We start from the raw sequence: 57,671 nt of genomic DNA on the forward strand, positions 1-57,671 counted from the left end.
TTGAAACGCGTAAAGACGATCTCGCACCTTGCCGTTTTCAAGCTTCAATAGTGCCGGAACACTCATCACCTGATATGCTTCGAGCTCTTTTGGGATATAGTTCGCATCCCGCTTTTCAATTTTAATGTCAGGGTCGACCGCTTCGACGACCGTCAACATTTTCTCCGCCACAGCGCATGTACCACACATCGGGGCGTATATATATAAGTATCCGTCTGTAATCATTCTTCTCACCTCTCCTGTCATTATAATGGGCGATGGATTCTCATTCAAAAATCGTGCTCTGTTGAAATTTTAGAATATTCTTCTATCTCGTGTTTGAACGAGCGACGCTCATCAAATCCGATCACTACCGCCTCGACTTCGAGTAAACAAAAAAACGGCTTCTCCGATTCGGGAGAGGCCGGTTTTGATTATCCTTGAATCATCGCTTCGTATTCTTCCGCAGACATGAGTTTGTCGAGGTCTGACTCTTCCGTCAATTCGACTTCGACCATCCATGCGTTTTCAAACGGTGACTCGTTGACGAGTTCTGGAGAATCCGCGAGGTCCTCGTTCACTGCTGTGATGCGTCCTGATACCGGTGCATACAACTCAGAGACCGTCTTCACTGATTCGACCGAACCGAATGGCTCGTCGAGCAAAATTGTACCATCGACTTCTGGGAGTTCGACAAACACGATATCCCCTAGCTCGCTCTGTGCGAAATCCGTGATGCCGATGCGGGCTTTCGTTCCGTTGACTTCTACCCATTCATGTTCTTTTGAATAACGTAAATTTGCTGGTACTTTGCTCATCCTAACTTCCCCCTCAAATAAATTAGACTCACATCTGTATTATAGCACTTAGCCCCAAACGTCCGTAAAGGACTTTTCTGAAAATCCGACGGTCGTTTTTTCACCATTTGTGACGATTGGTCGCTTCAAAAGCATACCATTGCTCGTTAATAACTCGAGTTGTTCGTCTTCTGATAAATGTGGCAACTTGTCTTTAATTCCTTCATTCCGGTAAACTTGCCCGCTCGTGTTGAAGAATTTCTTGAGCGGTAAATCCGATTGCTTCCATAAATCAGCGAGTTCTTCTTTCGTCGGCGTCGATTCGACGATATGGACGTATGTATAATCGATGCCTTGCTCTTTCAACCATTTTTCTGCTTTTTTGCACGTACTGCATGGTGGATAGCCGTATAGTGTCACCATCTGTTCATCACCTCTCTCATCAATGTAGCATATTCTGAGAAATCAATTCACGTCTCAAGCAACCGCTCAATCTCTCGCTTCATCGTCGTGTTGACAACATGTCGCTCTTCGATAAAACGTAAGATGGCCGACGCCGCGACGCCTGATCTACCATATCCTAATACCCCGCCCAACAGGAAAGAAATCATCTGCGGATGTCTCGACTCGACCCGACGTGTCGGGTTGAAGGCGTCGCCTTGTTCACCGATTGCTTTCAAGACATTTTGAACGGCTGCGACTTGAATGAGCTCGAATCCGGCAAGCGTCTCCCCTCGACGTTCGCGTAACAAGCCCACATATAGATTCGTCAATGCTTCTTCGTAGTAATAAGAGGATGCATGACGCTCGATAGCGAGGTCCGGTGTCGCGAACACATCTAGCGCCTCATCACGTCTCCAAACGACGCGCCCCGGCGTGTAAGCGATTGTCGCGAGTTCGTGCACTTCAAAGACGGCAAATTCCCCATAAATACCATCGTGATACATGATTTTATGCCCGTCTTTCGTATTTTGGAACTGATAGTGAAGCGGTTCGACTTCGAGCCAGTCAAGTCGGTCAATAAAGCGTGCCTTATGCCCGTCCTCGACAATCAAAAAGAAATCGAGGTCGGAATAATCATCTAGCCGTTCTGTCTCTTGTCCAATCGATCCTAATGCAAGCAACATGAGCGTGCCGTCATGTTCGGCAACGGACCGTCCAATTCGCTCCATCCGGTCGAGTAATACATCTCGTCTTTTCATCGTCTCTCCCCCTCGTCTCTATTGTACGTGGCAGAGCTCAAAAAAAGAAAGGGCCGACCGCGTCCGGTCCACCCTTTCTGTCAATTTGATTAGACGATAAACTTATTCGCTTTGATGAGGCTCGCTGCGACTTCACGCTTCGTACCGATCACATTGATTGGCTGGTAGCGGCTGAACTTTTTCATCGCCGAGAGAAGCATACGCTGCTCGTCACCAGACGCCGCTGCGTACAACACTTCTTTCGCCATGAGTTCGACTTGTTTGAATACTTGCTCCGCAAAAATTTCTGTGTAGCGGACTTTGAGCGTGTTCTTCTCTTCGCCTGTACGTGCGATCGCTTTGTCTGTACGAGCGATGGCTGCTTCAAGCGCGTAGATGGCACTGATCATGTCTGCGATCTTCGCCAAGATTTCTTGTTCGTTTTGAAGGTCTTGTTGATACTTCTGTACCGCTGTACCAGCGACCATCAAGTGAATTTTCTTCATGTTCGCAAGGAGCATCTTCTCACGTGCGAGCGGTGAGCCGTCCAATTCTTGTGGCATGTAGCTCATGAGCTCTTTTTGAAGTTTTTGTGCTTCTGCGAGAAGAGGCAATTCACCTTTCATCGCTTTCTTGAGAAGCGTACCTGGTACGATTAAACGGTTGATTTCGTTCGTTCCTTCGAAGATTCGGTTGATGCGTGAGTCACGGTAGAGGTTCTCGACTTCATATTCTGACATGAATCCGTATCCACCGTGGATTTGAACCGCTTCATCGACGACATAGTCGAATGTTTCAGAAGCGAACACTTTGTTGAGTGAGCATTCAATCGCGTATTCCGCGATCGCTTGTGCAACTTTCGATCCATCACGCATATTCTCGTCACCGAGTGCGTCGAGGCTGTCTTGGAACAAGCCACCTGTACGGTAGACCGAACTTTCCATCGCATAGATATTCGCTGCCATCGTTGCGAGTTTTTCTTGGATAAGCGGGAATTGACTGATCGGTGTCTTAAACTGCTTGCGCTCGTTCGCGTATTGTACCGAGAGGTCGAATGCACGTTTTGAAGACCCGACTGCTCCGACTGCGAGTTTGTAACGACCGACGTTCAAGATGTTGAAGGCGATGACGTGGCCTTTTCCGACTTCACCGAGAAGGTTGTCGACTGGTACTTCAACATCTTCAAGGATGAGCGTACGTGTCGACGATCCCTTGATTCCCATCTTCTGCTCTTCTGCGCCTGTTGAAACTCCTTTGAAGTCACGCTCGACGATGAAGGCACTGAACTTGTCGCCATCGATTTTCGCGTAGACGACGAAGACGTTTGCGAAACCAGCGTTTGTAATCCATTGCTTCTCCCCGTTCAAGACGTAGTGCGTGCCCGCCTCGTTCAAGACAGCTGTTGACTTCGCACCGAGGGCGTCAGATCCTGAGCCCGGCTCAGTGAGTGCGTAAGCTGCAATCCATTCGCCTGTCGCGAGTTTTGGCAAGTACTTGTGTTTTTGCTCTTCTGATCCGAAGAAGACGATCGGGAGCGTCCCAATCCCAACGTGTGCGCCGTAGCTGAGTGCAAACGAACGCGCTTTCGCAAAACGCTCCGTAATGATGGAAGATGAGATTTTATCAAGCTGGTAGCCACCGTACTCTTCTGGAACGTCTGCTCCGAGGAGTCCGAGCTCTCCTGCTTCTTTCAACAATTCGACAGAGAGGTCGAACTCATGTTTCTCGATGCGTCCGAGGACTGGCATGACACGGTCATCAACAAATCCTGCTGTCGTGTCCCCGATCATCTTATGCTCATCTGAAAAATCCTCTGGAGTGAAGAGACGCGCTGCGTCGAGTTCGTCAATGACGAAGCTACCGCCTTTAATCAATTCATGTTCTGTACGTTCCATATCCGATTCCCCCTTAAAGTAATTCGAAGACACCAGCCGCGCCCATACCGCCGCCGATACACATCGTGACAACCCCATACTTCTCATTGCGTCGTTTCATCTCATGCAAGATCGAGACCGAAAGTTTTGCTCCTGTACATCCAAGCGGGTGGCCGAGGGCGATAGCGCCTCCGTTCACGTTTACTTTCGACGGATCAATTCCGAGTTCCCGGATGACACCGAGTGACTGACTCGCGAACGCTTCGTTCAACTCGAACAATCCGACCTCTTCTAACTTCACACCAGCCATCTCGAGTGCTTTTGGAATGGCGACGATCGGACCGATTCCCATCACTTCCGGGCGGACACCGCCGACCGCGAACGAGAGGAACTTCGCCATCGGTTGTAACCCTTGGCGTTCTGCTTCTTCACGGTCCATAACGAGGACAGCTGCCGCTCCGTCTGAAACTTGTGAGGCGTTACCTGCCGTGACCGAACCTTTGATTTTGAACGCAGGACGGAGTTTGCCTAGCGCTTCAACCGTCGAGTCGGCACGGACACCTTCGTCATGCTTCACGACCTTCTCCACTTCAGCGACTTTTCCGTCTTCACCGAGTACGTGCTCGATGACCGTCACAGGGGCAATCTCTTCTTGGAACTTGCCACCTGCGATGGCTGCCGCCGCTTTTTGGTGACTGTTGATGGCGAATGCATCTTGGTCCTCACGCGAGATATTATATTCAGCCGCGACACGTTCTGCCGTATGACCCATGCTCATGTAGTACTCTGGTGCCGTCTCCATGATGTGTGGGTTTGGACGGATGACGTGACCACCCATCGGGACTTGGCTCATCGATTCCATACCGCCGGCGATGATTGCCGTCGCTTGACCGATCATGATTTTTGCCGCTGCATCCGCAATAGCTTGAAGGCCTGACGAGCAGTAGCGGTTGATGGTAATCGCTGGTACTTCGTGCGACAGTCCCCCCCGGACCGCCGCATAGCGAGCGATGTTCATCCCTTGCTCCGCTTCTGGCATCGCACAACCCATGATGACGTCATCAATCGGGCCTTTATATCCTGAACGCTCAAGCGTTGCCTTGATGGCATATCCCGCGAGCTCGTCCGAACGAACGTTACGGAACGAACCGCGCTTTGCTTTTCCGACCGGCGTCCGTGCGCCGGCTACGATGACTGCTTCCCTCATCTGTATTGTCCCCCTTTATCAGTTCCGTAGTGGTTTGCCTTTCACGAGCATATGTTGCATCCGTTGTTGTGACTTCGGCTCCCCGATGAGGCTCAAGAAGGCTTCACGCTCGATGTCGAGGAAGTACTGCTCGTCGACGAGTGTACCGTATGCCAAATCGCCACCGCTGATGACGTGTGCGAGTTTCTTCGCAATCTTCAAATCGTGCTCTGAAATATAACCACCATAGAACATTTCATACGCCGCGAGTTCGAGCGTCGCTTTACCCGTTTGACCGACGACCGGTAACTTCTCGCGAACGGGTGCCGTGTACCCGTCAGCCAGTTCAAGGACCGTCTGTTTCGCATCGAACGTTAAGTGGTCACGGTTCATTGAGATTCCGTCGACCGCACGGTGGTAACCGAGCGTCTTCGCATCAAATGCCGACTTCGATACTTTCGCCATCGCGATGTTCTCGAACGTCTGCTGTGCAGCCTTCTCAATGTTTTGCATCGATTTTGGCGTCTGCTCAAGGAGACGACGATACGTGTTGACGTTTCCGCCCCCACCTGGGATGAGTCCGACCCCGACTTCGACGAGACCCATGTATGTCTCAAGCGCGGCTTGCATACGCGCTGCTGGCAAGCTGATTTCCGTCCCACCACCTAGCGTCATGCCGTATGGTGCGGCGACGACCGGGCGACTTGAATAGCGAATCTTTTGAACGGCTTGTTGGAACTTGTTGATGATCCAATCGAGTTCGAACCAGTTCTCGTCTTCTGCTTCCATAAGCATCATCGCAAGGTTCGCGCCGACACAGAAGTTCTTGCCATCGTTGGCGAGGACCATCCCTTTGAAGTCTTGCTCGACACGGTCGATCGATTGTTCAATCATCTGCATGATGTCGACTCCGATTGCGTTGTTTGGTGAGGTGAATTCAAGTGCGACGACGTCATCGCCGATATCGACGAGGCGTGCCCCACCGTTCTCTAAGATGATACCGTTTGATTTTGCGAGCGGTTTGAGTTTCAATTCTTTCGGGTTGACGGTCTTCTCGACATACGCCTTCGACGCTTTATCGTAATACTGGTCTCCCTTGTAGAATGACGTATTACCTGCAGCAAGCATCTCATCGATCCATGCCGGGACGTCATAACCTTCCGCTTTCATGCGCTCGACTGATTTTTCAACACCGAGGGCATCCCACATCTCGAACGGTCCAAACTTCCAACCGAAGCCCCACTTCATCGCGTCATCGATAGCGACGATCGTATCGGCGATTTCTCCAGTGAGACGCGCCGAGTAAGCGAGCGTCTTCGCCGTGATTGGCCAGAGCAGTTGTCCGATGCGACCTTTGTTCAAGATAGCACCTTTCAATTTCGCCTTCGATCCAGGAAGTGACTTGATTTGATCGAGTTCAGCACCTGTAATCGCTTTCAATTGTTCGTATTCGAACGTCTGAAGGTTCAATTCCTGAATGACCTTGCCTTCTTTCTTATAGAAGCCCTGACCGGCCTTTTGTCCGACCCATCCTTTTTCGACGAGTTGCTTCATTTCTGCGGGAACGTCGAAGGTGTCCTTCTCTTCGCCTGATTCGAGTGTCTCATAGACGTTACCTGCCACGTGGACGAACGTGTCGATTCCGACGACGTCGAGTGTGCGGAACGTCGCAGATTTCGGACGACCGATGAGTGGACCCGTGATTGAATCCATTTCTCCGATTGAGGCGTTTTGCTTGAGCATCTCTTCGAACGTGACGAGAAGACCGTACGTCCCGATGCGGTTCCCGATGAAGTTCGGCGTGTCTTTTGCTTCGACGACACCTTTTCCGAGACGGTCTTCCGCGAAGCGTGACATGAAGTCGATGACCGGACGGGCTGTCTGCTCCGTCGGGATGAGTTCGAGCAACTTCAAGTAACGCGGTGGGTTGAAGAAGTGTGTGCCGAGGAAGCGGGATTTCAATCCTTCCGGAAGGGCACTTGCCATCGCTTCGATTGAAATCCCTGACGTGTTCGAGCTGAGGATCGCATCTTCACGGATGTAAGGTGCAATCTTCTCGAAGAGCTGTTGCTTCACATCGAGGCGCTCGACGACGACTTCGATGATCCAGTCCGCCTCTTTCAAGCGCTCCAAGTCATCCTCTAAGTTCCCGACTTCGATGAAGTTGAGGTGGTCGGCTGTCGCGAGTGGTGCTGGATTTTGTTTCAATAGCTTTTGCCGGTTTTCTGAGGCGATACGATTCCGTACTTCAGGTGACTCGAGCGTCAATCCTTTCGCTTCCTCTTTGGCTGTCAATTCACGTGGTACGATGTCGAGCATGAGCGAACGAATCCCCGCGTTCGCCAAGTGAGCCGCAATCCCCGCCCCCATTACTCCTGAACCGATGACGACCGCAAAACGAATTGAGTTCGTCAAACGGAGGTCGGTTGATTGTTCGATGTGACTCGTCATAGTGTTCCCCCCTAAAATGAGAATGAATAGTGATTCATTTCACGCGTAAAAAAAATCGCAATCACCATCGTGTTTACTCTTCTATCATAAATGAATGAACATTCATTCGCAAGCGTTCATTTTTCAATTTCATTCCATTTTTTGAATGAACGATTAGTTTTCAACGGGTGTGGTATAAACAAAAAGAGTCAAATTTAGAAAGGGGAACGTATACATGCGAGATAATCGTTTAAATACTACCGGCAATCGAAAGGATTTTGAGTCGTTCCAAAAGAGTGCCCAAGAACAGGCGCATCAACCAGGGATCGATTCGAAGATGGAACCTTTCCCCATCTATGAACGAGAAGATTATAAAGGAAGTGACAAGTTAAAAGACAAGGTCGCCATCATCACCGGTGGAGATTCCGGGATTGGGAAGTCGGTCGCCATTTTCTTCGCCCATGAAGGCGCGAACTCCGTCATCGTCTACAAAGACCAAAACGAACTTGAGGACGCGGAAGCGACGAAAGAACGGATCGAGGACTTAGGTCAAGCCTGTCTGCTCCTTCAAGGGGATCTCGGAGAATCTTCATTCTGCCAGCAAGTTGTCGAAGAGACGCTCGAAACGTTCGGACACATCGATATTCTCGTCAACAACGCCGCCGAGCAGCATCCGCAGGAATCGCTCCTCGACATCTCGGACGAACAACTCGAGAAGACGTTCCGCACGAACATCTTCAGCATGTTTTACTTAACGAAAGCGGCTCTCCCTTATTTAAAAGAAGGGGCGAGCATCATCAATACGACTTCCATCACGGCATATGAAGGAAACGACCAATTGATCGACTATGCGTCGACGAAAGGTGCCATTACGGCGTTCACCCGCTCCCTCGCCAAAAACTTGGCGGACAAGAAGATTCGCGTCAACGGGGTCGCCCCGGGACCGATTTGGACGCCGCTCATTCCGTCAACTTTCGACGCGGAGAAAGTCAAATCGTTCGGAGACTCGTCCGGTATGCAGCGACCGGGACAACCGGCCGAGCTCGCACCGGCATACGTCTATCTCGCAAGCGATGATTCGACATACGTCAGTGGTCAAGTCATTCACGTCAACGGTGGGACGGTCGTGAACGGATAATCGATCGAAGACTCAGTTCGTAGCTGAGTCTTCTTTTTGTGCAGTGCATTCTTTCGTCGCCCATGCTTTCAGCAGGCAATCCTGAAGCCTCCTCGCGCCGTTCCCGGCACTGCGGGGTCTTCGTCGGATTGCTTTCCTGCATGAGTCAGGGTGCCGACGGACGCATTTACCTGGCACTGAAAAACAACCTGACCATCTACGTCGTACACTGAGTATAATAATGACAAATAGGTAAATATGGAGGCTAGTCAATGACAAACCAATACAATGATGATGCGTACGACGAAGAGCACGACGAAGATATTTTAGAGTTCGATCCGCATTTTGACCATGATGCCAAGATGGAAATCAATTTGAATGCAGCAGGCGTCAACTTCGTCGGCAACGCTGAAGGCTATCTCGCTCTCGCGCGAATGTTTACATTTTTAGCGCAAACACATATGGCTGTTCGAATGGAAGAAAATCCTCCGCCTGACGTAAATACTTCCTACGGATACGGTCCGTACCATATGGCTGATTTCATCCGAGAAGATTTCATTCAAAATAAACAGTATATATTTAATCCAGGTGCTCTGCAGGATGTGCATCCAGAAGAACATCAAGAACTGTTCTTTTGGCTGTCCGATCAAATCGGTCCGGAGTTTTGGGTAAGTGAGGACGAGAACAAGAAATCGTAGCACCTCCGCTAGTTAGATGGCCGAACGCATCGACGTGATCCATACATCAAAAAGCACGAACATCCTCGACGGACGTTCGTGCTTTTCTCATTTCTTCACCATTCCTTTTAACACGAACGCCACGTTCGCCGGGCGTTCCGCGAGGCGGCGCATGAAGTAACCGTACCAGTCACGGCCGTATGGCACGTAGACACGGACTTTGTATCCTTGGCGCACGAGCTCGAGTTGACGCTCGACGCGGATGCCGTATAACATCTGGAACTCGAACTGGTCGAGCGGGATGTTGTTTTCTTTGACGTGTTCGATCACGTCGTCAATCATATGGTCATCGTGTGTCGCGATGGATGCGTAGTTTCCGTTCGCAAGGTGGAGTTTGACGAGTTTCAAGTAATTGTGGTCGACGTCCTCTTTTTCTGGGAACGCGACCGTCGCTGGCTCTTTATATGCCCCTTTGACGATGCGGAGGTTCGGCTTGAGCGGCGCGAGATGATTAATATCATCTTCTGAGCGGTACAAGTACGATTGGATGACCGTCCCGAGGCCATCAAATTCCGCTTTCAGCTTTTTGAACAGCTCAAGCGTTTTCTCACAACGCTGCTCATCTTCCATATCGATGGCCACAAAGACCCCTACTTCTTGTGCGACCGTCAAAATGTGACGCATGTTGTCTTCGATCAACTCGTCCGATATATCGAATCCGAGTGACGTCAGTTTGAGTGACATATAGGCATCTAATTGCTCTTCTGCCATAATTTCAACCGCACGAATAATTTCATCGCGATTCGTATTTGCTTCTTCGACTGTCTGAATAAATTCCCCGAGATGATCGACTGTGACCGACAAGCCCTTCGCGTTTAGTTCGCGAATCGTCGGAACAGACGCCTTAAAGTCTTCCCCTGCTACAAAGCGTGATGCACCAAATCGTAGGCCATATTTCTTTGCCAAACTGTTGAGTGTTTTGTTTTGTGACATGTAGATAAATCCATCGCGCAACACTTTTTCCATCTGATTGTCCCCCTTACTTTTACACCCATCTATCTCTATGATGATGTCTGAAATTATTATGACACACAAACGTCAATTCGTCTGTATTTTTGTAACCGTTTTCAACACTTTCTTCCTTCGCTTTCAAAAAAGACAGACGCCCCGTAGGACGGCTGTCTTATAGGCTTGTCGAAGGTGCGACATAGAGCAGAATACTGAGGAAGATGAGCACACTTCCCGCTAACACGAACAAGTGCCAAATCGCATGATTGAACGGCAATTTTTGCCACACATAAAACACGATTCCGACCGAATAGGCGATCCCTCCCGCGAGGAGAAGCATGAATCCTTGATGACCGAGTGATTCGTACAATGGACGGATGGCGATAATACAGATCCAGCCGAGTGCGAGATATGTCACATTCGATACCCACATGTACTTCCCGGTCGAAAATAGCTTCCAGACGATCCCGAGAATCGCCACACCCCACACAATCCCAAAAAGAATCCAACCGAGCGTCCCGTGAAGGGTCACAAGGGCGAACGGTGTGTAGCTTCCAGCGATGAGTAAGTAGATGCCCGCGTGGTCGAACACTTGTAGCACCCGTTTCGCCCGTGGATGCGGGATGGCGTGCATGAGTGTCGAGAAGAGGTAGAGTAAAATCATCGATACCCCGAACACGCTGACCGCGGTGACGTTCCACGTGCTCCCGCTTTCCGTCGCACTCATGACGAGTAAGACGAGGGCGACGATGCTGAAGATGACTCCTAAGCCGTGCGTGATCGCGCTCGCAATCTCTTCCCCGAGCGTGTCGGCATGGAGCATCTCTTTTAGTTGCTTTTGTTCCATATGCTCCCACCTTCCATAACTGTTCCCTCTAGTATGGACAGTTCCCGATTTGAAAGCAATCAAAAACACGGACCACAGATTGGCCCGTGTTAAAATTATGCGACTTCTTTCACTGGAATGTCACACTCCATCTGTGCCGCCCGCATCGCGCGTGCCCGCTTATGGAACAGGACGAGCAGCGTCAGCGTCCCGAGTGTCGAGATGACGTACGGCAGGACCCCATCGAGCTCGAAGCCGATCGGCGCCGTCAAGATGTAGAACCAGACCGCATACAACATGAACGTCCCCGGAAGGAGCGCGATGTAATGGTTGCGTCCTTTGATATAGAGATACATCGCCCCGACGAACAGTGCGATGACCGCCGTCGTCTGGTTCGCCCAGTTGAAGTATTGCCAAAGCATCTGGAAGTCCATGTTCGTGAGCACGTATGAGACCCCGAAGAGTGGGAGCGCGATCCAAAGGCGTGACGAGAACTTCTTCTGTGCGATCGATAAGTAGTCGGCGATGATCATCCGGGCGCTACGGAACGCCGTGTCGCCTGACGTGATCGGCAAGACGATGACACCAAGGATTGCGAGCGTCCCGCCGATGCTGCCGAGCATGAGCGTCGCCACCTCCTGGACGACGAGTGCCGGCGTCCCCGCGCTGATAAGTCCAAGCAATTCACCCGGCTCGAAGATGGCCATCGCCGCCCCGGCCCATACCATCGCGATGACCGCCTCCGCGATCATCATGCCGTAGAAAATGGAGCGGCCGTTGCTCTCGTTCATCGTCGTCCGTGAGATGATCGGCGACTGTGTCGCATGGAATCCGGAGAGCGCCCCGCACGAGATCGTGAAGAAGAGGAGCGGCCAGACCGGCAGACCGTCCGGGTGCATGTTCGTCAATGTCATCTCCGGGATCTGGTAGCCTTGTGCGAACAGGCTGACCGCAATCCCGATGGCGCTGACGACGAGGAGCGCCCCGAAGAACGGGTAGATGCGCCCGATGATCTTGTCGACCGGGAGAAGAGTCGCCAAGATGTAGTAGGCGAAGATGCCGAAGATGACGAACATGAGCGTCGAGGCGTCCCCGTCGAACAAGTTGTTGATCATGTTACTCGGAGACGTGACGAACACCGTTCCGACAAGAAGTAAAAGTAAGAGTGCGAACCCGTTGACGATATGGCGAAGCGAACGTCCGAGGAACTTTTCCGCTAGTTGTGGCAAGTGTGCCCCATTATTCCGCAGGGAAATCATCCCGGTCAAATAGTCATGAACCGCTCCGGCAAAAATCGACCCGAACACGATCCAAAGAAAGGCGACCGGTCCATAGAGCGCCCCCATGATCGGCCCGAAGATCGGTCCGACGCCGGCGATGTTCAGTAATTGGATCATCGAGTTCCGTTTCTTGCCCATCGGCACGTAGTCGATGCCGTCCTGGGAAGCGTAGGCGGGCGTCGTCCGCTCCTCCTTGATGCCGAACGTCTTCTCGACGTAACGACCGTATACCAAATACCCGACCAAAAGTAGTGCGAGTGCGACGAAGAATGTAATCATCTGTCAGTCCCCTTTTCCGTACGTATGTAGCCGATCCCCGTCAGCTCTTAAGTTTACATGTGTCATGTAACCGATTACAGGATTGATTATACATAATATATAACGATAACGTAAGGGCTTTCATTCACATTTTAGACACTTTTATCCGACAAAAAACGACGCCCGAATCGGACGTCGTTCAACTCTTATTTTAGTTTGAATGTAGCTTGTTTTGCACCAGAACCATCATAGTCACTCGCGATGACTTTATACGTTCCTTTCGCAAGACCTTTTTTGAATGTGAACGTATACGTTCCCGCCCAGCTCGCTTTCACTTTCGCCACTTGCTTTCCTTTGGCATCCTTCAAGACGACCTTCGCGCCCGGTGTTGTTTTTCCAATCAATGCACGAGTGCCGATTTTCACACCTTTCGTGTTTTTCGGCGTCACCACTTTAGGTTCTTCGAGAACAAATGATTTAGTTTCCACTACTTTACCTGTGACATCTTTCGCTTCGATTTCATAGCTTGCCGCAACGAAACCAATTCGTTTTGTGAACTCAAATTTACCTGCTGTGTCAGCCGTCGCATAGGCGATTCGTTTCCCATCACGTTTCAATACCATTTTAGCACCCGGTGAAGTCGTTCCTGTCAAAACGTTTGTGTTCGTGTATGTCAAGCGCTTCGAAATCGCTGGCGCTCCGACGAATCCTGCACCGACGACTTTCGTTTCTGTCATCGTCTTGCCATTCAATTCGCTTTCAATCGTCAACGACTGACGGAGTTTGAGCGGTTTGACCGTCAAACGGTACATGCCCTGTGCATCGGCTTTCGTCGTCGCGAGGACCGTCTTGCCATCTTTCAACGTCACGTTCGCAGATGGAGCCGTCTTCCCGGTAACGACTTTTGCACCCGGCTTGATCACATCGACCGAGAGGGTCAAGTCAACGGGTGCCGCTTCGAGCTCAGTCGTATAGGTGCGGAAGAGACGACCTGCCGCATCTTGACGCGTCGCGTCTGTCGCTTCGATTCCTTCGTAAAGGTTCAAGTACTGCTTCCCTGCATCCGCTGTTTCAAATGTCACCGAACGTTTCGCGTCCGCGACAATCTTCCAGTTGTTGTCGGCTTTGTAGTCTAACTTGTCTTTACTTTCGACAATGTAGTCCGAGATGACGTTACGTGTCTCATACGCTGAGCGATAGACGATGTTCTTCCCGCCACCGAGACCTGGGAACGATGAAGAACCGGCGCGATAGTTGTTCGTCGCGACCAAGAACTCCTGGTCCATCTTGATCGGTTGTCCGTTATATTCGACATTTTTCACGCGGTTCGCGTTCTCGTTGACAAGCTTCCCGCCGACATCGAACTTCGCAGGACCCGTGACATCGATCTCATACGTCAAACCGTCGAGAACATCGAAGTTGTAGCTACGGAATTGAAGGTTGAGTAAATTTTCGCCATCTTCTTCGATTTGGTCAAACGCACCCGCTGACATCTCGAGCCAGTCCATGACATCTTTTCCTGTCACTTTGACGACTTCGAGCGTGTTCGGATACACATAAAGGTCCGCGACGTTTTTCAAAGCGATTTGCCCTTTCGGGATGTTCGTGTAGTAGCTCGCATCCGTCAATTCACGGCCACCGGCTTTGAACGGTGCGCCCGCTGACAACAGTGGCAATTCTTTATACGCTGAAAGTTCCGGGTTCGTCTCGAGTTCTTTCTCGACATACCATTTCTGTGCATTCGTCACGAACTGGACTGATGCATCATCACGGACGAGTGCGAAGTAACTTTGGATGTCGTCTTGAATCTCACCGACCGGTTGGTTGATATAGTCGATTGTCGCCAAGTGGTCGTCTTCAATCAACGCTTGAATCGTCGGGTCGACCGCCGTATCAGCCGTCACCGTGTCGAGCGTTGCTGATGCATCGATGATTTGCCATTTCCCATCTACGAGTTCGAGCTCGAAGTCGATGACGCCGAGGTCTTTCCCTTGGTTATTCGCCATGACGACCGGTTTGCCATTGATTGTCCCTTTCGTCATGTCGACGTTCGGGAACGAGGCGAACATACCTTTCGCATCTGGGAAGCGACCGTGTTGATGCCCTGTCATGACCATGTCGAGTCCGTCAATCTTCGTGAGCGCGTAACCGACGTTCTCCTCGCTGTCGAGTTGTTCATCTGCAAGTGTTGCACTGTCGCCGATGCCTGAGTGCGCGAGGGCGACGACGAGGTCCGCTCCCTGGTCTTTCAATTTTTGAACCGCTTCACGTGCTGACGGGATGATATCCTCTGCCGTCACACGACCTTGAAGGTTCCCCGAATCCCATGACATGATTTTCGGAGGGACGACTCCGAACACACCGACTTTGATCGTATGTGTTTCCCCATCCATGTCTGTAACCGTTCGTTCGATGATTTGGACCTCTTGTCCATCCACGTTGAACTTCGAGACGATCGGGTTGCCTTCTAGATCGTTGACGTTCGAGTTGACGAAGCGAAGTTTCCCTTTCGACCCTTCCATCGCGTTGTATAAGAATTCGAGACCAAAGTTGAATTCATGGTTCCCGAGTGTGACGGCATCGTAGTTCAATGCGGCCATCGCCTTGTACATCGGATGTTCAAACGCTTCATTTTTTTCAGCTTGGCTCTCACGGACGTAATCGCCAAACGGTGTCCCCTGAATCGTATCCCCGTTATCGAACAAGAACGTGTTCGTTTCCCCAGCGGCTGTACGATGTTCATTGATGAGTGTCGCGACTTTCGTCAACCCGATCGTGTTGTCAACCTTGTCTTGGAAGTAATCGTAGTTCGTGATGTTCGTATGTAAGTCTGTCGTCTCTAAGAAACGGAGCTTGACGATATCCTCGTCCACTTCTGCCAAAACGTTCGGTGCCTGTAGCGGCAAAACGGTTGGTAACACGAGCGCGGTCGCGATCGACCATTTCAATGCGGTTTTCATGTGATTGTCCCCTTTTTTTGGCTGATAATTGTCTAACCATATTCAATATAACACCAGCCGCCTTGCCCTCCTATTAAAATTTTGTATAAAAATAGACCTAATTTCTTTTTACAGAAATCAGGTCTATTCTCCTATCATTGTTTAATACGAACGGTGAACGGTCCATCGCCCTCAATTTCTTCAAACGTGACCGATACCGGGTACGCATGTTTACCATGGACTGGCTCTTCAAGACGAATCATCGTGAAGCCGATTACGTCATCCCCGCTCACGAGTTCAAGCGGGAGTTTCTCGACGTTCAAGTGGCGGTCATAACCGTTGCGGAGGAGAATCGTCGCCGTGACGTTCGTCTCTTCTTTCTCTACCGAGACGAGCATCAAATTGAACTCGTTCTCCCCGACCGGTGGCGTCGAGATATTCGTTCTCATGAGCTGTTGCCATGCTCGTTTCGAGAATGTCGCTTCTTCTTCCGGTGATACGAGTTGTAGCGGGTCAATCGGGTTCATTTGGAAGACGAGTCGGAGCGAGTCGTACGACTCCACCTCGCCGAACATCTCATCCAAGAAGAAGTCCAAGTAGACCGGCTTGCTCGTCCACGCTTCAAAGCTCGGCAGTTCAGAACGCCCTAGTACCTTCCGTCCGATTGGGACGTTGTTCGCGTCCAACAAGAGGACCGGCAACTCGTTGATTTCGAACGAGCTCGGAAGCGTGTTGCGGAACAACGCCACGATTGACAAGTCATGTCCGAGCGACTCGGCATTCAACAACTCGATCGAGAGCTGGTTGTCGAGAAGTGCGGGAAGTCGTTTCGCGTGGTAACGGAAGACGTACTCATCCTCTTTTGGAATCCCCATCGCATCGTCGATGACGAGCGTCAATTGGCGTCCTTCCTCTTTGTTTCCTGTCTCGATTTGTTTACGTTTACGAAATCCTAACATTATACTTCCTCCTCTGCCATCTCTGCGAAGTAGCGATCGAGCTGGCATAGTTCCGTCGTGACATCCCGTGCGATATTGATATACGTCTGTTCGAAGATTTCAAGTCCCTCTTTCCCGAACTGACGGCTCGGGTCTTCCTGCCCATAGCTACGAAGACCGATCCCTTCTTTCAACCCGCTCATCGTCGTCAAATGATCCGTCCACTTCATGTCGACGGCACGAAGAAGCGACTCTTTTGCGAAGAGGACGATGTCGTCCTGTTCGAGGCGTGACGCCGTCGTAGCGATGATGGTCTCCATCCAGTCGTTTAAGGCATCCTTCAGTTCACGCGTATCCGCGATGTCATTTGCCCATGTCGGCTCCTGCATCGTCAAGTAGCGCAAGTCTTCCTTCAACTCATCGATTGGCCATTCCTCAGGCACGAGTTCATCCGATACATGCATATCGATGCTGTTCTCGAGAGCGAGGCGCATCATGCCGAGGACGTTTTTCGTGATGGCATCCGCGTCGGCGTTGACGGCCTGATTGCGAATCGTATAAATGATATTGCGTTGCTCGTTCAAGACATCGTCGAGTTTGAACAAGTAGTCCCGAATCGAGACGCCAAGTCCTTCAATCGTCGTCTGCGCATATTCGATGATCTCGATTGCATCTTTCGACGAAACCTCACCTGTCGCGTTCGGCTTCAATTTTTTCTCTATGCGCTCTAGCTTCTGCGCCGTATAGCGTTTCACGATCTCATCTTCGAGCGAGACGAAGAACTCGGTCGCACCCGGGTCGCCTTGACGCCCCGAACGACCGCGGAGCTGATTGTCGACACGTTTTGACTCGTGGCGCTCCGTCCCGACGACAAAGAGACCGTCCGCTTCCTTCGCTTTTGCATCGAGCGTGATATCCGTCCCGCGTCCGGCCATGTTCGTTGCGATCGTCACTTTGCCGAACTGACCGGCATCTGCGATGATGTCCGCTTCCTGTGCGACCGTCTTCGCGTTCAACACGTCATGCTCGATCCGCTTCTTCTTCAAGTGCTTGCTGATCGCTTCTGACTGTGCGATCGAGGTCGTCCCAATCAACACCGGACGTCCCGTCGCATGCAATTCCGCCACTTTTTCAGTGACCGCCGCATACTTTTGCTCGGTCGTCATGAAGATGCGGTCCGGATGGTCGACACGCTGACGCTCGCGGTTCGTCGGCACTTGGACGACGTCCATGTTGTACGTCTTCAAAAACTCTTGGCGTGACGTCTGGGCCGTCCCCGTCATCCCACCGACGAGCGGATACATGCGGAAATAGTGCTGGATCGTAATTTCCGCCGTCGTCTTGTTCTCTTCGGTGATCGTGACGCCTTCTTTCGCCTCGAGCGCCTGATGCAACCCTTCCGACAAGCTCCGCCCTTCCATGATGCGTCCCGTGAACAAATCGATCAGTTCAATCTTGTCTTCACGGACGATATAATCGACGTCGAGCTCGAACAAGACGTTCGCCCGGAGCGCCTGGACGAGATAGTGATAGAGCACCTGATGCGAGGCGCTGAACAGATTGTCGATGGCGAACAGCTCTTCAATCTTGACGATTCCTTCTTCCGTGAACGTCGCAGATCTCGACTCGAGGTCGACCTCGTAATCGGTCTCACCGAACTCGGAAATGATCTGTTGCGCCAATTGTTTCAACCGAATGTGCGATCGGTCCTTTTGCGCGATGATGAGCGGTGTCTTCGCCTCATCGATCAAGATGCTGTCGACTTCATCGACGATTGCGAAATGGAACGGGCGTTGGACCCGTTCTTCCGGCTTATGGACAAGGTTGTCACGCAAGTAGTCGAATCCGAACTCCGTCCCGACCCCATACGTGATGTCTGCCTGATACGCAGAACGCTTCTCGTCCGCCTCGATGTCTGGTACGTTCAAGCCGACCGTCAACCCGAGGAAGTCATGAATCTTCCCGATCTGTTCAGCGTCACGTCTCGCCAAATAATCGTTCACGGTGATGACATGGACACCTTTTCCTTCGAGCGCTTTGACGTAACTCGGTAAGGCGGCGACGAGCGTCTTCCCTTCCCCGGTCGGCATCTCCGAGATGTTCCCTTCGAGGAGGGCAAACCCACCGATGAGCTGGACGTCATAGTGACGCATGCCGAGCACACGGACCGACGCTTCTCGGACGAGAGCGAACCCTTCTTCCGCGATGTCATTCACTTTCTTTCCATCCAAGAGACGTGCTTTGAGCGTCTCCGTATATGTACGCATCTCGTCATCCGAGAGGGCTTTCATCGTTGTCTCTAATCCATTAATACGCGCGACCCGTCGTTCGTACGCTTTCAAACGCCGGCTTTGATCATTCGTTAACTGTTTTACAAATTGGATCACACTAATAGCCTCCATCTTTCTATCAATTCATCACTTACATACTCGTCTATTATAACGAAAATCGAACCGATTCGGATACTTTTTTACGAAAACTTCCTAAAAGTTGGTTTTTAGACACGTGAAAACCTATAAATTTTGGGTAATTTTCAAAAAATCTTTGTAAAAATATTTTCAATTCACTATTTGAGATGACGTGAGACCGTGTTACGATGAAAAAAACAGAACATTCGTTCGTAAAAAGGAGTGGTGACGATGCGCAGACGAATCTTTTGTATCGACAGCGTCTCGTTCTATGCCAGTTGTGAGTGTGCCGCGCGCAACAAAAATCCTTATCACACGAAGCTCGTCGTCCTCTCGAACCTCCGGGACAGCGGGGCGCTCGTCCTCGCGGCGACCCCGAAGATGAAACAGCTCGGCATCAAGACCGGGTCACGTCGCTTCCACATCGACCGCCTCCCGTGGCACGAACGGCAAGACGTCCTCTATGCCGAGGCGCGGATGAGTCATTATTTGAACGTTTCCATCCAAATCATCCACATCCTTCATCAGTTCGCCCCGCCCGAGGCGATTCGCGTCTATTCGATTGACGAGACGCTCGTCGACATGACCGGGACGGAGCGACTGTTCGGAAGTGACGAGCACGTCGCCCACCTCATGCGTGCGACGATTTTTCGCTATACAGGGATTCCCGTCACCATCGGCATCGGACCGAACAACGTCCTCGCCAAGCTCGTCCTTGATTTGCATGCGAAAAAGAAGGGTGTCGCCACGTGCCTTCTCCACGACGTCGAGCGACTCATCCATCCGGCCCCAATCGAGAAGATGTGGGGCGTCGGGACGAAGATGGCGGTCCACCTGCAGCGGCTCGGTATATGGACGATTGGGGACTTGGCCCGCTATCCGCTCGAATCCCTTCATGAAAAGTTCGGTGTGATCGGTGCAGAACTTTGGCATCACGCCTGGGGCATCGACGAGTCGCCGACCATCCTGCCAGCGAGCTCCTTGTTCGGGGCGAAACGGACGCGACCGAAGTCGATCGGACACGGCATCACCCTCATGAAAGACTACACGACGTATTCCGCAATCCGGCTCGTCTTACAGGCGATCGCGGTCGAGGTCGGCATGCGGACACGGCAAGCGGGACTCGTCGGGGGGACGCTCCACCTCGGGGTGCGCTATACGCGAACGAGCGACCGGGGTGGCTTCAGTAAACAAAAGAAGCTCCCCCGCTTCACAGCGGACGAGCAAGAGTTTCTCCCCATCTTAGTGCAGTTATTTTTAGACGGCTGGGAAGAGACGGAGGCCGTCCGCTACGTCTCGGTCGCTCTCGGCAAGCTCGAGCCGCGGAGCGACCACGTCCAGTTATCGTTCTTCGAAGACGAATGGGCGAAGGCGAAACGGCTCGACTTCCTCGATTTGATTGACGGCTTGAACGTCCGGTTCGGTCGCGGCACGATCCGACCGGCATCGAGCCTACTAAAAGACAGTCCGCTCCGGACGCGCCAACGTTTAATCGGCGGACATAAACAAGGAGGCGATTCCTCATGAGCAAGACCCGCTATCGTGACCGGGGTGAGTTGAAATGGATCCCATTTCTCATGCCCGAGCACGTCGCCCTACTGAAACGTTATTATGCACAAATCCAAAAAATCGAACTGCCCGATTTGGACGAACAGCTCCTCTATCTCTGGCAGACCGAGCTCGAACGGGCCATCCGTGAAGGCGACCAGGTCGAAGTGACCTTGTTCGTGGACGGCTTGACGAAAAGCATGCGCGGCTATGTCCACGCCATCTATTATGCCGAGCGCGAAGTCGAGCTGTTCGACGGCGAGGTGCGCCGCGTCCCGTTCACCGACATCTTGTCCGTTCGTTAAGACGCCTCGATCGCTTCCTGGGTCGTCTCGAACGTCTCGATTCCGTCGAGCAGACCATAGTGAGCAAGCGTCGCGCGGACCGAGGGAGACAGGTGCGCGAAGATGACGTGACGTTCGGCCGCTTTCAGTTCGGTGACGACACGACGCAACTCCTCGACCGCGGTCACGTCGATGACCGGACAACGATGGAAGTTGAAGATGAACACGTTCGGCTCCCGATGAATGTGATGGAGGACGTGCTCGAACAGCTCGACCGCACCGAAGAAGAGCGGGCCTTCGACGCTGAAGACGATTTGGCCGTCCCGCGTGACGTACCGTTCTGTCCGTTCACGCACATCGATCGTATCCGCCATCCGTTTCGCGAAGAGCGCGAGAGCACAGATGACGCCGACCTCGACGGCAACGACCAAGTCGACGAATACCGTCAACAATAGCGTGACGAGTAAGACGAGCGACTCGGATGAACGATGACGTAACATCGCCATCACATGATGACGTTCGGACATGTTCCAGGCGACCCGCATCAAGATCGGGGCGAGTGCGGCGAGCGGCACGTAACTCGCGAATGGGGCGAGGACGAGTACCGCAACGAGGACCGTGAGTCCATGGATGACACCGGCACGTCGGCTGACCGCTCCGGCTTGGATGTTCGTCGCCGTCCGAGCAATCGCACCTGTCGATGGAATCCCACCGAAGAACGGTGTGATCACGTTCGCAAGCCCTTGCCCGAACAGCTCCTTGTCTGGCTTCATCTTCGTCCCCGCCATCCCGTCAGCGACTGTTCCTGAAAGGAGTGACTCGAGCGCACCGAGGAAGGCGATAGCGAACGCGGACGGGATGAGCGTTGTGATTAGGTTGATGTCGATCGCAAGCCAGTTGAATTCCGGTAGTCCGCTCGGGATGCCACCGTATGCACTTCCGATGGTCGCGACCTCACCCGGGATGAGAAGACTGACAAACGTCGGGACGAGCATCGCCATGAGTAAAAGCGGTAAACGGAACGGCAGCTTCGGGACGAGCCAAAGCGTCAAAAAGCCAATCCCAGCAATGACAATCGGCCACGGACTCGCTTCGGGCAACGCCTGACCGAGGCGAAGCAAGTTCTCATGAAAATGCGGCGCCTTCTCAAACGTGACCCCGAACAACTCATCGAGCTGGTCGACAAAGATGACGACGGCAATCCCGGCCGTGAAGCCGATCGTGACGGCACGAGGCATGAAGCGGATGAGCCGTCCGACCCGGAGCACGCTCATGAGGAGCAGTAAGATTCCCGCAAGAACGGTCGTGACGAGTAACCCTTCATATCCATATACGAGGACGACACCCGAGACGATCGGGATGAACGCTCCCGTCGGTCCGGCGATTTGAAACGTCGAACCCCCGAACAGGCTGACGAGGATCCCCGCGAAAATGGACGTGTAGAGCCCGTATACCGGTGGGACTCCTGAGGCGATGGCGAATGCCATGGCGAGCGGGATGGCGACGACACCGACCGTGATGCCGGCCGAGATGTCCTTTTGCCACATCTCACGTGTGGAGAGTGATTCTTGCATCATACATTCCTTCTTTCCAATCAGTTCAAAAACGAGTTTAGTGTACGCCTGGAAAGAGGGCTTGTAAACGGTTTGAGAAAAACGTTAACAGAATGTACAAAAGAAAAAGACGCACCTTTCGATGCGCCTCCCTTCAATTCGTCGGAGCTTCTACGACTTGATCGCCATCTTCCGCGTCTTTCCCCAGCAACTTCACATGACGACCGAACAGCCACATGACGACGAGATGGGCTTTCGCCTGAGTCTTCGTGTAGAACCACCATGGGAGGGCCGGTACGAACTCATGGATGGCGACGAGTCCTTCATCCGACTCCGGTAATCGCCGGAATTCGAGACGCCCCGTCTTATCCTCTTCACTCAATTTGACGAACTTGCCCCCGTCAATCGCAAAGGACGCCATATCGTCTGTCGCTTCTCGTTCCAGGGATAGATGAAGCGCGACGAACGATTGATCAAGCAGTGCAATCTCCCAATCATCATCTTCTTTTGTCGTCTGGATGAGCGGGTACATAAAACGACCGAGCCACTCGAAGTACGTGTCCGCCATCCAAAGCGCCGACTTTTCTTCCGGCAGACCGAACCGCTGAATCGAACGGACCGTATACGATTTCGGTTGCTTTTTCTTTTTGCCGCCCGAGGACTGCTTCTCTTCTTCCTCAAGCGCATGTTCGACCGCCTGTTTGAATGGAATCTCACCTTGGCCGATACCTTCGACCGTGTCTTCTGCGACCATCGCGTGCCCCATGCTCTCGACGAGCGGATAGACGGTCGCCTTCGGTTCACCCGTGACAGCCATGACCCACAGCCGCGACAGTTTGATTGTCGGGAACGGGAAGTCGATCAAGACGCGACGCTTATCCATGACTTCGGCTGTCTGTTCGATCATCTTCCGATACGTCATCACCTCGGGACCCCCGATGTCGATATGACGGTCATAAAGCGACTCGGCACCGACGACCGAGATGAGCGCCTGAACGGCTTCACGGATGTCGATCGGATGTGTCTCCGTCTTCGTCCATCGTGGCAAGATCATCGACGGCAATCGTTTGACGAGCTTCGCTAAAATCGGGAACGACGAACCTTCCGGACCGATGATCAGTCCAGCCCGTATCGTCGTCACCGGCACGCCCTGACCGCCGAGGATGCGCTCGACTTCGAGTCGACTCTTCAAGTGACGCGACAACGTCTTCTCTTGTTTCGGGATGATCCCACTCAAATAGACGATCTGCTCAATGTCGTTCGCCTTCGTCGCCCGGGCGAAGTTGTCCGCAATGAGCGCGTCCATGTCCTCGAACGTCGCCTGCGTCAAGCCGCCATCCGGAATCATCGAGTGGACGAGGAACATCGCGTAATCCGCGCCCTCACATGCTTCTTTTGTTGCCTCATATGAAAACAAATCACAGGCACGCCACGTGATATGGGCCTCATCTTCTTTATTCTTCGTCGATCGCGACAACGCGATGATGTCGTATTCTTCTTTTAGCTGTTCCATCACGTTCGAGCCGATATAGCCGCTCGCCCCCGCAATGACAATCGTTTTCCGCATAATGGTCACTCCCCTTCATTTTCACATAGAGGTAATGTACCCTTCTTGGGCTGAGATTAAATCAGTCCTGCGCCCTACAGTATGCGCTCGGAAATATTTGTAAACTAAACTCAACTATAAGCGGAGGAGGAAGGGCTATGGGGTTTTGGTATTTCTTGATGCTATTGATCGGTGGAGCGCTCGTAATTCGCGGCCTATTCAAAAAGAACACTAACGGACTGACGCGGTTCAGCACACTCATCATCGGAGGTTTGTTAATCGCACTCGGCTTGTTCATGTTTCAAGACGGAAGTGATGCGATTGTGGCGGATTTGTTTAACTTGTGGTGAGGATTACATCACCGCATTCATTTCATGCCTGATTACTCTTGAAATGAAAACGAGTCAAACCCGATTGTTAAGGTTCGACTCGTTTTTTGGCTTAGATATCAGATTGTATGACTTATTTTGTTGTATTTGACGAGCAAGATGAGACTATAATGGTTAATTTGTACATACGAGTCACTTATCCTGATTTACACATATGCGCTATATACTGTTAGAATTTTGAGCACCAAATAAAAATTTGAACCGTTGATAAACCACACAGTTTTTTACTTTTAAATGATTAAATGAATCAAAAATTAGACTTATAATAATCTAACTTTTTGTGAATTTTTTTCCAATGACGTTTTACTTGATTTTTAATCTGTACATTCACAGGTAAATCTTCCATCAACTTTTGAGCTTTTAGAGCGTAAGTAATAAAGTTGCCTCTTCCCTTATAATTAAATCCAAGATGCGTATAAAGACTGTATACATCCTTCATATAGGCATTTCGATTATGTTTTATTTGCTCTCTAGCTACTACTCTAACTTTTTTGTAGGCTCGACTAAAATACTTAAACAAACTTTTTTCTCTTATTTTAATTGTAGACCCATCAAATAAGAAACCTAGATAATCCAAATGTGATTTTCGATAATTACGATTTAACATAATATTATTTTCATAGCTTAATATGATAGTTTTTTCTTTTTGTAATATTAAATCTCCATAACTATCTATTTTCTTATAAATTTCGCTTTCAATTTTTTCTATCGATAGGTCTTCAGTTTTTGGTATAACCCAAATCAAATCATCACAATAACGACGATAAATTCCATTTAAAGATTCTGTCCAGGTATACATTTCTTTATCAAAATTGATTAGTCTGATGTTTGAACAGACAGCACTTATTCCAGAGCCTTGTGGAATTCCAACTTTACTTGAGTTCAATGGATTGACTTTTAAACGCTTTGTTTTTAGTAAATGTCTAAACTCTTTAATATCCATATAGCTATGAATTTTCTTTTCATCTATTAGTTTTCCTAGTTCCTTTTTGCCATATTTTTCAACTAAATACTTATCTAAATCTTCTTTCTCGATACTTCTATATTTTGTTATAGATTTAAAAACATTATAGATATCCCTAGGAAGCTCCTCAACTTCTAAAAGTTGCTTCATAGTATCTTTTAATGATTTATGTGAAATGTTATCGAAAAATGATGAAAAATCTAAAGCAATAACAATAGCTTCATCTCGCTCTAAAATGAACTTAAAAACCTCTTTAGCAAAGTGTATATTATTTTTACCTTTTTTATTATTTCTATATGCTATAGCACATTCATCAATTCCTTGAGAAATCATAAACTCATTGTATTTTTCATTTAGTAATTCGCCGTAGTATTTGTATATATAGCTATCATAATGTGAAGCATAATTAATCTCTCTCTTTTTCGGTTTTTTGCACTTATGATCATTTTGATTATAATTGGGAAGCTCTTTAAATTCTTTTAATCTGTCTCTATCTATCCCTTCTTTAAAAGTATATTTTTCTAAGTTCAATGAATAATGAATAAATGGTAAAAAAGCATGTTTACCAACAAGTTCAGGATTCTGAATTTGTTCATAAACATGCCTTATAGATACTTTTTTATCTAAATGGAGGTAATTTTTTGATTTATAGTGTGAAAAATAAGATAGTGGTTTCATTCAATAAGTCTCCTTTTGCAGAGCTGAGGGAGCAGTAATTGGGCCTATTACAAGTTCTTGCTCCCCAAGCATACATGAAGAATAGCAATGCACCATAATACATCTATAATGCACTACGGACCCTATTGAAACATTTAGTATATAATCGAATTATATCGACTGATATAGGGGGTGAATTTACCGTGCTCAGCGAGTTATCAGCATGGATAGTGGTGGTGCTATGCAATATAGCGTTGAACCATCTCAGTGATTATTTGCTTGACAAGGTCAAACTTCCCTTATGCATTCCCAAATGAATACAACGTGTTTATTTTAATTCAAATCGTGAAATAAATCAATAAAATAACAGAGATTTTTTTCCAAAATTCAATCATATTTATCACTATTATTGTAAACTTAAAAGATTCAAAACAAGAGTAGAAACAGCGAGTCAGAACCGCTTCCGAAGTCATCGTAACGCATGCTTCTACTTGTATAGTTTATCAATCAAGTCTCAATGTGCCACTGTCGATAACTAGGCGCCGGCCCATTTGTGGTTGGTGGGCGGATTTATTTTACTTGGGGTGAGAATAGATCAATGTAAACGAGTCGAACCTAAATTAGGAAGGTTCGACTCGTTTTATGTCTTAGGTAACCAATCTGCAATAACCCATATTGCATCTCATAGTATTAAGGATAAATCAATTGTATCCCTATTTATGTGGTCATTTACTTGAATATTCGCAGCTCGGATTTTCGTTCTACGAGCGTGTAAAGATAATCAACGTCGACACCCGGTTGTTCTTGCTAGTATTATAAATCGGACAAGCGAGGACAAAATTTCACAAAATTTTATTCTGCATATAAGACCCCCGGGATAAAGTGAATCACGTGAATAATAGTAGAGTTTAATTATAAAGTCGCAAAATAGCAGTTCCAGTACCATCATCTTCTTCTTTGAATCCCTGCTTTTCCCAAAAAGAACGTGCTATTTCTGTTGTAGGGTATAGCTCAAATATACAATTTGAATTTGTATTTTTCAAAAAAGTCACTATTTTGCTACCAATACCATTTCGTTTGTGAAACACTTCAAAATTATCTATTGAAATACTCTTTTTACTAGCCATACCTAAAGAATACTCAATAAGAGCCACAACTTCATTTTCAACCTTTATCTTGTCGAGCCTTATCATTTCCTGATCTTCTTGTCTAAAATATAAAAATGACTTAGACATAGACCATGTAGATAGCGTCAAAAAAGGTTCATAAGTTTCAAGCTCTTCTAACGTACACGGTGAAAAATTCATTGGATAATTCTCCCTCTCCAAATAATATATTTCACTCAAACTGATTACTATTTGATTTTATTCAAAAAATCACTATTTATTATGCCTCTATACAAAGCTGATTTCCAATAATTAACTCCGTATTTTTTTTCAAAAACCTTTAAATTACGTTCTAAATTAGCGATATGAGTAAGTAATGAAGTGTGAGGGCTATCAACGATTAATTGTCTTATATTAGAAATTTCTTCATCCGATTCTGCTGCGTACTCATTTTTGAGTTCTAACCTTGAATAATGACTTTCAATTAGTTTAAATTGATCTTTGTCAATTGACTCTTGAGTCAGGTTAAACGATATCTTTGGAACCTCATCATCCAATAAATAATTAAATTCAACTTCCAAAAAAATTGTTTCATAAGGTAGCTCATCAAAATAAAAGTTAATAAACATTCTATTACCCTCATCAATCCATCTTTTCCCTTTTTTAGAATTGCAATATCCACAACACGGAATTAAGTTTGATGGGTAGATAGCATACTCGGGAAACAGCGACTGAGGTAGGTAATGATCTATAGTTCTGGGTTTATCTATTCCGCAATAAGGACATGTATTTCTTAACTGCGGGGACTGTGCTTTTAAAATTGCAGAAACTACTTCTCCTTCCAGATACCCGTCTTTATTTCGTGAATAATTGCTTTTTAAATAATCTTTTTCATCATCTTGTGAAATAGGGCTTTGCGATATATGTTTTAATTCTTGAGAATTATCTTCATAGTGGCTGTAACGTTCGAATACAACACTTTTAATTGCTTCCAACTTTTCTTTCTTAATTGCGTCCCTACAATTCTTAACAACTTGTGTATAAATATCATCACTTGAAAGGGAGGGTAAAACTAATTTTCTCATAAATATTTCACCCCTTGTTTAGAGAAGATAGGTATGTAAGAGCATTAAAACTTAATTCTTCATTAAACAATTCAATAATTTCATCCGAGGATTTTTTATCTAAGAGTCTTTTTAAATAGGTTTTATAATTACTTTCGTGCTCTTGCACCTCAAATAAGATATTCGTTATATTACTGATGTTTTCGCCAAAGAATTCATTATATGGTTTTTCTATAAGTGTTGTGTTTCCATACCGATTAAAAACATGAACATATCTTGATGGTATTTCTTGCATTATAAGAGGAGAATGAGTAGATACTATTGCAAAAGAATCAAATTCTTCTAAGATTTCATAAAATAATCTCATTAAATTCGCAACAGCGTTAGGATGTAAGTGTGTTTCTGGTTCGTCGAACATCAGTAAAGACTGCGGTTGAATATTAGCAATTACTTCTGACATCGTATACAACAATATATTTTGACCAGAACTTAGATTGTAACTGAATCCGCCGACTTTATGTTTGCTTATTTCTTCCAATTCTTCTAAGTAATCTTTTTCAAATATGTTTGACAAAATTCTAATCCATATATTGAGTCTTTTCTGTTCTTTAATCTTACCGTATGCTCTCCAAAAATTAGTTTCCAGTTCTTCTATTTTAAGAATTCCATTTTTCGAGCGAAGACCACAATAAATATAGCTGAATAATTTATTATCATCTTTACTTTCTAAATCATCTTTCATGTTAATATCTTCAAATGGCTTATACATTTCATCGAATGCACTATAAGAAATAGTAATAATTTTGCTAAAAGGAGGTCTTTCATTGTTTAGTATATTTTTATTATTTACTCCACTCATAAATTTTGAAATTTCATTAAGTACAGATGTTTTCCCTGTCGCATTTTTTCCTACAAATGCATTTATTCTATAAGGTAGTATATTCTTCTGAAAATCAAATTTAACATGGTGTGGAGAACTTGATCCTTTTAAAGTACATGAAAATTCAAATTTATAATTACCATTTTCTACACTGACCCCATTAATAATATTCGTAGCATCCTTTAACGCTTTAGAGGCTTCACTAAATCTTATAAGAGAGCTTTTAAAAAAGTTATGGTTGCTATATTTTTCTTTAAAATACGGATTGATTGCTGCATCATTTAGCCCCTTTAATATTCTATTCCTATTCTTCTTATTAATTTTATTTAATGAACGATAATACTCAGGAGTTTGTCCCAAAGAGCAAAATTCTTCATCTAGTTCTTTAAAAGATGAAGGAATCACATTTCGAGTAATCGGTTCAATATTATGCATAATCTTTACTTCACCTAATTTTATACTTTTTTTTGCATTTTTATAGTACATCATATGAAATAAGGTTTCAGCAGTATTATAATCATCCCAATAATCGGTTATTAAAACTACACAAGGATAAACCATATCAATTGTTAATTCCTTTCGATATTCCTTCACGTAAAATTCCATTTAAATTCCCCCTTAATTGTCTTTACATACTTTCACCATTAATTAAAATAAATCATAATTAATAATACTAAATTTAGACTTTATATGGTATTGCTATATTCATTATATTGTTAATTATGTATTAATAATCAAAAAAACACTGAGTTATAATGAACTGCTCCCCGTCAAGTAGACAGGGCAAATAATGAAAACCAAACTAGGCGGCTTGAGACCTGTATTCGACAGGGCTCAAGCCGTTTAGCCGTTTCTGGAAACGATCGTGGTTGTAGAACGATATGTAGGCCTCGATGGCCGATGTGAGTTCGCTATAGGCCTGAAACTCACGCAGGTAGTACATCTCGACTTTCAGGGTACCCCAAAAGCCCTCGATCGGGGCGTTGTCGAGACAACGTCCGACCCGGGACATGCTGTGGGTCAGCCCCGCGTCTTCTACCATGCGTTTGAACCCTTTCGATGTGTATTGATATCCTCGGTCACTATGGATCATCGGACTCGCTCCTGTACGGAGCCCCGCGATCGCTGGCATCATCGTTTGGAAGACGAGCCCGTTGTTGTTAGACTTCCCGATGCGATAGGCGACGATCGAGCCGTCATACAGGTCGATGATCGCGCTCAGATACGCCTTCTTCCCGGCACCAAATTTGAACTCGGTGACGTCGGTACACCATTTCTCGTCAGGTCGGGACACGCTGAATTCCCGATTCATCAGGTTCTCGGCCACATGCTGCGGTGACGATTTTTTGTACCGCTTTCTCTTCTGGCGGATGACCGAACGGATCTCATGGATGCGCATGAGACGATAGATGCACTTCTCATTGTATGCCGGCAGGCCATGCTGGCGTCGTCTGCGATTGACCGTCATGGTGATCCGTCGATAACCGTAGATCCCGTTCACCTGGTCGTAGAGGAGGCGGATGTCCTCTAGTAGGCTTAGATTCTCCTCCTCGCGTACCGAGACGGTACGCTTCAACCATTTATAGTAGGCAGCCCGTGAGACCTGCGCGATCTCGCACAGGAGCACGACCGAGAACGTATCGGTCGTCGACATTTCCTCGATGGCCATGTAACGCAATTGTAGCCGGATCTGGCTGATCAACCTCTCCTCTCGATCTCCTCTAACTTTTTTAGGAACAGGTTCTCGGCCCGCAGGCGCTCGTTCTCCCGCTCGATCTGTTGGATGCGACGTTCGAGCTTCTCCTCGTTGGTCAGTTCCTCTTCTTGCTTCGTCCGTCCACGCCGGTCCTCGAGCCCGTGCACGCCGTCGGCGTCATATTTTTTCGTCCAACCATAGACCTGTTGGTACGACACGGCGAACATCTCGGCCGTCCGTTGATAGTTCCGCCCATTGTCCAGGCAATACCTGACGATCTCCATGCGTTCCTCGAATGTGGTCTTTCTCCCTTTTGCCATAGCTCGATCCATCCCTTTTCTCGAATCTGTTAACTCGCTATGACCAGTATACTGCCTAATCCACCTGTAAAGAACAGACGAACTACTGATGTCGTGTTTGGAGAGGGTTTCCATTTTGGAGAGACCGTCGAGATAGTCACGGACGGCCGCGAGCTTCTGTTCTTTGGTGTAATGTCTCCATGTCTTCGATTCCTTCAACGCATCGATCCCACCGGTATCGAATTTCACTTTCCACACCTGGAGGGTATCCCAAGAGACGTCATGGGCCTCCATAATTTCCTTCCATGTATATGTTTCTTCTTCCATCATACGTAGCGCAGCCATTTTTTGTTCAATCGAATGCCGACTTCTCGCCATAAAAAAACACTCCCCAATCAGATAAACAGATTTGTTATTTCATCTGTCTACCTATTGGGGAGCATATCATAATTAAATAAGAGCTTAATACCCCACTTTAATTTTTTTGTAACATGGCACGCACCGTCTTTTTTTAACAGAGACGGCGGCATAACCAGACGTTATGGCTTCAAAGAGTATTTTGCAATACAAATGTGGTTCTTACGCAATGTTAGTGAGGTAGTGATGCTAACATTATGGGAATAAAATCAAAAAGGATTGATTCCCATGAACGAGTTAGAATTCTTGGATGATCGACTGCGCGTCACGAGTGCTCACTCACACGATGGGGTGAGACACTTTTCCGCTCGTCTCGTTTCCAGCGGTGGATGTTGTCCAGACTGCGGTCGGTCTTGTCACCGACGTCACAGTTTCGCGACACGGCGGCTAAAAGACTTCTCAGGAATGCATCAAGTGCTCCGATTGCACGTTCAAGTCCCGAAATGGTTCTGCGACAACTCTGGATGCCCACGTTCCATCTTTACAGAGCGATTGCCGTGGGCTCTTTCTCATTCGCGGAGAACGCTCCGTACGGAGCGCGTGTTGTCCACTTTGATGTTGGCCATGAGTGCGAAGGAAGCCGAGCGTGTCACTGCTGTCCTGGGTTTTCGCATCAGTCACGACACGCTGCTCAGGGTGTTACGACGGGTGCCCATCCCGAGATCCTGTGCCGAGGTGATCGGCATTGATGACTTCGCCTTCAAAAAAGGGCATCGGTACGGGACTATCATCTGTGACGCAACGACCCATCGCCCCATCGACCTGCTCCGGACCCGCGAAGCTGACGCTTTGACGGATTGGCTTGTGAATATGGAGAAAGGACCTGTCCGCGCATCGGTCGATCGCTTCCCGGCCTATCAAGAAGCGTTGCTCAGCCAGGGCGTCGTAGTGGTGAGCGACCGATTCCACCTCGTAGACAACCTGTGGCGATGCCTCAACTCGATATGCCAACGCGTCCTCCCCTCTCGAATCCCTATAAATCCGGAAGGTGCTGTATCGTACGGTTTGAAACCGCAACACCCGACCGAACCTCGGCAAGAAACGAAACGACCGCTGGTCGAAAGGGTTCAAAGCATGCACCGCCAAGGGATGAGTCTGAATGCGATCGCCCAGATACTCGGCTTGAATTGGAGGACTGTCAAAAAATACAGTGATCCGGCTTACGAACCCTCCCCGCCGAAACGACAAAAGCCTCACTTGATTGATCGTTTCATGCCACATTTGAGGGAATGTGTCCGAAATCGGTTCACACTCCAGGAAACGGATGCTTATCTGAGGCAATTAGGTTACAGAGGTTCGTTTGGCGCGGTCCGTTACCGTTCACGTGACGCTCGGAGGGAGGGTCTTCCCGAACCCCAGGTCTTTATATCACGCAAGGACGTCTGTCGCTTACTCTGGCAATGGCCTCTGAGCAGGCCGGATGATGCCATCGATGTCTCGTACCTGTTGGTCCGTTGCGAAGACCTGGTCATCCCGTTCTGTTTCATCCAAGGATTTAGGGAGGCGATTCGGGAACGGGACGTGGAACATCTCCTTGCATTGATCACCAATCCACAGGTCACATCACATCCCGGATTGAAGCGCTTCGTGGGTCGACTCAAACAAAATATAGAGGTGATTCTGGCGGCTTGTCGGTTTGAAGAAAGCAACGGTTACGTGGAAGGGAACGTCAACCGTCTAAAGATGTTGAAGCGACTCATGTATGGAAGGGGAAGTTTTGACTTGCTCAGGATTCGGGTGCTTTGTCGTAATCCCGATCCGAGTTGTGCTCACTGATATTGCAAAAAAATGAGCGACCACCTTCAGCGGGTCGCTCGTCATCGTTCACCAACATTGCGTAAGAACCACTCCTATTTTGCACTACACATTCAAAGTAGATGTCTCGTGAATCGCAACCTGTTTTTAAAATAAATGAGCTGGCTCATGCGGTTCGACACACATGTGATTGGTACTTTTTAATCGCACTCGAGTTGTTCATATTCCAACATGGAAATGATAAAATCGTTGCTTATTTTTCAACTTATTGTGAGAATCGACTCGTATCAGATTAGAAAACGGAGAAACAACAAGAAGGCCACCCATGCATAACATACGCACGGATGGCCCTCTTCATTTAGCTCAAACTTCTTATAACAGAACATCTGAAGTCGCTAAATTACCCAATCGTTCACCAGATCACTTCTTATCTTGTTGCTTCTGCAAATACGCCTCACGAAGCTGGTTCAATCTTTCTTTCTTGTTTGAAACAGTCGGCTTTTTCCCGTCTTGGTACTTCGCCGCAGCTACTTTGCTTTTCGTATCCAATTGATATTTCCCCATGCTCTTCACCTTCCTTTCTTTATGGCTTCAATCAAAAGCAAAGACCTTCTAATCTCAATGAAATTAGAAGGTCTTCCATGAAAATCATTGAATCGCAGTCGTTACAGACTGCTTCAAAATGGAGACGGCGGGAGTCGAACCCGCGTCCGAAGGCATCGTAACGTATGCTTCTACGTGTGTAGTTTATCTATTGAATCTCGATGTGACACTGCCGATAAACAGGCGTCGTCGCATCCAGTCTGTTTCATCTCTTCTTCGCGCCCTCAGACGGCGAGGTTGAAGCGTAGCTTGCTTAGTTTGAGACCCTGAAAGTCATCCACACAAGCGATGGATGTCAGGATCCGCAGGGCACTTAGGCTGCTGCGAGTTGTGTGTTAGTTTTGCCAGTTATAGGCGTTTGCGTTTTAACGAGGCCGACCCCTCGACACGCAACATACGACCGACCTACCCCCGTCGAATCCATAACGTCCCCGGGGTGGTAATTGGTACTCTATTTAATATACCACAATTAGGATTCGTTGTCAGTATTTTTGCCGATCGCGCATCGCACGGTCGACGTCACGCTTCGCGTCTTTCTTCTTCAAGTCCTCACGTTTGTCGTACTTCTTCTTCCCTTTTCCGACACCGAGCAGGCACTTCGCGACCCCATTCTTGATATACACTTTGAGCGGGATGATCGTGTAGCCGTCACGCCCTGATGCTCCAATGAGCTGATTGATCTGCTTCTTATGCAACAATAGCTTCCGGACGCGGAGTGGGTCATGGTTGAAGCGGTTCCCTTGTTCGAACGGGCTGATATGACAGTTGTGAAGTGTCGCCTCGCCCCCGTCGAATCGGACGTACGCATCCGCGATGTTGATCTTCGATTGACGGACCGACTTGATCTCCGTCCCTGTGAGCACCATGCCTGCCTCAATCGTATCTTCGATCGCGTAATCGAAGGACGCCTTGCGGTTTTGGGCGAGTGCGTTCGAATCTTTCTTCTTGGCCATACACATTCAGTCCTTTATCTACAAGATACGGAGGAAGGGACGAGCCCTTCCCCGTCAGCGACGCTTCTTCGCACCTCGTTTAGCGTCGCCTTTTCGTTTGTGCTTGTCTTTATTCTTCAGGTCGAGTGCCGAACGGCCTTGGGATGACTTCTCCCCGTCTCGCTTCGGTTTCTCGCCTGGTTTACCCGGCTTGCCGGGTCTTCCTGGTTTGCCGCGCTTCTTCTTGTCGTCCCGACCGCGACCGCCACGACGGTCTTTCTCGTCCTTCTTCGGACGACCGCCTTTCGCTTTGATCGTCGTCGGTTGGCGACGCGTCGACGGTTCTCGTTTCGGCATGCCGACGACCGTGAAATCGATCGTCCGCTCGTCTAAGTTGACGGCGTCGACTTTGACACGGACGGCGTCCCCGATACGGAACTGACGTTTCGTCCGCTCCCCGAGGAGCATGAGCTGTGACTCATCGAAGTGATAGTAGTCATCCATCGACTGGAGACGGACAAGCCCTTCAATCGTATTCGGAAGCTCGATGAACATCCCGAAATTCGTGACGCCAGCGACGACACCATCGAACTCTTCACCGAGATGGGCTTCCATGTATTCGGCTTTTTTGAGTGCCTGTGTCTCGCGCTCTGCGTCGACCGAGCGACGTTCCCGTTTCGATGCCTGTTCAGCGATCGCCCCGAGACGGTCCTCGTACTTCGCAATCGTCTTCTCCGACAAATCATTGTTGAAGACGTACGTGCGCATGAGACGGTGGACAATCAAGTCCGGATAACGACGGATCGGTGACGTGAAGTGCGTATAGAAGTCTGTCGCGAGTCCGAAGTGACCGAGCGAGACGTCATCATATTTCGCCTGTTGCATCGAGCGAAGCATGATCGTGCTGATGACCGGCTCTTCCGGTTCCCCGTCGATTGCCTTCAAAATCTTTTGAAGCGTCTTCGGTTCGACTGTCTGCCCTTTGATGCGTTCGATGTGAACGCCAAAGTTTGCGACGAAGTCGAAGAAGAAGTCGAGCTTGTCCGGTTTCGGATTGTCGTGGACACGATAGATGAACGGCACGTCCATCTTGTGGAAGTGTTCCGCGACCGTCTCGTTGGCCGCGAGCATGAACTCCTCGATCAACTTCTCGGCGACCGAACGTGGACGAAGCACGATATCTGCCGGCTTCCCTTCCTCGTTGACGACGACTTTCGCCTCGGCGAAATCGAAGTTGATGGCACCGCGCGAGTTACGGCGTTTCCGAAGCACTTCCGCGAGCTCGGCCATGAGGTCGAACTCACCGATGAACGGCTCGTACTTTTTCAACGTCTCTTCGTCATCGCGCTCGATGATCTCACGGACATTCGTATACGTCATCCGCTCCGTCGTCTTGATGACACTCGGGAACAAGTCATGGCGAACGACCTTCCCGTTTTGCGGGGAGATCTCCATGACGCAGCTGAGCGTCAAGCGGTTGACGTGCGGGTTGAGGGAACAGATCCCGTTCGAGAGTCGGTGCGGAATCATCGGAATGACGCGGTCGACGAGATAGACACTCGTCCCGCGCTCGAACGCCTCGACGTCGAGCGGTGAGCCCTCTTTCACGTAATGCGAAACGTCGGCGATATGGACACCGAGCTCGTAGTTGCCGTTATCGAGTTTTTTGACGTGGACGGCATCGTCCAAATCTTTCGCATCTTCGCCGTCAATCGTGAAGATCGTCTCGTCACGAAGGTCGACGCGTCCGATGAAGTCTTTCTCGTCCGCCTCGTCCGGCACCGCATTCGCCTGAGAGATCACGTCCTCCGGGAACTCCGTCGGGATGCCATGCTTATAGACGATCGACAAGATGTCGACGCCCGGATCGTTCTTATGCCCGATGATGCGGACGACGTCACAGGCACCGGCGAAGCGTCCGTCCGGATACTTCGTGATGCGCACGACGACTTTATGTCCGTCGACGGCACCGAGTGACTTGTCCGGGTTGACGACCGGCCAGAAGTTGATGCGTTTGTCATCCGGCTCGATGAAGGCGAACTGGTCGAGTCGACCGCTCGGGAGTGTATACGTCCCGACGAACTCTGAAAGTCCGCGCTTCAAAACTTTTAATAAAATTCCTTCTGTCTTGCCACGATTGTCCTCGCGCTTTTTGACGAGGATCGTATCGCCATGATAGACGTCCTTCAGTTGGTCGGGCGGCAAGAACACGTCTTCCGCTTCCCCTTCAACCGACAAGAAGCCGAAGCCGCGCTGGTGGATCGAGATGATCCCCGCGACTTGGCCGAGTACGGCGAGCGTCCCGTAACGGTTCGTCCGCGTCCGGCCGATGGCACCCTCTTCCTCGAGGGCATTCAATGTGCGGATGAGCTCTTTGAAGTCATCCGTCGACGCGAGCTGTAGTCGCTCGGTCAGTTGATCGACAGAGAGCGGTTTCTCGCTCGCCTGTAAAATCTCTAGTAATTGGTCACGTAAATTCAACGTGACACCTCCTTCTTAGACTGACCAGTCTAACGTTTCGAGAAAATCGAGCACGTCCTGGTGCAGTTTCTCTTTTTCTTTGTCGAGCGTGATCACATGTCCCGAGTCCTCATAGATGAGCAACTCTTTTTGGAACGTGTTGACCGCCTCGTAAATCTGATTCGCCGATTCCGGGTCAATCATGTTGTCTTTGGCGCCTTGGACGACGAGTGTCGGGACGAAGATGTCCTCGAGCTTCGACGCCGTGTCGCGGACGAAGGCACGGAGGTCTTTTAGCGTCGGCATCGGTTTGAACTCTGCCATCTCCTGCTCGATCTGTTCCGGCGACTTTTCTTCTCTACCCTTATATTCTCGGGCATATGCCTGGACTCCTTTATACAAGCGGTCCTCGGCATCGATTCCCGTCGGCGCGCACATCGGGATGACCGCCTTGACGTCTTTCTCCTCGGCGAGACGAAGCGACATCACGCCACCTAGCGAGAGTCCGCAGACGACGATTTCCTCATGGCCTTTGTCGACGAGTGTCTGGTAAGCGTTCAAGACGTCTTCCCACCAGTCTTTCGGTCCATATTGGAGTAATTCTTCCGGTGGGACGGCATGACCACGATAGATCGGTCCCATACATGTGTATCCTTCTTTTTGAAGGAAGCGACCGAGCATGCGGACATCCGCGCTCGATCCAGTGAAGCCATGTAACATCAACACGGCACGTTTTCCGCCCTCGAAGAAGAACGGTTTTGGTGCTGTTACTTTCATTTCGTACGTCATCTCCTCGTATCTACATTATTCCCCAAAAATAAATCGAAAAAACAAAGGCTGACCGCCTCACGTGAAAATCGAGAACGATCAGCCTTATCATCATAATGATGCGACTAGTAATCCTAAAATGAAAAACAAAGTGCCTAGTACAGCTGCAGTTCGGTTCAAAACAGCATCGAAGCCGCGTGCTTTCTGGCGTCCGAACAACTGCTCCGCGCCACCTGCAATCGCTCCAAGACCTTGCGACCGACCTGACATGAGCAGTACGACGACAATCAATAAGACAGCCACGACAAGTAGGCTGATTGTAGCGATCGTTTGCATAGTAGTCAGTTCCTCCTTCTATTTACACGCCTTTTATTATATAGAAGTTATCAATAAAACACCAGCATTCAAATTATCGGGACGGGTAACTGAATCCTTCCCCGATGACTTCCTTCACTTGGTGGATGACGACGAAGGCCCGGTCGTCCGTCACTTGGACGATTTTTTTGAGCGGCGCGATCTGACGTTTGTCGACGATCATATACAACATGTTCTTATCTTGCTTCGTATAGTAGCCATGTCCATGGATAATCGTTGCCGAGCGGCCAAGCGTTTCCGTCAAGACGACGGCGAGCTCTTCATGTTTGTCACTGATGATCGTGACGGCCTTGCGGATGTTGAGTCCTTCCGCGACGAGGTCGATGACCCATGAGCCGATGATGATGGCGATGAGCGTATACAGGACGACCTGCTCCCCTAAGAAGAAGCCGGATGTCGCGACGACGATCGCGTCGATGATGAACATCGAGACGGCGACGCTCAAATGGAGATAGCGCTCCATGAGACGGGCGATGATGACACCCCCGCCGGTCGTACCGCCGACACGGAGCACCATGCCGATCCCGACCCCGATCATGATCCCGGCATAGACGGCCGCGAGCAGTTTGTCCTCAGCCGGGCTGCCCCAGTTATGCGTCAGACTGAGAAAGAACGACGTCGCGACGACCGCGATGACCGAATAGACCATTGTCCGGCGGTCAAGCAGCTTATAGCCGATGATAAAGAGAATCCCGTTCCCGATGATCGACGTGAGCCCGAGGTCCCAGCCGAACACGTAGTACAAGATGATCGTGACCCCGAGCAGGCCACCTTCCGAGAAATCGTTCGGTACGGTGAAGTAGTTGACCCCGAACGAGAGAATGAATGAGCCCGCGATGATCCAGGCGATGTCCTTCACCGAGATGGTTTGTAGCTTGCGCCATACTTGTTGGCGCAATAGATGTTGCTGTTGACGTTTCATACATGTCCTCCTTCCACATAAAAAAGACCGCGGCAAAAGCCGCAGTCTTAAGATTGTACTGGCTTTGGCGCACCGTCTTTCATAATCGGCAACTTGCGCTCCGCTGCATTTGCGTAGACGTTCAAGAGTGCCTCTTTTTCCAAATCCCAGTTATATTTCTCACGCGCGGTCTTCGTGTTCTCTTTGACACGCGCGTAGAGTGCTTGATCTTCAATCAATCGGTTGACGCCGTCCGCAATCGATTGTGGATCATGCGAATCGACGAGCACCCCGACGTCATTTCCCGCAACGACCCGTTCGATTTCAGGGAAGTCACATGAGACGACCGGTACTTCAGCCATCAAATACTCAAACAATTTATTAGATGAGGCCGAGTAATGGTTGAAGCAGACGTTGTTCAATACTTGGAAGCCTAAGTAGGCGTTCATCGTATAGTAAGGTAACGCTTCGACCGGTACTTTGTCAATCATCTTGACGCGGTCGCCGACCCCTTCCGTCTCAATCAACTGTTGAATCGTCGGTTTGAGCTTCCCGTCCCCGATCATGACGAGCGTACCTTCTTTGAAGTCTTTCGCCGCGAGCACGAGCTGTTCGAGGCCGCGTCCGGCTTGAACCCCACCTTGGTATAAGAGGATCTTCTCGTCTTTCGGCAAATCGAGGAGTGCATGCAAATCCTTACGAAGCGAGAAGTCGAGCGGACGATAAAACGGATAGTTGTGGAGCACATACGGATAGAACCCGTACAACTCTTCGTTATGTGCCGCACGTGTATGGTTCTCGACCATCATCGTATCGACGAACGGCAAGAGCCATCCTTCGAGGTTACTTTGAATGTAGCCGTAGCCGGTACGGTCCGTCTGTACTTCGTGCGAATCATAGACGATTCTGCCTTTGTTGAACACTTTTCCAGCGAGGAGTGCCTGCGGGAGTGTGTTCAAATCATTAGCATGGTAAAAGTCATACGATTTTTTCGTCGAAGCGAACACCATCTCGAGCATCGCACTCGCGTTGACGATTTGCTTACGTACTTGTGGTAACAAGACCGTTCCGACGGCTGCACCGAGCGCGAGCATCGTGAACGGCGCGAGTAAGACCAACCCGGCACCGACGAGCCCAGCACCAATCTGGCGGGTCTGCTTCTCGCTCACCCATTGGTATGTCTTCTTCGCGAATTTGAGCGCATTGACGAGAATCGAGGGTTGTCGCTTCACGCGGATAACACGGAAGCCTTCCGGACGCATCTCTTCTTTTGGAAGCTCTTTATTTTTAGGATCTTGAAGCGCAATCAAATCGACTTCATAACCTGCCTCGGCAAGTGCTGAGCACTCACGAAGGACGCGCGCATCATTCGTAAAATGGTTCCATACAAACATACATACTGACTTCATTGTCTTTCCTCCATCACTAACTGTTGTACGACTTGATCTAGCACGTCGATATTCTCTTCCCAACATAAATTCTCTTTGACGTAACGAATCCCGTTTGCCCCGAGTACCTCTCGAAGGTCTGGTCGGTCGAGGAGCTTCCGTAGAATCCGTTCGATCTCATCGATGTCACGCTTCCGTGACACGTAGCCGACTTCCGCCGCTTCAATGACATTCGCCGCATGGCCTGACACTGCTGCGACAATCGGTTTGCCGACCGCCATATAGTCGATCAGTTTCCCAGGGATGACCGTATCGAATACTTCTTGCTCGATCAGGCTGACGAACGCGACATCTGCATTTTTAATCGCCTGGAACGCCTCCGTCCTTGGCATCGCCTCGAGGAACAAGAAGTTTCGGAAGCCGCGATCTTTAATCGTCTGCTTCAACTCTTCTTTCCGATATCCGTAGCCAATCAATTTGAAATGAACCCGTGGCTCGTCCCGGAACCGTTCGGCGAGTTCGAGCAACAGAGACACGTCCTGGGCAAGACCCATATTTCCGGCGTATAAAATCTCCATCCGGTCGTCCGGTGGAATCGTCCGCTCGAGCGTGCGCTCCGCTTCCCGAATCGAGTTCGGCATATAGTGGATTATCTCATTCGGGACACCGCGCTGACGAAGATAGCTGCGGAATCCTTCCGAGTTGATGATCACTTCATCTGCGGAACGATACAATCGCTTCTCGAGCCAAAACGCTGGCGCGAGCACCCAGTCATGTTTGAATACCCCGACCCCTTTTACCGATTCCGGCCAAAGGTCGCGAACGTCTAGAATAAGTGGGACGCGATACTTTCGCTTCGCATATACTCCGACAAACGCCATAAAAAAAGAAGGGGTCGTCGCAAACACGACGTCAGGCTTCAACTTTAACTGGCGAACGGCTCCAATCCCTTTTACCATCTGTTCGAGGAATAAAAAGAGACGGCTGACCATATTGGACGTATGTTTCCGTTTCTTCGTGACGAGTCGTTTGATGAACGGCTGGTCGTTCAGCTCGCGGTCGTTCCAGAAACGGTCGTCCTGATACATATCAAAGCTCGGGTACGAAGGGGAGGCGGTAACGACCTCGACTTCATACCCGCGCTGTTTCATCAAATGCGTAATGTTTTGCATCCGGTTACCGGCACTGCCGATTTCCGGATAATAGTTTTGGCACACCATGAGCATTGTTTTCAAAAATAACACACCTTACTGTTGATCAAGTTCGTCCACGAGCCGTTTCAATAAGGCGTGGACGTCATCTTTTAAATCAGGATCGCTGAGTGCATGGCAAATCGTCGTTTCGACGAACCCGATTGGCTCTCCGACATCATAGCGTCGACCATCAAATTCATAAGCGAAGACCGTTTCTGCCTCATTCAAGCGTGCAATCGCATCCGTCAATTGTATCTCGCCTCCGGCACCTGCTTCTTGCCCCGATAGCGCCTCGAAGACGTCCGGTTTCAAGATGTATCGACCGAGGATGGCGAAGTTAGACGGGGCCTCATCGACGGGCGGCTTCTCGACGAACGTCCTCACCGGGATGAGCTTCCCTTCGACGGCAAGCGGGTCAATTATACCATATCGGTTCGTCATTTCATACGGGACACGCTGTACCCCGATGATGGAACGTTCATGCTCCTCATATTGATCAATCAATTGCTTCGTAGCCGGTACGTCGGATTCGATGATATCGTCTCCGAGTAAGACAGCGAACGGCTCATCCCCGATAAACTTTCGGGCGCACCAAATCGCGTGACCGAGACCTTTTGGCTCCTGTTGGCGTATGTAGTGAATGTTCGCCAAGTTCGAGGAGTGACGGACCGATTCGAGCAAGCGGGTCTTCCCTTTCGATTCGAGGTTCTGCTCCAATTCGAGCGCACGGTCGAAGTGGTCTTCAATCGCCCGTTTATTCTTACCTGTGACGATGATGATGTCCTCAATCCCTGAGGCGACGGCCTCCTCGACGATGAACTGGATCGTCGGCTTGTTGACAATCGGCAACATTTCTTTTGGCATGGCTTTCGTGGCAGGAAGGAAGCGGGTGCCGAGACCGGCGGCTGGGATGATGGCTTTTCGTACTCGTGTCATAAGCAGTGGCTCCTTTACTCGTTATGTAGAGAGTATACCCAAATTTTGTGCAAACTTACACAACCCTAAACTAGTTATGTTGAGGCAATTAAAGAAATATAAATAGTATTTTTTACTCCTAATGATATTATAAATATTGGAAGGAGGTGACTTTTATGCCTTTGTATGGATACAATAAAAATGTTGATCAAAACGGAAAACACGAAGTACACACATTTAACTGTTCTTTCAAACCATTTAACTTAGAAGAGATAGGCTCAGCCTCAGATTGTAAAGAAGCTATCTTAAAAGCTAAAAGGTTGACTGGAAAAACAAATTTTGATGGCTGTTACTATTGCAGTCGTGAATGTAGTAAATCTTAATACACTCAATATTACATGGCACACTATTGACAGGTTCTCTGTCTATTAGTGTGTTTTTTAATTATCATTATACAATTTCGGATTCTAAATTCTATAACGTAGATTTCGCAAGTTAAAGTATAGAAACCACAAAAAAACAGGCCCGCACGAAGCGAGCCTGAAAACAATCAATTATTTTTTGAGGTTATAGAACGACTTGATGCCGTCGTATTTCGCAACATCGCCGAGCATGTCTTCGATGCGGAGAAGTTGGTTGTATTTCGCGATACGGTCAGTACGTGAAAGTGAACCAGTTTTGATTTGACCAGCGTTTGTCGCAACAGCGATGTCCGCGATTGTCGCATCTTCTGTTTCACCAGAACGGTGTGAGATAACTGCTGTGTAGCCAGCTTTTTTAGCCATTTCGATTGCGTCGAATGTTTCTGTGAGCGTACCGATTTGGTTAACTTTGATGAGGATCGAGTTTGAGATTCCTTTTTCGATACCTTCAGCAAGTTTCTCAGTGTTCGTTACGAAGAGGTCATCCCCAACGAGCTGAACTTTGCTACCGATTTTGTCAGTAAGCAATTTGAAGCCGTCCCAGTCGTTTTCGTCGCAACCGTCTTCGATTGAGATGATTGGGTACTTGTCGACGAGCTCAGCGTAGAAGTCTACAAGCTCAGCAGTTGTCATCGTTTTGCCTTCACCAGCGAGTTCGTACTTGCCAGTTGACTTGTCATAGAATTCTGAAGACGCAACGTCCATTGCGAGGTAGATATCTTCTCCAGCTTTGTAACCAGCTTTTTCGATCGCTTCAAGGATAACTGTGATCGCTTCTTCGTTTGACTTCAAGTTTGGTGCGAAACCACCTTCGTCACCAACAGCCGTGTTGAGACCCATACCAGAAAGAACTGATTTGAGGGCGTGGAATACTTCTGCACCCATGCGGAGCGCTTCACGGAACGTTGGCGCGCCAACAGGCATAATCATGAACTCTTGGAAGTCAACGTTGTTGTCAGCGTGTGAACCACCGTTGATGATGTTCATCATTGGAGTCGGAAGCGTCTTCGCGTTGAATCCACCGAGGTATGTGTAAAGTGGAAGGCCAAGCTCGTCTGCTGCTGCGTGTGCTGCTGCCATTGAGACACCGAGGATCGCGTTCGCGCCGAGTTTACCTTTGTTTTTCGTACCGTCGAGCTCAATCATTTTCGCATCGAGTGCGTTTTGGTCGAATACATCGTAGCCGATGAGTTCTGGTGCGATCGTGTCGTTCACGTTCGCAACTGCTTTCAAGACACCTTTACCGAGGTAACGTGACTTGTCGCCATCGCGAAGCTCAACTGCTTCGTGCTCACCTGTTGATGCGCCTGATGGGACGAGGGCACGGCCGAAACCGCCGTCTTCTGTGAAGACTTCTACTTCTACTGATGGGTTACCGCGTGAATCTAAAATTTCGCGTGCGTAAATTTCTGTAATCATTGACATGAAAAATCGCTCCTTTTCGTTTGAAAAATAGTTGTTTTATTTTGTAACGATTGATGAACCAGTCATTTCAGCTGGCTGCTCTCCACCGAGAAGGTCGAGAAGCGTTGGGGCGAGGTCGCAAAGTGCGCCTTCGAGAACTGGTTTCAGTTCGACTCCCTCTTTTGTGACGATACATGGAACAGGTTCCGTCGTGTGCGCCGTCATCGGTGAACCATCTGGGTTCGTGACGATGTCCGCGTTCCCGTGGTCCGCTGTGATGATGGCCGCGCCACCTTTAGCAAGTAATGCGTCCACTACTTTACCGAGGCATTCGTCGACCACTTCGATCGCTTTCTTCGTCGGCTCAAGCTTACCTGAGTGTCCGACCATATCCGGGTTCGCGAAGTTGATGATGTATGCATCATACTCATCCGACTCGATACGTTCGAGCAAACCGTCTGTGAGTTCATATGCGCTCATTTCTGGTTGAAGATCGTACGTCGCGACTTTCGGTGAAGGTACGAGGAGACGATCCTCACCTTCGAACGGCTTCTCTTGTTGTCCGTTCAAGAAGAACGTGACGTGTGGGTACTTCTCTGTTTCTGCGGCGCGGAGTTGCTTGTATCCTTGCGCAGAGAGTGTTTCCCCGAGTGTGTTCTTCAAATCTTCTGGTGGGAAGACGATATCTGTGTCAATCACATCCGAGTACTTCGTCATCGAAACGAGGAGAAGGTTCTCAGGATGATTTTCAGAGAGTTTGAAGCCTTCGAATCCGGCTTTCTCTTTGAACACTTTCGACAACTGAATCGCCCGGTCCGGACGGAAGTTGAAGAACATGATGGCATCGTTGTCTTGGATTGTCGCGACCGGCTTGCCATCTTTTTCGATGACGGTCGGTAAGACGAACTCATCCGTCAAATCGTTCTCGTAAGACTTCTTGAGAACCTCGACTGGGTCCGTGCCGACTTCGCCTTTGCCGTTTACAAGAACGTCGTATACTTTCTCGACGCGCTCCCAACGGTTGTCGCGGTCCATGGCATAGTAGCGACCAGACACGCTAGCGACTTGACCGACACCGAGTTCAGCAAGCTTCTCTTCTGTTTCCTTGAGGAAACCAGCTCCTGACTTCGGATCACAGTCACGGCCGTCCGTGAACGCGTGAATGTACACTTTTTCGATGCCGTGTAGTTTTGCGAACTCAACGATGGCAAACATGTGGTTGATGTGCGAGTGAATCCCGCCATCTGACACGAGGCCCATGATGTGGAGGCTCGAGTCATGTTTCTTCACATGTCCTGCCAAATGGTTCATCGCTTGACGATCGAATAACGAACGGTCTTTGATTGCGTTGTTGACGCGTGAGAGTGACTGATAGACGACCCGGCCGGCACCGATGTTCAAGTGACCGACTTCCGAGTTCCCCATCTGTCCTTCTGGAAGACCGACGTACTCGCCTTTTGCGTTTAAGAGCGTATGTGGATACTGCTCCCAGTAGCGGTCGAAGTTCGGTTTGTCCGCGGCCATGACCGCGTTACCGAACGATTCGTCACGCATCCCGAAACCATCTAAGATGATGAGTGCGACTGGTCTAGCCATTTAAATCGCCTCCAACAATTTGAGGAACGAAGCGGCTTCAAGTGAAGCACCGCCGACGAGTGCGCCGTCGATGTCTTCTTGTGCCATGTACTCTTTGATGTTCTCAGGTTTGACAGATCCACCGTATTGGATGCGTACTGCAGCCGCTACGTCTTCGCCGTAAAGACCTTTCACAACGTCACGAACATACTTACAAGAGCTTTGTGCGTCAGCTTCGTCCGCTGATTTACCTGTACCGATTGCCCAAACTGGCTCGTACGCAATGACGAGTTGTTTGACTTGGTCAGCAGAGAGGTCAGCTAGACCGCCTTCGACTTGTGTTTTGATGACTTCTTCGAACTTGTCGCCTTCGCGCTCCTCGAGTGTTTCACCGACACAAACGATTGGCGTAAGACCGTGTTCAAACGCTTTTTTCGTTTTGCTGTTGATGAACGCATCTGATTCGCCGAAGTACTCGCGACGTTCTGAGTGACCGAGGATGACGTACGTCACACCAAGGTCAGCGACCATCACTGGGCTGATTTCGCCAGTGTAGGCACCGCTATCTTTGTCGTACATGTTTTGTGCACCGAGCATTAAGTTTGACCCTTTAGCTGCTTCTACCATCGGTGCGAGGAAAAGTGCCGGAGCACCAATCGCTGCATCTACTTTGTCAGTAGATGGGATGTTGTTTTTTACTTCCTCTACGAAAGCGACAGCTTCCGAGAGTGTTTTGTTCATTTTCCAGTTACCTGCAATAATCGGTTTACGCATCGATAACCCTCCTCTAAATTACTTGTCGTTCAACGCCTCGACACCTGGAAGTTTTTTGCCTTCCATGAATTCGAGTGACGCGCCGCCACCAGTTGAGATGTGACTCATCTTGTCAGCAAGACCAAACTTGGCTGCCGCAGCGGCTGAGTCGCCACCACCGATGATTGAGTATGCATCGCTGTCCGCAAGTGCTTGAGCGACACCTTTCGTTCCGTTTGCGTATTTATCGAGTTCGAATACGCCCATCGGTCCGTTCCATACGACAAGTTTCGATTCGCGAATCGCGTCCGCGTAAAGTTCGACTGTCTTCGGTCCGATATCGAGACCCATGTGATCCGCTGGGATCGAGTCGATATCGACTGGGCCGACATACGTTTCTTCGCCGAATTCTTTCGCGATGACGCAGTCGACAGGCATCAAGAATTTCACGCCTTTGTCTTCTGCTTTCTTCATGAATTGACGAGCGAGGTCAAGCTTATCCTCTTCAAGGAGTGAATTCCCAACTTCGTGCCCGAGTGCTTTCGAGAACGTGTACGAGAGTCCACCACCGATGATGAGTGTGTCAACGATGTCAAGAAGGTGGTCGATGACCCCAATCTTGTCAGCTACTTTCGATCCGCCGATAATCGCCGTGAACGGACGATCCGGGTTAGAAAGAGCTTTACCGAGAACTTCAAGTTCTTTTTCCATCAAGAGACCCGAAACGGCTGTATCCACGTGGTGTGCAACCCCTTCAGTTGAAGCGTGCGCACGGTGAGCCGCGCCGAATGCGTCGTTGACGTATACGTCAGCAAGTGCTGCAAATCCTTTTGCAAGCTCAGGATCGTTTTTCGTTTCTCCTGGGTAGAAACGAACATTCTCTAAAACGACGACATCGCCTTCAGAGAGTTTAGCGACCGCTTCTTCTGCAACAGGGCCGTATGCTTCTTCGACGAGCGGTACATCTTTTCCGAGGAGCTCAGCGAGACGCTTTGCTACCGGAGCAAGTGAGAACTCAGGGTTCTTCTCGCCTTTTGGACGGCCGAGGTGGCTCGCAAGGACAAGTTTCGCACCACCGTCAAGCAAGTGCTTGATCGTTGGAAGTGCGGCTTGGATCCGAGTTTCATCTTGGATGACGCCATCTTTGAGTGGAACGTTGAAGTCAACGCGGCAAAAGACGCGTTTCCCTTTTACATCGATGTCACGAATAGACTGTTTGTTCATAACTTTCGCCTCCATATGTCGTGCGTGTTATTTCATAAATAGAGCGGAGAACAATCTCTTGTTTCCGCTCCTATTTGATTCTATTTAGTTCACGAACTTACTTCGCGATGTTAGCGAAGTGCTTAACTGTGCGAACCAATTGTGCAGTGTAAGACATTTCGTTGTCGTACCAAGAAACCGTCTTAACGAGTTGCTTGTCGCCAACTGTCATCACTTTAGTTTGAGTCGCATCGAAGAGTGAACCGTATGCGATACCAACGACGTCAGAAGAAACGATTTGGTCTTCAGTGTAACCGAATGACTCGTTCGCTGCTGCTTTCATTGCTGCGTTTACTTCGTCAACAGATACTTGCTTGTCGAGTACAGTTACGAGTTCAGTGAGTGAACCTGTAGCAACTGGTACACGTTGTGCAGCACCGTCAAGTTTTCCTTGAAGTTCAGGAATTACAAGACCGATTGCTTTAGCAGCACCTGTTGTGTTAGGAACGATGTTCGCTGCAGCTGCACGTGCACGACGGAAGTCACCTTTAGGGTGTGGAGCGTCAAGCGTGTTTTGGTCACCAGTGTAAGCGTGAATCGTCGTCATGAGACCTTCAACGATTCCGAACTGATCTTGAAGAACTTTAGCCATTGGTGCCAAGCAGTTTGTTGTACAAGAAGCACCTGAGATGACTGTTTCAGAACCATCAAGAATTTCGTGGTTTGTGTTGTAAACAACAGTTTTCATGTCACCTGTAGCAGGAGCCGAGATAACAACTTTCTTCGCGCCAGCTTTCAAGTGAAGCTCAGCTTTTTCTTTTGAAGTGAAGAATCCAGTACATTCGAGAACGATGTCTACACCGAGGTCTCCCCATGGAAGTTCTTCAGGGTTACGGTTAGCGAGCGTGATAACTTTCTCTCCGTTTACGAGGAAGTGATCGTCGTGTACTTCAACTTCTCCATCGAAACGACCTTGAGTCGTGTCATATTTGAGAAGGTGTGCAAGCATCTTCGTGTCTGTCAAGTCGTTGATTGCAACAACTTCGATTCCTTCGTTTTTGATGATCTCGCGGAATGCCAAACGACCGATACGTCCAAATCCGTTAATACCAACTTTTACTGCCATGTTAATTTCCTCCTTAGGGTAGAAGCTATTTATTGAAGAGCCAACGGGGTCAACTCTTTAATAACAAGTTAATAATTCTTTCGCCGCACCTTCGTCTGTGACGAGGATGATGTTCGACGTGTGTTTCGCATAAGCGGCGATCGCCTGCGCCTTCGACTTTCCTCCAGCAACCGCAATGACGGTATCCATGTCATCCAGCTCTTCGAGTTGAATCCCAACCGTCTTGACGCGATGGACGATTTCACCTTCAGCATTGAAATAATATCCGAATGCCTCGGCGACGGCATCATGCCGTTCAATCATCCGCAAATGCTCCGGCGATGCGTGACGACGTTTTGCCATCGTTTCTGCCTCACCAATTCCATGTACCACTATTTGCGCCGCTCTAATCATTTCCAGCACATTTTTTATGCTAGGTTCCTCCACCATCCGGTCGAACGTTTCTTGTGATACTTCATCCGGAATATGTAGAAGATGATAGTCTGCGTGGGCCCGGTCCGCCATGCGTGAACAGACGGTGTTTGCTTGAAGTTCAAGCGTTTCTCCCAGACCTCCACGTGCCGGCACAAAGTGCATCGGGCGTTCTTTTTTATCGGGCGACATCATGGCCGCAACCGATGCCATCGTCGTTCCACCTGTTACCGCGATCACGTTATCATCCGGCGCGAGCCGCGCTTTTAATTGCGTGACCGCTGCCCGTCCGATATCGCGTTGGACCCAGAATGTTTCATCCGAATCACCCGGCACGATGACGACTTGGCGAACCCCTAACTTCTCTTCAAGCTCTCTTGCCACTTCTGAGATTCCAAGAAGCTCTCCCATAATCTCATGCAAGTCTCGCAAGACGTTTCGTCCCGTCTCACTGAGGGAAATTCCTTGAGTAGCGACGTAAAGGAGACCTTGATCTTTCAAAAAGTCAACCTCTCGCCTGAGTACTCGTTCGGTCAATCCCAAACTCGTTGCGAGTGTCCTGCGGCCGATTGGCTGCATCAAGCGGACGTAATGTAAGATATCGTAACGATGTCGGAGCGTATCGAGCAGGTCAGGGACAATTTGCTTCTGAACGTGAATCAGTTGCTGGATCATGCTCATACCCCCTCGACTTTAAGTGTGGACAATTTTCGTCCCACTTTTTTATTTGCGTCCCACCGCTACGAGTTCATCTTATCAATCACTTTTCCGTCTGACAACCCCTTCAAACGTTTTTTTTCAATGTAAGCGTATACTTAACAAAATCTTCAACTTTGTTGTCATCATATCGCCCTTGACTGATGACCTCTCCTTCATGTATAAGAACGGGGATTTCGAAGAGATACTTTTCTTCGAGTACCTCGTCCCCTGTGATATCAATTTGTTCGATTTCAATTGGATAGTCTTCTTGAAGCCATTCGAGCATGACGACCGCCTCGTCACAAAGCGAGCAATTCTCACGTTTATATAATGTCAATTTCATCTGAGTCACCCTTTCCATAACTGCCGCTCACGCTCCCGTGAGTTACCGAACCCTAGTTCTTCCCGGTAGTTCGTCACCGTCCGACGTGTCACTTGATAACCGTATCGTGCCAGCTCATGGGCGAGCGTCTGGTCACTTTGTGGTGCTGTCTCTTGTTGAATCAGTTCAGCGAGCGTACGTTTGATCATAAACGGTGAATGACCATGACTCGTCGACCGGACAAAAAAGTGTCTCCACTCCATAATCCCGTTCTCAGTCTTGGCGAATTTCCCTTGGATGGCACGCCCGACCGTCGATTCATGTTTTCCGATCAAGTGCGCGACCGTCCGACGGGTCAACGGGTTGAGGACGAGTTTTCCCTTGAGCCATTCCGTCTGACGTGATTCGATGACGCCCCAAATCTCACGCAACGTCTCATTCCGCATCGCAAGGGATGTCATCCACCATCTCGCCTCACGGTCATTGCCGACTCGCGTCGAATCGAGCTCAGGGCTGAGCCACGTCGTGACGAGTTTTTCGTCTTCATAGCGCACCTCGACTTCCGGAAAAATTTGACTAGTTTCTTCATATAAACTAGGACGTTTCGGAAGCGTCGCTACAATACGTTCTAGACCGGCAAGCTCTTCCTCTGAGACGGCAAGTACGATTGCCATCTGTTGATGACTCACACCGTTCTCGATTGCGTCGAATACATCGACGACACGAGGGTCGTCATGTTCGATCGCATGTCGATATTGACACTCTCTTTCTGTTCTCGCCCCAATCCCCGTCGGTTCAAGAAACAAGAGCGCCTGTCTCGCTTGTTCGATTTGAGCGACATCAACTTGAAGACGCTCCGCCAACACTTCATTCGTGTCCGGCAATAATCCTCGATGGTCGAGCAAGAGGACGAGCTTTCGTCTAAGCTCTTTATCCCTCTCACTACCGTTCCCTTCTTGAATTTGGGTGAACAGCTTCTCTTCAAACGCGCTCGCCACATCCTCGATCCATTCGACACCCCCGCTTCCGAGATGGATGTTCGCGTTATGTCGGGCTAGCCGTGCAAGACGAAATATGAGCGCCAGACGATCCGCCTCGAGCACCGGTAGCCGTTGCACGAGGTCTTGCGTCATCTGTTGCTGTTGCACTTGTTTTTGTTCTTGCCGTTGCATCGTTCTCCCCCCTCTTCTCTATTGTAACGAACCCGCTCCACTCGCGCTCAAAAAAGGTAAATGAACAGGATTGCTTTTTCAATAAAACAAATGTATAATAAATTCGTGTCACACATATGCACCCGTAGCTCAGGGGATAGAGCACTGGTTTCCGGTGCCAGGTGTCGGGAGTTCGAATCTCTCCGGGTGTATCAGAAATAAAGGACGAAGACCTTAGTTGGTTTTCGTCCTTTTTGTATATTTTCACCTACAATTTCAAACCACCCCGCTTCCGAATAGAATAACGTGAGCACTTGAGACGTTTTACACATCGTGGGTCGTGGAATAACCAGTAGAAAGGGTTTCTGTTTGACCAACATTGACTATACAGGTATGATGAAATTACAACCTACATAAAGGAGGCAGATTCAATGTTAATTCCAACAGTTATCGAACAAACAGGCCGTGGGGAGCGCGCGTATGACATCTACTCACGCTTGCTCAAAGACCGTATCATCCTTCTCGGTAGTGCGATTGACGACAACGTCGCGAACTCCATCGTCGCACAGCTCCTCTTCCTCGCAGCTGAGGATCCAGAAAAGGACATCTCGCTCTACATCAACAGCCCAGGTGGTTCGATTACAGCAGGTATGGCGATCTATGACACGATGAACTTCATCAAGCCGAACGTGTCGACGATTTGTATCGGAATGGCTGCATCGATGGGTGCCTTCTTGCTCCAAGCCGGTGAAAAAGGTAAACGCTTCGCATTGCCAAACGCGGAGATTATGATTCACCAACCGCTCGGTGGCACACAAGGCCAAGCGTCAGACATTAAAATTCACGCAGAACGCATCATCAAAATGCGTGAGAAGTTGAACCAAATCATGGCAGAAAACACTGGACAGCCACTTGAAGTCATCGAACGCGACACAGAGCGCGACTACTTCATGGCAGCTGACCAAGCGAAAGACTACGGTCTCATCGACAAAGTCATGACACGCTAATCATACAAAAGACGTTTCCCATTTCTATCGGGAAACGTCTTTTAATATGGTTTTTGTCACTTTTCGGACACCTTGACGCCGAATACGTACCGACTATCGCCTTGCGTCCATTCCCCGCCGAATTCATAGAGATAGGTGCCCGGCTCCTCCGGGACGATTGCGTCTGTCGGGACGAGTTCGCCGTCTTCGATTCGATGAAAACTCGATGCCTTCGGTTCCGCATGATAGACGACGTCGATTCGGTCTCCCGGTTTGACCGTAATCAGTTGCAGGTCATCCGCTTCCGGCAAACCATAGTCGGCGCATGTCGCTTGATTGCCGGCCTCCCAACAGTACGTCGATTGTTCTACTTCCGCCGTCACCGAACCGACTCGGACAGTCGGGAGTGGTGGTTTGACGGTGTCTTCTCCGTCGCCTAACAGCGTCACGGCAAAATAGATGATGCCAACACCGACAAGCAAGAATAATAAGACAATCCAAAAACGTCGATTGCTCTTCACGGTCTCATCTCCTTCTCTCACTAGTTCCCTATCGCGTAGTAAAATTCCTACTCCAACAAAAAAAGACCCACTTACGTGAGTCTCGTGCGTCATTTCGGGCGACGTAGCCCTTTCATCATATAGCCGCCTTTGAAATCAATCGGGTCAAATGCGACGAGAAACGCCTTCGGTTCATGTTTCTCGACAAGTTCACGAAGTTCCTTCATCCGTGTCCGGGCCGCCAATACGTCAAGACGATAACGGATTCCGTCACGTCCTTGACCTTGGTAATGTGTCACACCGTATCCATTGTCGCGCATCTGTTGAATGAGCTCGGCCGGGTACTCTTTCGTGTGAACTTGAATCATGTTGTAGCCGATTGCGAGTTTCCGTTCGACGAAGCCACCGAGTAAAATCCCGAGTCCGAACCCGACCGCATAGACGATCATTCCGAGCGTCGTCAAATCCTGGAATACAATACCGAGCGCGAAGATATAAATTAATGTTTCTAGCGTACCAAACATCGCTGCAATCATTGTTTTGCCTTTAACAAGCATAATCGTTCGAAGGGTCAGAACCGGCACGAAGATTAATTGTAACAATAAAATAAGTAGCAATTGACTTGCTTGTCCCATACATTTGCCCTCCTCTTTATTCAGTACCTCAACTATTCCAAATTTTCTGGAGAGATGCAACTAAAAAAGGCTGACCGAAGTCAACCTTTCACTTAGTTATCTAGATTCTTTACGCTCGTGAGCAACTCGTAGTCTTTACGAATGACTTCGTAGATTGCATTCTTATCTCCGTTCAACAACTCTTCTGCACGAAGCTGGTTCAAGAAGAGGCTCGTTGCAAACGTGACGAGTGCACTTTTCGGAATCCCGATTTCTTTTGCACGCTCTGTGATGACTTGATCGAGCTTAGCGTCGATCGTGAGCGATAATCTTTTCTTTTCATTCGACATAATGATGAAGCTCCTTTAATTCGCTTTTCATAAAACCTATACACAATTGCTTATTATATAGGAAGAATGGTTTTGGTGCAACCGCATCACGAAGATGCAATCTCGCCACCGCTGCGCACACGCTCGGCAATTTGATCAATTTTACGAAGTCTATGGTTGATTCCTGACTTCGATATTGGTCCGGACTCGAGCATCTCCCCGAGCTCCTGCAAGGAGACGTCTTGATGCGTGACACGCAGTTCGGCGATCTCCCGCAGTTTTTTCGGCAAGACATCGAGTCCGACTGTCCGTTCTAAGAATTTGATATTCTCAACCTGACGCAATGCCGCACCGACCGTCTTGTTCAAGTTCGCTGTCTCACAGTTGACGAGACGGTTGACGGAGTTACGCATATCTTTGATGATGCGTGCATCTTCAAATTCCAGCATCCCTCGTGTGGCGCCAATCAATTTGAGGAAATCTGAGATTTTCTCGCTCTCTTTCATGTAAAGGATATGTCCTTTTTTCCGTTCGAGCGTCTTTGCGTTCAAATCAAAGCGGTTCGCCAAATCACGTAGCGCCTGATTATGATTTTCATACAAACTATACACTTCGAGGTGATACGATGACGTCTTCGGATGGTTGATCGACCCACCCGCAAGAAACGCCCCACGTAAATAGGCACGTGCCAAGTTCTCGTCCCTTGTCATATCCGAGTTCAGTGTCCGGATCATCTCATAATTCTCTCCGAGAATCTCGAGGTCCCGAAGCATCGTCTCTGCATGTTGTGATACACGGACGATATAGACGTTGTTCTTTTTCAGACGCATTTTCTTCCGTACAAACAAATCGAGCGGATGGTCGTAAAGCCGCTTCATCAATGAATACATCCGCCGGGCAATCGAGGCGTTCTCCGTCGAGACATCAAGGGTCATACCTCGTCCTAGGGCAAGCGAGATGACTCCATTCATCCGAACGAGTGCCGACAATTCAGCTTTCGCCTCGGCATCGTTTGCTTCGAGCTGGGTGAGTTCTTTCTTCACATCTGATGCAAAGCTCATCGAGTTCCCCTCCTTTCTATCTTTCAAACAATCTTTATTTCAATTCCAACTCCTGAAACGAACGAGGTTTCTTAATCCGAAGCACCCGTTGCATGACAAGTCCGGCGATGGCATCAGAGTCATGGCGGATATAATCGCGGTTATAGTCAACGATATCCCCTGCGAGGACGTTCGTCCCGTAGTGTCGGAGCTTTTTCCGGTCGAAACGGACTTCTTCTGATCCGTCTTCAAGATAGCGCTCTAAATAGTCTTCAGCAATCGGCTCGTTATTAACAACAATCGTGTCAATTGATGCCTTCCCGAGGTACGACTCGACGACTTTCAAATGTTTCATCGCGTCATAACCTTTCGTCTCCCCCGGTTGTGTCATAACGTTACAAATGTAGACGACCGGGACTTTCGAGCGGATGATTTCTTCCCGTACGGCCGGGATGAGTAAGTTCGGGATGATGCTCGTATAGAGACTTCCTGGACCGAGGACGATGACGTCTGCTTCTTCAATTGCCTCAACGACCCCGGGTGCCGGCTTGATGCCGTCCTCGAGTAAGAACAGGCGTTTAATCGGCTGCTCTTGGAGCGGGATTTTGGATTCCCCTTTGACAATCGTTCCGTCTTCGAACTCCGCCGCGAGTGTCATGAGCGTCTCTGTGACCGGCAATACCTTCCCTTGTGCGTTCAAGAGCTGTGACATGACGTCAATCGCTTTCACAAACGAGCCTTCACAAATGTGCGTCGCCGCCGTGAGCATCAAGTTTCCGAGGGAGTGCCCTTCTAAGCCATAGCCCGTGTCGAATCGGTATTGCAAAATTTTATCCATTAATGGCTCGACTTCCGATAATGCCAAGATGACGTTTCGAATGTCCCCTGGAGGCAACATATGAAACTCGTCACGCAGACGTCCCGAACTCCCGCCGTCATCGCCTACCGTGACGATGGCCGTGATGTCGAGCGGATAATGTTTCAAGCCACGAACGAGAGTGGACAATCCCGTTCCTCCACCGATGGCCACTACTTTCCGGTCTCGTCTCATGTCACTTCTCCTTCGTCGCGTGAGCGAGGTCACGGTGGACTGTCTTCACGTTATATCGCTCGGCGAAGTGTTCCGATACTTTCTCAGCAAATGTGATCGATCGGTGTTTTCCGCCCGTACAACCGAACGCCACGACAATCTGTGTCTTTCCTTCGCGCTTATATTGCGGAAGGAGGAACTCGAGCATGTCAATCAACTTTTTATAGAACGCTCGTGCCTCCGGATGTGACATGACGTAATCCTGCACTTCTGTCGTCTGACCCGTGAGCGGTCGAAGCTCAGGTATATAAAACGGGTTCGTAATGAAACGGACATCGAATAACAAGTCGATATCGAGCGGCACCCCATGTTTGAAACCAAACGACATGAAGTTGACCGTGAACGGAATCCGTTCCTCATTAAATTGTTGTAGGATGCGGTCCTTCAACATCTGTGGCTTCAAATCACTCGTGTCATAAAGCGTATGAGCACGGTCACGGAATCCTTCTAGCAGTTCGCGCTCCATCTTGATCCCAACGAGTGGCGCATCTTCAGGTGCGAGCGGATGTGAACGTCGTGTCTCTTTATAGCGACGAACGAGCACGTCGTCCCTTGTCTCTAAGTACAATAGATGTGGATGTACATTTTTCTTTTCTAAATCGTCAATGACGATGAACAAGCTGTCGATAAAATCTCTCGTGCGTGTATCAATAGCGACCGCGATTTTCGGCCGGACCGAGCTGATGACATCAATCAATTGTGGCAAGAGAACCGGCGGTAAGTTATCGACACAAAAATAGCCGAGGTCCTCGAAACTATTCATCGCGACCGACTTCCCTGCCCCGCTCATTCCACTGATGATGATCAATTCTTCTAATCCTTTAAAATCTTCCATCTCGCTGACGCCCCCTTAAAATTGACAACCGAGCCGTGTGTGCAGCTCTCTCCATCTAGTATAACGAACGTCCGAAAAAAAGAGAAGGACCGCGGTTCCCCGCAGTCCTAGCTTCTTGAATCATGCGTTTTGTTCTTGCAACGATTCGAGGAGTCCCTCGATGAAGTGTTGAGCATTTTGAGCGGCAATCGACCCGTCGTTTGTCGCCGTGACGACTTGACGGAGTGTTTTCTCACGAACGTCACCGGCAGCGAAGATTCCTGGAATGTTCGTTTCCATCGCTTCGTTTGTGACGATGTAACCTTGCTCGTTCGTGATGCCGAGGTCTTGGACGAACCCCGTGATCGGGTTCATACCGATATAGATGAAGACGCCGTCGATTTCGTGGTCTGTCTCTGTCCCGTCAACCGTGTTGACGAGACGAACCCCACCGACTTTCCCGTCTTTTTCTGTAATTTCTTTCACCGTATGGTTCCAAATGAAATCGATTTTCTCATTGTCGAACGCACGCTTTTGAAGAATCTTTTGTGCGCGGAGCTCGTCGCGACGGTGAACGATTGTCACCTTGTTCGCGAAACGTGTCAAGAAGACACCTTCCTCAACGGCTGAGTCGCCACCAC

The 57,671-nt window shown here is 49.1% G+C and carries 52 protein-coding genes, 1 tRNA gene and 1 other RNA gene (2 of these 54 only partly in view); 9 read left to right on the forward strand and 45 right to left on the reverse strand.

What is annotated here, in order from left to right; all coding sequences use genetic code 11:
• The 7 genes from KNO95_RS06505 to KNO95_RS06535 all read right to left on the reverse strand — a co-directional run.
• On the reverse strand, nucleotides 1-225 hold the 5' portion of the coding sequence (locus tag KNO95_RS06505) for a thioredoxin family protein (protein WP_051545961.1). Its footprint begins 33 nt before the window's first position; the window shows 225 of its 258 coding nt (coding positions 1-225); it begins with the start codon at nucleotides 223-225; the stop codon falls past the left edge of the window.
• Nucleotides 226-413: 188 nt separating this feature from the next.
• Nucleotides 414-797, reverse strand: a complete 384-nt coding sequence (gene gcvH, locus KNO95_RS06510; protein ID WP_026825478.1) for a glycine cleavage system protein GcvH — start codon at nucleotides 795-797, stop codon at nucleotides 414-416.
• 48 nt (nucleotides 798-845) lie between these two features.
• Nucleotides 846-1,199, reverse strand: coding sequence for an arsenate reductase family protein (locus KNO95_RS06515; RefSeq protein WP_214703446.1), 354 nt, complete (start codon nucleotides 1,197-1,199; stop codon nucleotides 846-848).
• A gap of 47 nt (nucleotides 1,200-1,246) precedes the next feature.
• Nucleotides 1,247-1,978, reverse strand: coding sequence for a hypothetical protein (locus KNO95_RS06520; RefSeq protein WP_214699384.1), 732 nt, complete (start codon nucleotides 1,976-1,978; stop codon nucleotides 1,247-1,249).
• A gap of 89 nt (nucleotides 1,979-2,067) precedes the next feature.
• Nucleotides 2,068-3,852 (reverse strand): acyl-CoA dehydrogenase family protein, encoded by a 1,785-nt coding sequence (locus tag KNO95_RS06525; RefSeq protein ID WP_214703444.1) that lies wholly within the window; start codon nucleotides 3,850-3,852, stop codon nucleotides 2,068-2,070.
• Nucleotides 3,853-3,865: 13 nt separating this feature from the next.
• Nucleotides 3,866-5,038 (reverse strand): acetyl-CoA C-acetyltransferase, encoded by a 1,173-nt coding sequence (locus KNO95_RS06530; protein ID WP_214699386.1) that lies wholly within the window; start codon nucleotides 5,036-5,038, stop codon nucleotides 3,866-3,868.
• A gap of 18 nt (nucleotides 5,039-5,056) precedes the next feature.
• On the reverse strand, nucleotides 5,057-7,468 hold the full coding sequence (locus tag KNO95_RS06535) for a 3-hydroxyacyl-CoA dehydrogenase/enoyl-CoA hydratase family protein (RefSeq protein WP_214703443.1): 2,412 nt from the start codon (nucleotides 7,466-7,468) through the stop codon (nucleotides 5,057-5,059).
• 214 nt (nucleotides 7,469-7,682) lie between these two features.
• On the opposite strand from KNO95_RS06535, the gene KNO95_RS06540 reads away from it, so the two are divergent.
• Nucleotides 7,683-8,585 (forward strand): SDR family oxidoreductase, encoded by a 903-nt coding sequence (locus KNO95_RS06540; protein ID WP_214703442.1) that lies wholly within the window; start codon nucleotides 7,683-7,685, stop codon nucleotides 8,583-8,585.
• A gap of 251 nt (nucleotides 8,586-8,836) precedes the next feature.
• Nucleotides 8,837-9,262: a hypothetical protein gene (locus KNO95_RS06545; RefSeq protein ID WP_214703441.1), complete on the forward strand. Its 426-nt coding sequence runs from the start codon at nucleotides 8,837-8,839 to the stop codon at nucleotides 9,260-9,262.
• Between the two features lie 87 nt (nucleotides 9,263-9,349).
• Here the strand turns inward: KNO95_RS06545 and KNO95_RS06550 are convergent, their stop codons facing one another.
• The 6 genes from KNO95_RS06550 to secA2 form a co-directional block, all read right to left on the reverse strand.
• Nucleotides 9,350-10,267: a proline dehydrogenase family protein gene (locus tag KNO95_RS06550; protein ID WP_026825469.1), complete on the reverse strand. Its 918-nt coding sequence runs from the start codon at nucleotides 10,265-10,267 to the stop codon at nucleotides 9,350-9,352.
• A 157-nt stretch (nucleotides 10,268-10,424) separates the two neighbouring features.
• Nucleotides 10,425-11,096, reverse strand: coding sequence for a PAQR family membrane homeostasis protein TrhA (trhA, locus tag KNO95_RS06555; RefSeq protein WP_026825468.1), 672 nt, complete (start codon nucleotides 11,094-11,096; stop codon nucleotides 10,425-10,427).
• A 95-nt stretch (nucleotides 11,097-11,191) separates the two neighbouring features.
• Nucleotides 11,192-12,634, reverse strand: coding sequence for a carbon starvation CstA family protein (locus KNO95_RS06560; RefSeq protein WP_214703440.1), 1,443 nt, complete (start codon nucleotides 12,632-12,634; stop codon nucleotides 11,192-11,194).
• Nucleotides 12,635-12,819: 185 nt separating this feature from the next.
• Nucleotides 12,820-15,573 carry a bifunctional 2',3'-cyclic-nucleotide 2'-phosphodiesterase/3'-nucleotidase gene (locus KNO95_RS06565; protein WP_214878512.1) on the reverse strand — a complete coding sequence of 918 codons (2,754 nt, stop codon included), beginning with the start codon at nucleotides 15,571-15,573 and terminating at the stop codon, nucleotides 12,820-12,822.
• A gap of 134 nt (nucleotides 15,574-15,707) precedes the next feature.
• Nucleotides 15,708-16,511 carry an SLAP domain-containing protein gene (locus KNO95_RS06570; protein ID WP_214703438.1) on the reverse strand — a complete coding sequence of 268 codons (804 nt, stop codon included), beginning with the start codon at nucleotides 16,509-16,511 and terminating at the stop codon, nucleotides 15,708-15,710.
• On the reverse strand, nucleotides 16,511-18,877 hold the full coding sequence (secA2, locus tag KNO95_RS06575; RefSeq protein WP_214878513.1) for an accessory Sec system translocase SecA2: 2,367 nt from the start codon (nucleotides 18,875-18,877) through the stop codon (nucleotides 16,511-16,513). The genes KNO95_RS06570 and secA2 overlap by 1 nt, the downstream gene beginning before the upstream one ends.
• Nucleotides 18,878-19,129: 252 nt before the next feature.
• Between secA2 and KNO95_RS06580 the strand changes: the two genes are divergently transcribed.
• Both KNO95_RS06580 and KNO95_RS06585 read left to right on the forward strand, forming a co-directional pair.
• On the forward strand, nucleotides 19,130-20,425 hold the full coding sequence (locus tag KNO95_RS06580) for a Y-family DNA polymerase (protein WP_214703436.1): 1,296 nt from the start codon (nucleotides 19,130-19,132) through the stop codon (nucleotides 20,423-20,425).
• Nucleotides 20,422-20,751, forward strand: coding sequence for a YolD-like family protein (locus tag KNO95_RS06585; RefSeq protein ID WP_214703435.1), 330 nt, complete (start codon nucleotides 20,422-20,424; stop codon nucleotides 20,749-20,751). The genes KNO95_RS06580 and KNO95_RS06585 overlap by 4 nt, the downstream gene beginning before the upstream one ends.
• Here KNO95_RS06585 and KNO95_RS06590 read toward each other — a convergent pair.
• On the reverse strand, nucleotides 20,748-22,304 hold the full coding sequence (locus KNO95_RS06590) for a SulP family inorganic anion transporter (protein WP_251125095.1): 1,557 nt from the start codon (nucleotides 22,302-22,304) through the stop codon (nucleotides 20,748-20,750). The two genes, KNO95_RS06585 and KNO95_RS06590, sit on opposite strands and share 4 nt — an antisense overlap.
• A 133-nt stretch (nucleotides 22,305-22,437) precedes the next feature.
• On the reverse strand, nucleotides 22,438-23,850 hold the full coding sequence (locus KNO95_RS06595; protein WP_034770932.1) for an NAD-dependent epimerase/dehydratase family protein: 1,413 nt from the start codon (nucleotides 23,848-23,850) through the stop codon (nucleotides 22,438-22,440).
• 137 nt (nucleotides 23,851-23,987) lie between these two features.
• Here KNO95_RS06595 and KNO95_RS06600 point away from each other — a divergent pair, with 137 nt between their 5' ends.
• Nucleotides 23,988-24,179, forward strand: a complete 192-nt coding sequence (locus tag KNO95_RS06600) for a hypothetical protein (protein WP_026825461.1) — start codon at nucleotides 23,988-23,990, stop codon at nucleotides 24,177-24,179.
• 286 nt (nucleotides 24,180-24,465) lie between these two features.
• On the opposite strand, the gene KNO95_RS06605 is transcribed toward KNO95_RS06600, so the two are convergent.
• From KNO95_RS06605 to KNO95_RS06625, 5 genes are all read right to left on the reverse strand, one after another.
• On the reverse strand, nucleotides 24,466-25,860 hold the full coding sequence (locus KNO95_RS06605) for an RNA-dependent RNA polymerase family protein (RefSeq protein WP_026825460.1): 1,395 nt from the start codon (nucleotides 25,858-25,860) through the stop codon (nucleotides 24,466-24,468).
• An 887-nt stretch (nucleotides 25,861-26,747) separates the two neighbouring features.
• The gene (locus tag KNO95_RS06610) at nucleotides 26,748-27,146 is read right to left on the reverse strand and encodes a GNAT family protein (RefSeq protein WP_026825459.1); all 399 of its coding nucleotides are present in this window, start codon (nucleotides 27,144-27,146) and stop codon (nucleotides 26,748-26,750) included.
• A 47-nt stretch (nucleotides 27,147-27,193) separates the two neighbouring features.
• The gene (locus KNO95_RS06615) at nucleotides 27,194-28,030 is read right to left on the reverse strand and encodes an HNH endonuclease (protein WP_034770929.1); all 837 of its coding nucleotides are present in this window, start codon (nucleotides 28,028-28,030) and stop codon (nucleotides 27,194-27,196) included.
• A gap of 7 nt (nucleotides 28,031-28,037) precedes the next feature.
• Nucleotides 28,038-29,495: an ATP-dependent nuclease gene (locus KNO95_RS06620; RefSeq protein ID WP_026825458.1), complete on the reverse strand. Its 1,458-nt coding sequence runs from the start codon at nucleotides 29,493-29,495 to the stop codon at nucleotides 28,038-28,040.
• A gap of 196 nt (nucleotides 29,496-29,691) precedes the next feature.
• Nucleotides 29,692-31,262 (reverse strand): IS3 family transposase gene (locus KNO95_RS06625; RefSeq protein ID WP_152538879.1). Its coding sequence is split into 2 segments (ribosomal slippage): nucleotides 29,692-30,623 and nucleotides 30,623-31,262, totalling 1,572 coding nucleotides; the frame shifts between segments, so codons are not numbered across the junction.
• 267 nt (nucleotides 31,263-31,529) lie between these two features.
• On the opposite strand from KNO95_RS06625, the gene KNO95_RS06630 reads away from it, so the two are divergent.
• A complete protein-coding gene (locus tag KNO95_RS06630) occupies nucleotides 31,530-33,077 on the forward strand; it encodes a transposase (RefSeq protein WP_084483580.1) in 1,548 nt (515 codons plus the stop codon).
• A 399-nt stretch (nucleotides 33,078-33,476) separates the two neighbouring features.
• Here KNO95_RS06630 and KNO95_RS06635 read toward each other — a convergent pair whose 3' ends face one another.
• The 10 genes from KNO95_RS06635 to galU form a co-directional block, all read right to left on the reverse strand.
• Nucleotides 33,477-33,620: a hypothetical protein gene (locus tag KNO95_RS06635; protein WP_026825454.1), complete on the reverse strand. Its 144-nt coding sequence runs from the start codon at nucleotides 33,618-33,620 to the stop codon at nucleotides 33,477-33,479.
• Between the two features lie 116 nt (nucleotides 33,621-33,736).
• Nucleotides 33,737-34,092: a transfer-messenger RNA gene (gene ssrA / locus KNO95_RS06640) on the reverse strand.
• Nucleotides 34,093-34,141: 49 nt separating this feature from the next.
• Nucleotides 34,142-34,612 carry an SsrA-binding protein SmpB gene (gene smpB, locus KNO95_RS06645; protein ID WP_026825453.1) on the reverse strand — a complete coding sequence of 157 codons (471 nt, stop codon included), beginning with the start codon at nucleotides 34,610-34,612 and terminating at the stop codon, nucleotides 34,142-34,144.
• A gap of 54 nt (nucleotides 34,613-34,666) precedes the next feature.
• Nucleotides 34,667-37,072 (reverse strand): ribonuclease R, encoded by a 2,406-nt coding sequence (gene rnr / locus KNO95_RS06650; RefSeq protein ID WP_026825452.1) that lies wholly within the window; start codon nucleotides 37,070-37,072, stop codon nucleotides 34,667-34,669.
• Nucleotides 37,073-37,087: 15 nt separating this feature from the next.
• Complete coding sequence (locus tag KNO95_RS06655) at nucleotides 37,088-37,840, reverse strand: alpha/beta hydrolase (protein WP_371742748.1); 753 nt, start codon at nucleotides 37,838-37,840, stop codon at nucleotides 37,088-37,090.
• Between the two features lie 90 nt (nucleotides 37,841-37,930).
• On the reverse strand, nucleotides 37,931-38,155 hold the full coding sequence (gene secG / locus KNO95_RS06660; protein WP_012726902.1) for a preprotein translocase subunit SecG: 225 nt from the start codon (nucleotides 38,153-38,155) through the stop codon (nucleotides 37,931-37,933).
• A gap of 73 nt (nucleotides 38,156-38,228) precedes the next feature.
• The gene (locus KNO95_RS06665) at nucleotides 38,229-39,116 is read right to left on the reverse strand and encodes a YitT family protein (protein WP_051545959.1); all 888 of its coding nucleotides are present in this window, start codon (nucleotides 39,114-39,116) and stop codon (nucleotides 38,229-38,231) included.
• A gap of 47 nt (nucleotides 39,117-39,163) precedes the next feature.
• Complete coding sequence (locus KNO95_RS06670) at nucleotides 39,164-40,504, reverse strand: glycosyltransferase (protein ID WP_034770925.1); 1,341 nt, start codon at nucleotides 40,502-40,504, stop codon at nucleotides 39,164-39,166.
• Nucleotides 40,501-41,709: a glycosyltransferase family 4 protein gene (locus tag KNO95_RS06675; RefSeq protein ID WP_034771416.1), complete on the reverse strand. Its 1,209-nt coding sequence runs from the start codon at nucleotides 41,707-41,709 to the stop codon at nucleotides 40,501-40,503. The genes KNO95_RS06670 and KNO95_RS06675 overlap by 4 nt, the downstream gene beginning before the upstream one ends.
• Nucleotides 41,710-41,730: 21 nt before the next feature.
• On the reverse strand, nucleotides 41,731-42,612 hold the full coding sequence (gene galU / locus KNO95_RS06680; RefSeq protein WP_026825448.1) for a UTP--glucose-1-phosphate uridylyltransferase GalU: 882 nt from the start codon (nucleotides 42,610-42,612) through the stop codon (nucleotides 41,731-41,733).
• 155 nt (nucleotides 42,613-42,767) lie between these two features.
• On the opposite strand from galU, the gene KNO95_RS06685 reads away from it, so the two are divergent.
• Entirely contained in the window at nucleotides 42,768-42,974 is a 207-nt protein-coding gene (locus KNO95_RS06685) for a hypothetical protein (protein WP_026825447.1), read from the forward strand.
• Between the two features lie 171 nt (nucleotides 42,975-43,145).
• Here the strand turns inward: KNO95_RS06685 and eno are convergent, their stop codons facing one another.
• The 8 genes from eno to KNO95_RS06725 all read right to left on the reverse strand — a co-directional run bounded on the left by eno (nucleotide 43,146) and on the right by KNO95_RS06725 (nucleotide 51,678).
• Nucleotides 43,146-44,438, reverse strand: coding sequence for a phosphopyruvate hydratase (gene eno, locus KNO95_RS06690; protein WP_026825446.1), 1,293 nt, complete (start codon nucleotides 44,436-44,438; stop codon nucleotides 43,146-43,148).
• A gap of 36 nt (nucleotides 44,439-44,474) precedes the next feature.
• Nucleotides 44,475-46,013 carry a 2,3-bisphosphoglycerate-independent phosphoglycerate mutase gene (gene gpmI, locus KNO95_RS06695; protein WP_026825445.1) on the reverse strand — a complete coding sequence of 513 codons (1,539 nt, stop codon included), beginning with the start codon at nucleotides 46,011-46,013 and terminating at the stop codon, nucleotides 44,475-44,477.
• Nucleotides 46,014-46,766, reverse strand: a complete 753-nt coding sequence (gene tpiA / locus KNO95_RS06700; protein ID WP_026825444.1) for a triose-phosphate isomerase — start codon at nucleotides 46,764-46,766, stop codon at nucleotides 46,014-46,016.
• A gap of 18 nt (nucleotides 46,767-46,784) precedes the next feature.
• Nucleotides 46,785-47,969 carry a phosphoglycerate kinase gene (locus tag KNO95_RS06705; protein WP_026825443.1) on the reverse strand — a complete coding sequence of 395 codons (1,185 nt, stop codon included), beginning with the start codon at nucleotides 47,967-47,969 and terminating at the stop codon, nucleotides 46,785-46,787.
• A 97-nt stretch (nucleotides 47,970-48,066) separates the two neighbouring features.
• The gene (gene gap / locus KNO95_RS06710) at nucleotides 48,067-49,074 is read right to left on the reverse strand and encodes a type I glyceraldehyde-3-phosphate dehydrogenase (RefSeq protein WP_026825442.1); all 1,008 of its coding nucleotides are present in this window, start codon (nucleotides 49,072-49,074) and stop codon (nucleotides 48,067-48,069) included.
• Between the two features lie 57 nt (nucleotides 49,075-49,131).
• Nucleotides 49,132-50,157, reverse strand: a complete 1,026-nt coding sequence (locus tag KNO95_RS06715; RefSeq protein WP_026825441.1) for a sugar-binding transcriptional regulator — start codon at nucleotides 50,155-50,157, stop codon at nucleotides 49,132-49,134.
• A 112-nt stretch (nucleotides 50,158-50,269) separates the two neighbouring features.
• Nucleotides 50,270-50,527 (reverse strand): glutaredoxin family protein, encoded by a 258-nt coding sequence (locus tag KNO95_RS06720; protein WP_034770922.1) that lies wholly within the window; start codon nucleotides 50,525-50,527, stop codon nucleotides 50,270-50,272.
• 5 nt (nucleotides 50,528-50,532) lie between these two features.
• Nucleotides 50,533-51,678 (reverse strand): RNA polymerase factor sigma-54, encoded by a 1,146-nt coding sequence (locus KNO95_RS06725; RefSeq protein ID WP_026825439.1) that lies wholly within the window; start codon nucleotides 51,676-51,678, stop codon nucleotides 50,533-50,535.
• 118 nt (nucleotides 51,679-51,796) lie between these two features.
• Here KNO95_RS06725 and KNO95_RS06730 point away from each other — a divergent pair.
• Nucleotides 51,797-51,869, forward strand: a tRNA-Arg gene (locus tag KNO95_RS06730).
• A gap of 219 nt (nucleotides 51,870-52,088) precedes the next feature.
• Nucleotides 52,089-52,664 carry an ATP-dependent Clp endopeptidase proteolytic subunit ClpP gene (clpP, locus tag KNO95_RS06735; RefSeq protein WP_012726916.1) on the forward strand — a complete coding sequence of 192 codons (576 nt, stop codon included), beginning with the start codon at nucleotides 52,089-52,091 and terminating at the stop codon, nucleotides 52,662-52,664.
• Between the two features lie 56 nt (nucleotides 52,665-52,720).
• Here clpP and KNO95_RS06740 read toward each other — a convergent pair whose 3' ends face one another.
• The 7 genes from KNO95_RS06740 to trxB all read right to left on the reverse strand — a co-directional run.
• On the reverse strand, nucleotides 52,721-53,164 hold the full coding sequence (locus tag KNO95_RS06740; RefSeq protein WP_235181827.1) for a hypothetical protein: 444 nt from the start codon (nucleotides 53,162-53,164) through the stop codon (nucleotides 52,721-52,723).
• Between the two features lie 89 nt (nucleotides 53,165-53,253).
• Nucleotides 53,254-53,778 (reverse strand): DUF2179 domain-containing protein, encoded by a 525-nt coding sequence (locus tag KNO95_RS06745; RefSeq protein ID WP_026825437.1) that lies wholly within the window; start codon nucleotides 53,776-53,778, stop codon nucleotides 53,254-53,256.
• 92 nt (nucleotides 53,779-53,870) lie between these two features.
• Nucleotides 53,871-54,107 (reverse strand): hypothetical protein, encoded by a 237-nt coding sequence (locus tag KNO95_RS06750; protein ID WP_012726920.1) that lies wholly within the window; start codon nucleotides 54,105-54,107, stop codon nucleotides 53,871-53,873.
• A gap of 86 nt (nucleotides 54,108-54,193) precedes the next feature.
• On the reverse strand, nucleotides 54,194-55,147 hold the full coding sequence (whiA, locus tag KNO95_RS06755) for a DNA-binding protein WhiA (protein WP_026825436.1): 954 nt from the start codon (nucleotides 55,145-55,147) through the stop codon (nucleotides 54,194-54,196).
• Between the two features lie 34 nt (nucleotides 55,148-55,181).
• The gene (locus KNO95_RS06760) at nucleotides 55,182-56,177 is read right to left on the reverse strand and encodes a gluconeogenesis factor YvcK family protein (RefSeq protein ID WP_026825435.1); all 996 of its coding nucleotides are present in this window, start codon (nucleotides 56,175-56,177) and stop codon (nucleotides 55,182-55,184) included.
• 1 nt (nucleotide 56,178) lies between these two features.
• On the reverse strand, nucleotides 56,179-57,051 hold the full coding sequence (rapZ, locus tag KNO95_RS06765) for an RNase adapter RapZ (protein WP_026825434.1): 873 nt from the start codon (nucleotides 57,049-57,051) through the stop codon (nucleotides 56,179-56,181).
• A gap of 120 nt (nucleotides 57,052-57,171) precedes the next feature.
• Nucleotides 57,172-57,671: the 3' portion of a thioredoxin-disulfide reductase gene (trxB, locus tag KNO95_RS06770; protein ID WP_026825433.1), read on the reverse strand. The gene runs 454 nt beyond the window's last position; only the last 500 of its 954 coding nucleotides appear in the window; its start codon lies beyond the right edge, outside the window; the stop codon is at nucleotides 57,172-57,174.

Source organism: Exiguobacterium sp. ERU653, from assembly GCF_018617775.1.
Classification (GTDB): domain Bacteria; phylum Bacillota; class Bacilli; order Exiguobacteriales; family Exiguobacteriaceae; genus Exiguobacterium; species Exiguobacterium marinum.

Coding starts and splice junctions, on each gene's coding strand:
- gcvH (WP_026825478.1), bottom strand. CDS start 797: ATGAGCAAAGTACCAGCAAATTTACGTTATTCAAAAGAACATGAATGG.
- KNO95_RS06515 (WP_214703446.1), bottom strand. CDS start 1,199: ATGGTGACACTATACGGCTATCCACCATGCAGTACGTGCAAAAAAGCA.
- KNO95_RS06520 (WP_214699384.1), bottom strand. CDS start 1,978: ATGAAAAGACGAGATGTATTACTCGACCGGATGGAGCGAATTGGACGG.
- KNO95_RS06525 (WP_214703444.1), bottom strand. CDS start 3,852: ATGGAACGTACAGAACATGAATTGATTAAAGGCGGTAGCTTCGTCATT.
- KNO95_RS06530 (WP_214699386.1), bottom strand. CDS start 5,038: ATGAGGGAAGCAGTCATCGTAGCCGGCGCACGGACGCCGGTCGGAAAA.
- KNO95_RS06535 (WP_214703443.1), bottom strand. CDS start 7,468: ATGACGAGTCACATCGAACAATCAACCGACCTCCGTTTGACGAACTCA.
- KNO95_RS06540 (WP_214703442.1), top strand. CDS start 7,683: ATGCGAGATAATCGTTTAAATACTACCGGCAATCGAAAGGATTTTGAG.
- KNO95_RS06545 (WP_214703441.1), top strand. CDS start 8,837: ATGACAAACCAATACAATGATGATGCGTACGACGAAGAGCACGACGAA.
- KNO95_RS06550 (WP_026825469.1), bottom strand. CDS start 10,267: ATGGAAAAAGTGTTGCGCGATGGATTTATCTACATGTCACAAAACAAA.
- trhA (WP_026825468.1), bottom strand. CDS start 11,096: ATGGAACAAAAGCAACTAAAAGAGATGCTCCATGCCGACACGCTCGGG.
- KNO95_RS06560 (WP_214703440.1), bottom strand. CDS start 12,634: ATGATTACATTCTTCGTCGCACTCGCACTACTTTTGGTCGGGTATTTG.
- KNO95_RS06565 (WP_214878512.1), bottom strand. CDS start 15,573: ATGAAAACCGCATTGAAATGGTCGATCGCGACCGCGCTCGTGTTACCA.
- KNO95_RS06570 (WP_214703438.1), bottom strand. CDS start 16,511: ATGTTAGGATTTCGTAAACGTAAACAAATCGAGACAGGAAACAAAGAG.
- KNO95_RS06580 (WP_214703436.1), top strand. CDS start 19,130: ATGCGCAGACGAATCTTTTGTATCGACAGCGTCTCGTTCTATGCCAGT.
- KNO95_RS06585 (WP_214703435.1), top strand. CDS start 20,422: ATGAGCAAGACCCGCTATCGTGACCGGGGTGAGTTGAAATGGATCCCA.
- KNO95_RS06590 (WP_251125095.1), bottom strand. CDS start 22,304: ATGCAAGAATCACTCTCCACACGTGAGATGTGGCAAAAGGACATCTCG.
- KNO95_RS06595 (WP_034770932.1), bottom strand. CDS start 23,850: ATGCGGAAAACGATTGTCATTGCGGGGGCGAGCGGCTATATCGGCTCG.
- KNO95_RS06600 (WP_026825461.1), top strand. CDS start 23,988: ATGGGGTTTTGGTATTTCTTGATGCTATTGATCGGTGGAGCGCTCGTA.
- KNO95_RS06605 (WP_026825460.1), bottom strand. CDS start 25,860: ATGAAACCACTATCTTATTTTTCACACTATAAATCAAAAAATTACCTC.
- KNO95_RS06610 (WP_026825459.1), bottom strand. CDS start 27,146: ATGAATTTTTCACCGTGTACGTTAGAAGAGCTTGAAACTTATGAACCT.
- KNO95_RS06615 (WP_034770929.1), bottom strand. CDS start 28,030: ATGAGAAAATTAGTTTTACCCTCCCTTTCAAGTGATGATATTTATACA.
- KNO95_RS06620 (WP_026825458.1), bottom strand. CDS start 29,495: ATGGAATTTTACGTGAAGGAATATCGAAAGGAATTAACAATTGATATG.
- KNO95_RS06630 (WP_084483580.1), top strand. CDS start 31,530: ATGAACGAGTTAGAATTCTTGGATGATCGACTGCGCGTCACGAGTGCT.
- KNO95_RS06635 (WP_026825454.1), bottom strand. CDS start 33,620: ATGGGGAAATATCAATTGGATACGAAAAGCAAAGTAGCTGCGGCGAAG.
- smpB (WP_026825453.1), bottom strand. CDS start 34,612: ATGGCCAAGAAGAAAGATTCGAACGCACTCGCCCAAAACCGCAAGGCG.
- KNO95_RS06655 (WP_371742748.1), bottom strand. CDS start 37,840: ATGACGTACGAAATGAAAGTAACAGCACCAAAACCGTTCTTCTTCGAG.
- secG (WP_012726902.1), bottom strand. CDS start 38,155: ATGCAAACGATCGCTACAATCAGCCTACTTGTCGTGGCTGTCTTATTG.
- KNO95_RS06665 (WP_051545959.1), bottom strand. CDS start 39,116: ATGAAACGTCAACAGCAACATCTATTGCGCCAACAAGTATGGCGCAAG.
- KNO95_RS06670 (WP_034770925.1), bottom strand. CDS start 40,504: ATGAAGTCAGTATGTATGTTTGTATGGAACCATTTTACGAATGATGCG.
- KNO95_RS06675 (WP_034771416.1), bottom strand. CDS start 41,709: ATGCTCATGGTGTGCCAAAACTATTATCCGGAAATCGGCAGTGCCGGT.
- galU (WP_026825448.1), bottom strand. CDS start 42,612: ATGACACGAGTACGAAAAGCCATCATCCCAGCCGCCGGTCTCGGCACC.
- KNO95_RS06685 (WP_026825447.1), top strand. CDS start 42,768: ATGCCTTTGTATGGATACAATAAAAATGTTGATCAAAACGGAAAACAC.
- eno (WP_026825446.1), bottom strand. CDS start 44,438: ATGTCAATGATTACAGAAATTTACGCACGCGAAATTTTAGATTCACGC.
- gpmI (WP_026825445.1), bottom strand. CDS start 46,013: ATGGCTAGACCAGTCGCACTCATCATCTTAGATGGTTTCGGGATGCGT.
- tpiA (WP_026825444.1), bottom strand. CDS start 46,766: ATGCGTAAACCGATTATTGCAGGTAACTGGAAAATGAACAAAACACTC.
- KNO95_RS06705 (WP_026825443.1), bottom strand. CDS start 47,969: ATGAACAAACAGTCTATTCGTGACATCGATGTAAAAGGGAAACGCGTC.
- gap (WP_026825442.1), bottom strand. CDS start 49,074: ATGGCAGTAAAAGTTGGTATTAACGGATTTGGACGTATCGGTCGTTTG.
- KNO95_RS06720 (WP_034770922.1), bottom strand. CDS start 50,527: ATGAAATTGACATTATATAAACGTGAGAATTGCTCGCTTTGTGACGAG.
- KNO95_RS06725 (WP_026825439.1), bottom strand. CDS start 51,678: ATGCAACGGCAAGAACAAAAACAAGTGCAACAGCAACAGATGACGCAA.
- clpP (WP_012726916.1), top strand. CDS start 52,089: ATGTTAATTCCAACAGTTATCGAACAAACAGGCCGTGGGGAGCGCGCG.
- KNO95_RS06745 (WP_026825437.1), bottom strand. CDS start 53,778: ATGGGACAAGCAAGTCAATTGCTACTTATTTTATTGTTACAATTAATC.
- KNO95_RS06750 (WP_012726920.1), bottom strand. CDS start 54,107: ATGTCGAATGAAAAGAAAAGATTATCGCTCACGATCGACGCTAAGCTC.
- whiA (WP_026825436.1), bottom strand. CDS start 55,147: ATGAGCTTTGCATCAGATGTGAAGAAAGAACTCACCCAGCTCGAAGCA.
- KNO95_RS06760 (WP_026825435.1), bottom strand. CDS start 56,177: ATGAGACGAGACCGGAAAGTAGTGGCCATCGGTGGAGGAACGGGATTG.
- rapZ (WP_026825434.1), bottom strand. CDS start 57,051: ATGGAAGATTTTAAAGGATTAGAAGAATTGATCATCATCAGTGGAATG.